Source organism: Streptomyces bottropensis ATCC 25435, assembly GCF_000383595.1.
GTDB lineage: Bacteria > Actinomycetota > Actinomycetes > Streptomycetales > Streptomycetaceae > Streptomyces > Streptomyces bottropensis.
Window position 1 is genome coordinate 3,094,817 of record NZ_KB911581.1, and the last position, 56,484, is coordinate 3,151,300.

The window sequence follows — 56,484 nt, forward strand, 5'->3', positions numbered from 1 at the left end:
TCGCAGAAGCCGCGCCAGGTGCTGGACGCCCTGAGCGAGTACTACGAGCGCTACAACGCCAACGTCCACCGCGGTGTGCATGTGCTCGCCGAGGAGGCCACGGCGCTGTACGAGGGCGCGCGCGACAAGGTCGCCGCGTTCGTCAACGCTCCCTCGCGCGACGAGGTGATCTTCACCAAGAACGCCTCCGAGTCGCTGAACCTCGTGGCGAACATGCTGGGCTGGGCCGACGAGCCCTACCGCGTGGACGCCGAGACCGAGATCGTCATCACGGAGATGGAGCACCACTCCAACATCGTGCCGTGGCAGCTGCTCTCGCAGCGCACGGGCGCGAAGCTGAAGTGGTTCGGGCTGACCGACGACGGCCGCCTCGACCTCTCCAACATCGAGGAGATCATCACCGAGAAGACGAAGATCGTCTCCTTCGTGCTGGTCTCCAACATCCTCGGCACGGTCAACCCCGTCGAGGCGATAGTGCGCCGGGCGCAGGAGGTCGGCGCCCTGGTCTGCATCGACGCCTCGCAGGCCGCGCCGCACATGCCGCTGGACGTCCAGGCCCTCCAGGCCGACTTCGTGGCCTTCACCGGCCACAAGATGTGCGGTCCGACGGGCATCGGTGTGCTCTGGGGCCGCCAGGAGCTGCTGGAGGACCTGCCCCCGTTCCTCGGCGGCGGCGAGATGATCGAGACGGTGTCGATGCACTCGTCGACGTACGCCCCCGCCCCGCACAAGTTCGAGGCGGGCACCCCGCCGATCGCGCAGGCGGTCGGTCTGGGCGCGGCGATCGACTACCTGAGCGCGATCGGCATGGACAAGATCCTCGCTCACGAGCACGCGATCACCGAGTACGCGGTGAAGCGGCTGACGGAGGTCCCGGACCTGCGGATCATCGGCCCGGCCACGGCCGAGGAGCGGGGCGCGGCGATCTCCTTCACGCTCGGCGACATCCACCCGCACGACGTGGGTCAGGTGCTCGACGAGCAGGGCATCGCGGTCCGGGTCGGCCACCACTGCGCCCGCCCCGTCTGCCTGCGCTACGGAATTCCCGCGACCACCCGAGCGTCGTTCTATCTGTACTCCACCCCGGCCGAGATCGATGCCCTGGTCGACGGCCTGGAGCACGTACGGAACTTCTTCGGCTGAGGGGACGAACGATCGCATGAAGCTGGACTCGATGTACCAGGAAGTCATCCTGGACCACTACAAGCACCCGCACGGCCGGGGCTTGCGGGACGGTGACGCCGAGGTGCACCACGTGAACCCGACGTGCGGCGACGAGATCACCCTGCGAGTGAAGTACGACGGCACGACCGTGCAGGACGTGTCGTACGAGGGCCAGGGCTGTTCGATCAGCCAGGCGTCGGCCTCGGTCCTGAACGACCTCCTGGTCGGCAAGGACCTCGGCGACGCGCGGAAGATCCAGGAGACCTTCCTGGAGCTGATGCAGTCCAAGGGGAAGATCGAGCCGGACGACGCGATGGAGGAGGTGCTGGAGGACGCGGTCGCGTTCGCCGGTGTCTCCAAGTACCCCGCCCGGGTCAAGTGCGCCCTCCTCAGCTGGATGGCGTGGAAGGACGCGACGGCCCAGGCGCTGGGCGCCGACGCCGACGTCGAAAGGAAGACGGCATGAGCGAGACCCTGGAGATGAAGCCGGCCTCCGAGGAGGAGGTCCGCGAGGCCCTGTACGACGTCGTCGACCCCGAACTGGGCATCGATGTCGTCAACCTGGGCCTCATCTACGGCATCCACATCGACGACGCGAACATCGCGACGATCGACATGACCCTGACGTCCGCGGCCTGCCCGCTGACGGACGTCATCGAGGACCAGGCCAAGTCCGCCACGGACGGCATCGTCAACGAGCTGCGCATCAACTGGGTCTGGATGCCCCCGTGGGGCCCCGACAAGATCACCGACGACGGCCGCGAGCAGCTGAGGGCGCTCGGGTTCAACGTCTGAGATCCATCGGTCATGAGTGTGGCCCCCGGCGAATACATTCGCCGGGGGCCACACTCATGTGCGGGCGGGTGTCCCGTCGCTCAGCCGAGACCCTTCACCAGGCGGAAGAAGAAGTCCTGCCGTCCGTTGGTGTTGTAGCCGTACGGGTCCAGGACCAGCTCGAAGTTCTTGTGGCGCAGGAAGCGGTCGGGGTAGTTGACCGCCTGCAGCATCACGGCGTCCGAGTGCGGGGACTGCATGGGGCAGAAGGTGGCGTCCTGGCGGAAGAGTTCCGAGCCGTCGTTGCCGCTGACGCGGAGCCGGAAGTTCTGGTGCCGTACGTAGCGACCGTCGGCCATCTTGAAGGAGTAGCACGAGGACTTGGCGAGCCCGGAGACCACCTTGAAGGAGGAGTCCTCCCTGGTCTCGCCCCCGCTGTACGAGCCCACCGAGTCGAGCCGGATCGCGCCGTTGCTCAGGTGCCAGTACCGGTCCGGGTAGCTGACCGCCTGGACGGACTTGCGGGTGTTCGACGAGGACGGCGGGTTCTTGGCGGGCGAGGTCGTCTTCGACGGCTTGGCGGTCGGTTCGGAGCCGCCCTGCTGCTTGTCGTCCGACGAGCCGGAGCCCTTGGAGTCCTCGCCCTTGCTCTTGTCCCCGTCCTTCTCGGGGTCGTCCTCGGAGCCCTGCGGCTCCGACAGACCGCTCTTGCCGTCCGGTGCCGAGGTCGCGGGGGGCGACGTGGGCGGGAGGGACGCGGTGGGAACCCGGTCGTCGGCGGCGGTGGTGCGGGCGTTCTTGTCCGACGAGTCGTCAGGTCCCGAGCCCTGGAGGGTGATCGCCGTGACGCAGGAGGAGACCACGGCGAGAGCGAGGGCACCGGCCAGCCAGAGGCGGCGGGTGCCCGGTATACGGGTGTCGTTCGGGGCGACCCCGGTCTCCCACACCTTCGCGGATCTGAGCATCGGAAGGCTGGGCGGGGTCTGGTCCGGATCAGGTCCGGGCTTAGTCGGCGGCATGCGCGGTTCCCTCGGCGTCGCCACAGGCGGACGCAAATTCGTCATGCGGATCAGGGAGGGTGGTACGTGTCACCGGTGTGTGCAAACCCTGGCGGTCGTCACACATTCGGGAGATTGACCGTTGAAACAGTAGTTCACCAAGTGACGCGCGGGGAGCCCTTTCGGTGAGCGCTTCCATAACGGAACGGCCCCGAAACGAGGGCCTCTTGGGGGGTGACGGCGGCCAATTCCGCCCATAAGCGCGCCACTACACGCGATGTGTACAACCGTACATATGATGTGTACGCTCGTACACATGGGATATCTGTTGCTCGCCGGCGCCATAGCCGCCGAAGTGGCCGCCACGACCGCCATGAAGTACAGCGAGGGCTTCAGCAAGTTGTGGCCGTCGGTCGTCACCGGCGTGGGGTACCTCGTCTCCTTCGTGCTGCTCGCCCAGGCGTTGAAGTCGATGTCCATCGGCACGGCGTACGCGATCTGGTCCGGCGTCGGCACCGCGACGGTCGCCGCGCTCGGGCTGGTCCTCTTCGGGGAGGGGCTGAGCTTCGCCAAGGTCGCCGGGATCGTGCTGATCATCGCGGGAGTGGTGGTGCTGAACCTGGGAGGCGCCCACTGATGGCCCGGCGTTACGACCCCGAGCGGCGGCAGCGGATCATCGACGCCGCGATCCGGGTCGTGGGGGCGAAGGGCATCGCCGGGCTGAGCCACCGCAGCGTGGCCGCCGAGGCGGACGTACCGCTCGGCTCGACGACGTACCACTTCAAGACCCTCGACGATCTGATGGTCGCCGCGCTGCGCCAGGCCAACGAGGGCTTGGCGAAGGCCGTCGCCGCGCGCCAGGCCCTGCGCGACCCGAGCACCGACCTCGCCGCCGAACTGGCCGCGCTGGGCGGGGAGTGGTTCAGCGGCGACCGGACGGGCCTGGAGGTGGAGTACGAGCTGTATCTCGCCGCCCTGCGCCGACCCGCGCTGCGGCCCGTCGCCGACGAGTGGGCCCGCGCCTTCGCCGACACGCTCGCCCGCCGCACCGACCCGGTGACCGCGCGGGCGCTGGTCGCGCTGATCGACGGCATCTGTCTGCAGGTCCTGCTGACGGGGGCGCCGTACGACGAGGAGTACGCGCGCGAGGTGCTGGCGCGGGTGATCCCCTGAGCATGCCCGCGCGAGCGGTGATCCTTCCTGACGGCGTTCCGCATCCCCGGCCGCCACGACCGGACCCGGGCCGACGCCCGCCCCTGGCTGTGCGGCATCCCGCGGAGAAGGGCAGCAGCCAGGCCGAGCAGGACTGCGCCGAGGTCGCCGCCCTCCTGGCGAGGGAACGGCAGCCGACCGGTACTGGCTGATCGACCCGGAGACATACGACGTTCCGGTACGCGGCAGATCAGGGGCGGAAAGGTGGCCGGTGGCAGTTCGCTCATCAGCGGGGCCGTCGTGGACGAGGCGGGCGGGCGCGACCGACCTCGGCCCCTGAACGAGGGCGGCCCGTGCCACAGGGGCGGGCGGACCGCCCGGTGCCGTATGTCCGTAAAGTGCCCGGCTCCTGAGACGGCCGCGTCGCGGGTTGGCCCGTACCGGCCCCGGACGGTTAGGTTGCCCTCATGACCGACACGACTGCTCCCCGCTCCACCGGCGCCGTGGCCGCCGGCCTCGCCACGATCGCCGCCGACGGCACCGTTCTCGACACCTGGTACCCCGCGCCCGAGCTGGCGGCCGAGCCGGGCCCCTCCGGCACCGAGCGGCTGACCGCCGAGCGGGCCGCCGAGCTGCTGGGCGGGGGCGCGACCGCCGCGCTCGGTCAGGACACGCGCCGGGGCGTCGAGGTCGTCGCGGTCCGCACGGTCATCTCCTCGCTCGACGAGAAGCCGCTCGACACGCACGACGCCTACCTGCGCCTCCACCTGCTCTCCCACCGCCTGGTCAAGCCCCACGGACAGAGCCTGGACGGCGTCTTCGGCCTCCTCGCCAACGTCGCCTGGACCTCGCTCGGCCCGGTCGCCGTCGACGACATCGAGAAGGTGCGCCTCAACGCCCGCGCCGAGGGCCTGCACCTCCAGGTCACCTCGATCGACAAGTTCCCGCGCATGACGGACTACGTCGCCCCCAAGGGCGTGCGGATCGCCGACGCCGACCGCGTCCGCCTCGGCGCGCACCTCGCCGAGGGCACCACGGTCATGCACGAGGGCTTCGTCAACTTCAACGCGGGCACCCTCGGCACGTCCATGGTCGAGGGCCGGATCTCCGCCGGCGTCGTCGTCGGCGACGGCTCGGACATCGGTGGCGGCGCCTCCACGATGGGCACGCTCTCCGGCGGCGGCAACGTCATCATCTCCATCGGCGAGCGCTGCCTGATCGGCGCCGAGGCGGGCGTCGGCATCGCCCTCGGCGACGAGTGCGTCGTCGAGGCCGGCCTCTACGTCACCGCCGGCACCCGCGTCACCATGCCCGACGGCCAGGTCGTCAAGGCCCGCGACCTCTCCGGCGCCTCGAACATCCTCTTCCGCCGCAACTCGGTCACCGGCACGGTCGAGGCCCGCCCGAACAACGCGGTCTGGGGCGGCCTGAACGACATCCTGCACAGCCACAACTGATCATCAAGGCCCCACGTACGGGTTACTCGCCGTGACCTTCGCGCGGTCCAGGCAGATGAACGGGCGGACACGGAGTCCGATCAGCTGCCGAGCCGACGAAATGAGGGGCCGACGAGATGAGGGGCCGAAGGATGAGGAACGACCGGGCGAGGGGTGTGGCGCGCGTGGTCACGGGGGTGCTGGCCGGGGCGACGCTGTGCTGGCTTCCGGCCGGGGCCGCGTACGCGGACGAGACCAACACCTCCTCGCACAACGGCCCCCGCATCGGGCTCGTCAACGTCGGCCAGGTCGACGACCCGATGGAGGACGTGCTGGAGCACACCCTGCTGTTCGGTGACGGGTACCGCTGGGGCTGACCCGGCCGCCGTCGGGAATCCGGGCCCGTACGCGCTCGACGCGCGTGCGGGCCCGCGGCGTTTCCCACCGTCCGTCCTCCACCACCCGCACGACTTTCTTCCCCGGGGCGGCATAGCCGGGCGCGGGTCCGCGCGTCACTAGGGGCACAGGGGCGGGACACGGGGCCCGCCAGGGAAGAGAAGGTGACGATGGATGCCGCGGGGCAGGAGAGTTTCCGGGAATTCGTGGCGGGGCGGTCGTCCGCTCTGCTGAAGACGGCCGTACTGCTGAGCGGCGGGGACCGGCACGCCGGCGAGGACCTGCTGCAGAACGCGCTGATCAAGGCCGCCGGGCGCTGGCAGCGGATCGACGAGCCCGAGGCGTACGTACGGCGGATCCTCTACCGGCAGCAGGTCAGCCGGTGGCGGCTGAAGTGGCGGCGCCGGGAGCTGACCGTCGCCGAGCCGCCCGAGAGCCGCGCCGCCGACGGGGCGGCCGGGGTGGAACTGCGGCTCGTGATGCGCGGGGCGCTGGCCCGGCTCACCGCCCGCCAGCGGACCGTGCTGGTGCTCCGCTACTTCGAGGACCTGCCCGAGGGCGAGGTCGCCCGGATCCTCGGGTGCTCCGTCGGGACCGTCCGGTCCACGACCCACCGCTCGCTGGCCCGGCTGCGCGAACTCGCGCCCGAGCTGGCCCTGCTCGGGCCCGCCGCCGCCGAGCAGACCCCGTCCCGTGACTTCTCGCCCGTGGAGGTGCGTCCGTGAACGTCGACGAACTGGTGCGCGACTCCCTGCGGGAGCAGGCCGCCGAACAGCCGCCCCTGACCCCCGGCTTCGCCGAGCGGGTGCTGACCGTCCGGCGCCGCCGCCGGAACCGGTCGATCGCGACCGTCGCCGCGGCCACCGCCGCCGTGGTCGCCGTCGCGGTGGCCGCGCCGCTGCTGGACTCCGGCAAGGACGAGGTACGGCTCGCCACCGAGATGAACAAGAGCGACATCATCGCCCACCCCGACCAGTCACCGCCGCGGGACCTGATCGCGGCCGGGGACGTGGCGCTGGCCGCGTGGTACACCTCGGACACCGTCAGGACCTCGAAGGACACCGCGGTCAGGGCACGTACCTACCGGATCCTCGACCAGGAGACCGGCAAGTACGTCAAGGACACCCGCTGGTCCCAGGTCTCGGTCGCCCCCGGCATGCGGACCGCCGCCGTCCTGGAGAAGGATCTGCCCGCCGAGCGGATCGGACTCCTCGACCTGCTCACCGGCAAGGTCGAGCGCTGGATCCCGGTCGACCGGGGCGTCGCGAGCGTGGAGTTCTCCACCGACGGCACCAAGCTCGTCGCCACCACCTACAGCAAGAACCCCGACCTGCTGAACCGGGTGGACTACGACTCCGACGGCGACGGCAAGAAGAACGACTTCCAGCCGGACTGGTCCACGTCGTACCGGACCGGCTTCTACGTCGTCGACGTCGACTCCGCAAACGCCGACTGGAGCGAGGTCGTCCCCGACGACGGCGAGGAGATGGGCGTCCTCAACGCCCGTCAGGACTTCGCCTTCAGCCGAGACGCGAAGCTGGTCTACTCCGGGCTGACCTCGGAACCGCACGACCAGTTCTACGACCTGAAGGGCGACAAGGTCGCCAAGCCGGCCGACGAGAAGTACCTGACCTGGTCGGTGGAGGCGCGGCTCTCCCCGGACGGCAAGCTCGCGGCCGGTGGTTTCGCGGGCGGGGGCAGGACGACCGCCTCCGAGATCCTCGATCCCCACACCGGCAAGCGGCTGCACAAGATCCGCGGACAGCAACTGCTCGCCTGGGTCGACGACAAGCGGCTCATCGCCTGGGACATCGCGGCCGGCGACAACGAGTTCCACAACGCCCTGGTGCTCGTCACCATCGGCAGCGACAAGACGCTCACGCTCAGCGGCGCCCGCAAGGGCAACGACGGGGCGGCCGGGCGTTGGAACGCGGTCTTCGCCACCCGCTGACCACCCTTTCAGGCGGCCACCAGGCGTTCGTACGCCCTCAGCAGCCCGTCGGTCACCTCCTGACCGGCGGGCCGCAGTGGTGCGCGGACCGGACCCGCGGGCAGACCCAGCCGGGCCAGGAGCGCCTTCGCCGTGACCGTGCCGGGCAGGCCCGAGGCCATCATCAGTTCGGTGAGGGCGATGGTGCGTCGCTGGAGCCGGGCCGCCTCGGCGGTGTCACCCGCGTCGAACGCGTCGATGACCGCCCGGACGTGGCGGGGGGCCGCGTTCGCGACCGTGCTGACGTAACCCGACCCGCCGATCGCGTACAGCGCGAGCACGTACTCGTCGCAGCCCGTGTAGTACGCCAACTCCGTCCGCGCCAGCACCTTCTGGGTGCCGAGGAGGTCGTACGCGCAGTCCTTCACCGCCACGATCCTCGGGTGGCCGGCCAGCCGGATCATCGTCTCCGGTTCGATGCGGGTGCCGGTGCGGCCGGGGATGTCGTACAGCGCGACGGGCAGCCCGGAGGCGTCGGCGAGTGCGCGGAAGTGGGCCTCGACCGCGTCCTGTGGGGGCGTGCTGTAGTACGGCGTGACCGCCAGCAGGCCGTCCGCGCCCGCCTTCTCGGCCGCCAGCGCCAGTTCCACGGTGTGCCGGGTGTCGGCGGTGCCCACCCCGGCCACGATCACGGTCCGGTCGCCGACCGCCGCGCGCACGGCCCGGATCAGCTCCGCCTTCTCCGCGTCCGTGGTCGTCGGCGACTCACCCGTCGTACCGGAGAGCACCAGTCCGTCGCACCCCTCGGCCACCAGATGGTCGGCCAGCCGCTGGGCTCCGTCCAGGTCCAGTGCGCCGGAGGGGGTGAAGGGCGTGATCATCGCGCACAGGGCACGGCCGAAGGGAGTGGGGGCGGGGCGGTGGGTGAGGGTCATAGGGGTAGTCTCGGGTGCCTCATTGTGAAGCTCCACTTAATTCTCCTACGGAATGTATGGAAGTTCTGCTACGAGGACGGAGTAGGGAGCCGTGTGCGAGGCCGGGGCAGGTGGATGCGGGTGACGTCCGAGGTCGAAGCGATGTCGCAGGGGTAGCGCGGGCCGGGACGGGTACTCGGCGTGTCCCGATGTGTGAGGAGGCGACACCGTGACCGGGACCACCGAGACCAGGCCCACGCGATTCGTGCGCTCTGCGCGATCCGAACGTCCGGGGCCGGGCGAACACGACCACCACTCCGTGGGCGAGCTGGTCGGGCAGGCCACCGAACAGCTCTCCCTGCTCGTACGACAGGAGGTCGCCCTCGCCAAGGAGGAGCTGGCCGAGAAGGGGCGGCGCGCGGGACGCGGCGGCGGGCTGCTCGGCGCGGCCGGCGCGGTCGCCTACGTGGGATTCATGACCCTCGCCGCCGCCGGCGTCGCAGCACTCTCCCTGGTGCTGGACGTCTGGGCCGCCGCGCTCATCGTCATGGGCGTGCTGTTCGTGATCGCGGGCGTGCTGGCCGCACTCGGGCGCGCACAGCTGCGCCGGGCCACCCCGCCCAAGCCCGAGCGGGCGCTGGACAGCGTCAAGGCGGACGTGGACGAGATCAAGGGGAGGGCGCGACGATGACGCAGGCATCGAGCAGGACCGATGGTTCAGTCGGCGCCAAGGGCCCCGACGAACTCCGGCGACAGATCGAGGAGACCCGGGCACAGCTCGGCGACACGGTCGAGGAACTGGCCGCCAAGGCGGACGTGAAGGCGAGGGTGCACGCGGCCCAGGCCGATGTGAAGGCCAAGGCCCAGTCGGCGTGGGAGAGGGTGCCCCGGGGGATGCTGATCGTGGGCGGCGCGAGTGTCGCCGTGGCCGCGGTGGGGGTGCTGGTCTGGCGGCACTACCGCTAGGCGGGGCACGGCGTTCGCCTCCCGCCCACCCGACTCACCCTGCCCGCAGGGCCGACTCGTGGCACAGTGGCGGCACCGTCGAGCGCCTCCACGACTTCTTGCGCGGTACGGTCTGCCGATCCTGCCGATCCTGCCGATCACGAGATCGCCCTGCCGGTACCTCGACCTCAGCTCCACGACGACAACGGCTGCGGCAGACCTCCGCGGGTGGTGTCGGCCTCGATCGAAGGCCCTCCCGCGCATGATCTTCGCCGTGCCGGGCGACCTGCTTGGTGCCGGACGGGCGGGGAAGTCCGGCGCGGAGCCGTCGTACGCGAGGCCTCACCTCCGGTGCCCGGCCGCCCCGCGCACCCGCCCGCGGCCGGTCCCCGGCCGCGGTTGCGGGCACGTCTCTCCGCCCGGGGTCCCGTCGCCGCGCTCAGCCCTTCGTCATCGGGTCGCGGCCGGTCGCGGTGGTGGCGGTCCGGGCGCGTGCCTCCCGCAGGGCCCGTAGCCGGGGAGGCCATGTGCGGGTGTCCCGGGGTTCGACGTAGGGCTCCTCGGTGGGGGCGCGGCCCTCGGTGATGGCGAGTTCGCGGGAGAGTTCCGCGTCGAATTCGAGGCCCAGCAGGATCGCGAGGTTGGTGAGCCAGAGCCAGATGAGGAAGACGACGGCGCCGGCGAGGGTGCCGTAGGTCTTGTTGTACGAGCCGAAGTTGGCGGCGTAGACCGCGAAGCCGGCGGACGCGGCGAGCCAGATCAGCGTGGCGACGATGCCACCGGGGCTGACCCAACGGAAGCCCCGGCCACGGACGTTGGGCGCGGCCCAGTACAGCAGGGCGATCATCAGCGTCACCAGCACCAGCAGCACCGGCCATTTCGCGATGTTCCACACCGCGATCGCCGCGTCGCCGAGCCCGATCGTCGTCCCCGCGCGCTCGGCCAGCGGGCCGGTGAACACCACGATCAACGCGCTCACCGCCAGCATCAGCATCAGCACCAGGGTCAGGGCGATCCGCAGCGGCGTCACCTTCCACACCGGGCGGCCCTCCGGCAGGTCGTACACGGCGTTGGACGTACGGATGAACGCGGCCACGTACCCCGACGCCGACCACACGGCCGCGAGCAGGCCGACGATCGCCAGCAGGCTGCCCGTACCGCCGCTGTCGCTCAACTGGACGACCGCGTCCCGCAGGATGTCCCGCGCCGGGCCGGGCGCCAGATCGCCGATGTTGTCCAGGATCTTGTCGGTCGCGCGCTGTCCGACGACACCGAGCATCGACACCAGCACCAGGATGGCGGGGAACAGCGACAGGACGCCGTAGTACGTCAACGCCGCCGCCCGGTCGGACAGTTCGTCGTCCTGGAACTCCTTGGCCGTGCGCCGCACCACCGCCCACCACGAACGTTTCGGCAGCCCGGTGGGGCCGTCCACGCCGGTCCGCTCCTCCGCCTCCGCCCCGGTCTCCGTCCCGTCCTTCGCCCCGGAATCCGGTTCCTTCCCCACCCGCTCGGCCTCGGGCCGCTTCTCGTCCATGAACGGGCGGGTCTCCCGAAACAGGGGCCCGAATCGCGGAGTTGACCTGAATCCTGGTTGAGGTTGAAAGGTGGTCGGTGCACACACACCGAGCACCGATCATGGGAGAGCGGCATGACCCGTCGTACGGACCTCCATCCCGTCCTCGACCGCCCCGATGCCGGGGCACCCTTCTTCAGTACCTGGCAGGTGGGTACGCCCGAGCGGCAGCGGCTGACCGTGGAGGCCGTCGCCGACACCTGGCAGCGCCGCCCCTGGCCCACCGACGGACTGCTGGGCTACTTCGTCTACACGGCGGAGGACGGCTCCGGCCTGCTGCACTACTCCCAGTGGGCCGACGAGCAGGCGTACGAGGCCTTCGCGCGGACGCGCCGGCAGGAGCGCAACGACGCCATCGACACCGCCGTGCCCGGGATCGAGCGGGTGGGGCTCGGGCGCTACCGGCGGTACCGCAGTCTCACGGGGGGCGGCGACCGTGTCGCCCGGACGCCGGGGTGCGTCGTGATCGTCGACGTCGAGTTCGAGGGGCCGGACCCGGCGCGGCAGCGGGCCTGGGTGGACGCCGTCGAAGAGGCTCTGGCGGCCGAGCCGCATCCGCACCCCGGCGGTATCTCCGCCCACTTCCACCTCGCCACCGACGGCACCCGCGTCCTCAACTACGCCGAGTGGGAGAGCGCGCGGCACCACATCGACGCCCTCGCGTCGCCCGGCGACGGAGTCGGCTCGCCCTCGGCGCTCTGGCGGCGCGTGCAGACCTGGCCCGGACTGAGGACCAGCACGGTCAAGCGCTACGAGTACGCCCTCGGCCTCCTCCCGGACTGACTCCGCCACGCCTCTCACCGAACACTCTGATGTCCTGGACAAAAAAAGTTTTCGGTGAGACGGTGGGGTCATGTTGGACGTCACCGTGATCGAGGATCCCGAGGCAGCGGCGGTCTCGCTGGATCCGATACGTGCCCGGCTGCTGGCCGAGCTGGCGGCCGGGCCCGCCTCGGCCGCCATGCTGGCCGGGAAGGTCGGGCTGCCGCGCCAGAAGGTGAACTACCACCTCAAGGCGCTGGAGCGGCACGGTCTGGTCGAGCTTGCGGGGGAGCGCCGCAAGGGCAATGTCACCGAGCGGCTGATGCGGGCGACCGCCGCGTCGTACGTGATCTCACCGCTCGCGCTCGCCGCCGTGCAGCCCGATCCGGACCGCTTCCGGGACCAGCTCTCCGCGCGCTGGCTGCTGGCGCTCGGCGCCCGGCTGGTCCGGGACGTCGGATCGCTCGTCACGGGCGCGGCCAGGGCCCGCAAGGGGCTCGCGACCTACGCGCTCGACGGGGAGGTCACCTTCGCCTCGGCCGCCGACCGGGCCGCGTTCGTCCAGGAGCTGACGGCCGGGGTGAGCGCGCTCCTGCGCAAGTACGACGCGCCCGACGCCGCGGCCGGCCGGGGGCACCGGATCGTCGTCGCGGTCCACCCGACGCTCAGGCCGCAGGGAGCCGAGGCAGCGGCCCCGCCCGACGGGTCCGAGGGGGCCGACCGCCTCGACGACCGGCCTGACCGGCCCGAACCCTTCGACCGGCCCAAGCAGACCGAACTGCCCAAGCAGACCGAACTGCGCAAGCAGCCCGACCGGACCGAACTGCCCAGCCAGCCCGAACTGCCCGACCGGACCGAACTGCCCGGCCTGTGAGACCCGTTGAGGAGCACGTCATGTCCAAGGAATTCGAGATCGCCCGGGAGTTCGAGGTCGACGCCACCCCCGAGGAGGTGTGGGAGGCCGTCACCGCCGGGACGGGCGGGTGGCTGTGGCCCATGGAGGCGCCCGAGCCGCGCGTCGGCGGCAGGGGGCCGTTCGGCTCCGAGGTCACCGCCTGGGACCCGCCGCACCGGTACACCAACCGGGTCGAGGACGTCGAGGGCATCTCCGAACAGACCCGCAACCAGCTGGACTACACGATCGAACCGCGCGACGACGGCAAGCGGGCCTGGGTGCGGTACGTGCACAGCGGCATCTTCGTCGACGACTGGGACAACCAGTACGACGGCGCCGCCAAGCACACCGGCTTCTACCTGCACACCCTGCGCCAGTATCTGACGCGCTTCAGGGGCCGTACGGTCACCGCGTTCGCCACCTTCGACGCGCCGGAGACGGCCGGGGCCCCCGACGCGCTCACCACCGTCGGACGGGCGCTCGGTCTCGCGGACGACACGGCCGAGGAGGCCCGGGTCCAGGTCAAGGGCCCCGACGGGCAGCTCCTCGACGCCGTGGTCGACTACCGCGACCCGTACTTCATCGGCCTGCGCACCGACGACGCCCTCATCCGCTTCTTCGGCCGCAACCACTGGGGCTACCGGGTGGGCATGAGTGTCCACGACTTCGCGCCGGGCGCCGACGCCGGTACGGACGAGAACGCGTGGCAGGGCTGGCTGAACGGCGTGTTCAGCCAGCCCTGAGCGGCACGGACGGCCACGACCGGGTCATGGTCGATCATGAATTGTCATGACCGGTCATGACCGTGGTGCACGGCCTACGGCTCGAACCGCACCACCTGCGGGTCGTGGTCGCTGATCTGGTCGTTGAACTCCGAGTTGATGTGCACACTGTCGTACGTGAACCCGGTGGCGCGCCGGACCGAGCGGCTGACCAGGATCTGGTCGAGGACCTGGGCGTTGCCCTGGAAGACGTACGAGTAACGCTCCCGCTTCGGCAGCGACTTGATCGCCGACCACAGGACGCCGTCCTTCTCCAGCAGCTCGGCGGTGTCCGAGAACTCGAAGTCGTTGATGTCGCCGAGGGCGATGACGGAGGCCTTCTTGTCCTTCGCCAGCACCTGCTTGACGAAGGTGTTCACGGCCGTCGCCTGCAGGTGGCGCTGGGTCTCCGAGCTGCGCTTCGGCGGCTGGAACTCCGAGTGCAGCGCCTGGTCCCCGCCCTTGGACGCGAAGTGGTTCGCGATCACGAAGACGGGCTTGCCGCGGAAGGAGAACTCGCCGACGAGCGGCTTGCGGCTGTTCGTCCAGGCGGCGTTCGCCGGGTCGATCCGGCCGGGGGACACCGTCAGCCGCGCCTCGCCGTCCGCCTTCGTCACGCCGGCGGCGGTCGTGGCGTCGCCGCCCGCGCGGTCGGTGAAGGAGACCCGCGCGGGGTTGAACAGGAAGACCTGGCGGATGTTGCCGCCGGGCTCACCGCCGTCCGCGAGGTTCACCGGGTCGATGGAGCGCCAGTCGTACGCCGGACCGCCGGCTGCCGTGATCGCGTCGATCAGCTTCTTCACGGTCTTGTCGGCGGCGACCGTACCGTCGTTGGTGGCGCCGTTGTTGTCCTGGATCTCCTCCAGGGCCAGGATGTCGGGCGACTGCAGGTGGTGCACGATCGCGGCCGCGTGGTCCGCGAAGGAGGCGTCCGAGGGGTCCAGGTTCTCGACGTTGTACGTCGCCACCGCGAGCTCGCCGCGCGCCTGCTTGGCGGTCGTCTCGCGCTCCAGACCGCCCTGCTTGAGCGTGCCGATGCGGTTGGCGACGAGCGTGTAGCCGCCGAACTGGTTGTAGTCCAACGGGCCGGCCGTCGTGCCCTTGAGGACGTCACCGACGTTCGCCTTCGGGAAGTCGGCGACCGCGCCCAGCGACTGGATCTGCAGCCGGCCGGTGTTCTGCGAGGTGTAGGAGTCGTACAGCGCGCCACCACGGCGGTTGTCGTTCTCCCGGGGCTTCACCGTGACCCACAGCTCGGTGAACGGGTCGCTGGCGCCGACCACGCGCGTGTCGGCGACCTGGACGTTCATGCCCTCCAGGGACTCGTAGTAGTCCAGGGCGTACGTGGCCGGGGCGAGCTTGAGGCCCTTGATCGAGCCGGCGGCGGCGGGGTCGCCGGCCGGGGCGTACTTCTTCGGCACGGACTTGGTGTCGATGACCTTCGCGGCCGGGACGGCGTTGCCCGTGGAGACGACCGTGATCGTCGGGCGGGAGATCTGCGTCACGGACTGGTTTCCGGACGAAGTGCCGCCCGGTATGAACTCGCCGACCGTGCCGGCGACCGTCACCGCGTCGCCCACCGAGACCGTCGGCCGGGAGCTGGTGAAGACGAAGACGCCCTCGCTCGTGGCGGGGTTGGAGTCCGCCTCGGGGTCCTGGATCCAGAAGCCGCGCGAGCCGTAGGTGCGCACGCCCGTGACGATGCCCTGGACCCCGGCGACCTGCTGGCCGGTGAGCGGGGACGTCCGGGTGGTGCCCTGGATGTCGTGGATGCGTAGCGAGTCCGCCTCGGCGGGCGAGGTCAGGACCACGGCGGACACCGTGGAGCAGATGGTGGCGACGGTCAGCGCGCCGATGCGCGCGGTTCTCTTGCTCGGCAAGGGGATCCCTCCGGGGACGTACGTGGGCGCCGGGACGAGAGTGGACGGGGGTGGCCTGCGACCGGTGGGGCGGTGCGACGCGCGTAGAACCCGGCGGACCCGATGAACTCCGACGGTCGTGCCTGTGGGAGGCCCCGGAATCGTCCCGGAGCTACCCGCGAGTTTCTACGCGCGTCAATCTCCTGCTTGCTCAGGTCAGTTGTCAAGGTTTCAGCCATGTCCAACTCCTGGCAGGTACATGAACCGGGCGGCATGGGTCCAAATCCGTCTAGGCTGAGCGGCTGCGTAGCCGTACGCGTATCGCCTACGGAAAGCCCCCTCGCCGGGGGCGCCGCATCGCTCGGTAGTAGTTCGTCAGCACCCGTTCGTCAGCACCCGTTCCCGAGGAGATCCCCACCGATGTCAGACAGCTCGCCACTGCCGCCGGTGCGGCTCCTCCCCGAAGCGGAGCTGGCGCGGGAGGCGCTCGCCACACCGCTGCTCACGCGTGCCGTGCGGCTCGCCCGCTGGGCCGGGCCCGACACGCGCGTGGGCACCGGGGGCGAACTCGTCGACGAGCAACTGCCCGCCGCCGCCGAGGCGCTCGGGCTCACCGGGGCGGGCGTCGACGACGGCGACGCGGCGGCCTCGGCCAGTGAGGCCTGGCGGGTGGCCGTGGACACCGGCCTCGTCGAGATCGTGAACCCCGACGGACCCGACGGACCCGACGGACCCGACGGACCCGACGGACCCGATGGACCCGATGGACCCGACGGACCCGAGGGGCCGCGGGGAGGGGCGGAGGGGGCGGTCACCGTGGGCGAGGAGCTCGCCCTGCTCACCGGCGGCGGGCCGCAGGACGTGCTCGGCATCTGGCTCACCGCCCTGGAGACCGTCCTCGCCGACGCGAGCGTGCCCGACCTCGACGGCCTCGTCGACGCGATGGAGACCGGCGGCGCGATCGACTTCTCCGAGCTGGACTGGGACCCCGAGGCCGAGGCGGAGTTCCTCGACGGGGTGCTCGGCAACCTGTATCTCCTCACCGTCAGCGAGGACGGCCCCGACGGGCCCGTGCCGCTGCCCGCCCTCGCCGCCTCGATGATCGTCCCCGACGACATGGGGGAGCCCACCAACGACGTGCTGGAACAGGTCTCGGACGCGATGATGCGGCTGGACGACCAGTTCCGGGTGCTGGAGCCGATCGGGCTGGTGGAGTACCAGCCGGTCGACGAGGCGCTGATGACGGACGCGGAGGAGGTCGCCGCCGGCGAAGGGCCGGGCGGTGCGTCCGCCGTCGACGACACCGATGTCACGCGGTACGGCATGGTCCGGCTCACCCCGCTCGGGCTGTACGGGATGCGGGCCCGGCTCCAGGAGGCGGGCGTGCCGGCTCCCGCGGTCGGGGACCTCGTCGACAAGGGCGCGGACGCGCTGCTCGACGGCACCGCCGGGTTTCCGCCGGCGGCGGCGCAGGCCGAGACCGAGCAGTGGCTCGCCCGCCGGGAGCCGGCTTCCGCGGCGCGCGAGCTGCTCGCCGCCGCGCGGGGCGCCGACGCCGGCGCGCCGCTGCGGCGGCTGCGCTGTCAGCAGGCCCTGTCCCTCGTGGGGGGCGTGGCCGAGCCGGCCCTGCGGGAGGTGCTGGACGACCCCGAGCTGGGCGGGCTCGCCCGGGTGTGGCTGACCGAGAACGGGGCGGTCGACGTGCCCGTGCCGTCCGAGGCGATGGTCTTCTGGCTGACCATCGACACGGTTGCCGCGCAGTTGGCGGCCGAGGGGAACTCCGCGGAGCTGCGGGCGCTGGTGGAGGGGCTGGCCGCGCAGCACGGTTCGTTCTTCGCGGCGGCGTGGCGGGTTGATCATCCGGCCACGCCCGACGTTCTTGAGGCGATGGGGCGGATCCATCCCGACAAGAGGGTGGCGAAGGAGGCGCGTAAGGCGGCGTTCAAGGCGCGGTCGCAGATGGGGCCGGGGGCTGGGGCGCAGTAGTTCGGGGGCGCGTAGCTCGGGGGTGCGGGCGCGTTGGTGGGTGCGGGTGGGTGGGGGCTGGTCGCGCAGTTCCTCGCGCCCCTGAAGGGCAGGGGGTGTGCCCTGTGCGTGGGTGGGTGCGGCTCCGGTGGGGCTTCTCGCGCAGTTCCCCGCGCCCCTGAAAAGCAGGGGCTGCGCCCCGTGCTTTTCCCCCTCGCGGTCCCCTCGCGGTCCCCTCGCGGTCCCCTCGCGGTCCCCTCGCGGTCCCCTCGCGGTCCCCTCGCGGTCCCCTCGCGGGCGTGGGGGACTGTGCGAGAAGCCCCGCCGGAGCCGGTAGTCGTCCGTGGGCCGGATGTTCGAGCTGTGAGGCGCGAGCGGGGTGGAGGGGTGCGGACCCTTGGTGGTTCATCGAAGACGGGGGGCGTCCTTCTCTCCGTGTTCAGGCCGTGTTCAGGCGCGGGCGCCACCGTGGCGCGACACCTCGGGTCCGCCCCCACGGTCCTCCACCGCCACCCAGGAGACAGCATGCCGCTCACCCGCAGGGACTTCGCCAGACGATCCGCGGTCACCGGAGCCGGCGTCGCGCTGGCCGGCAGCGTGGGCGCGCTCGCCACCGCGCCGAACGCCCTCGCGGCGACCGACACCGACCCGGGCTCGGAGGCCGGCCTCGAAAAATCCGGGAACGGGGCGGACCGACTCGGCTACGGCCCCCTCCTGCCCGACCCCCAGGGCATCCTCGCGCTGCCCGCCGGATTCAAGTACCGGATCCTCACGTACAGCGGCAGGACCAAGCTGGAGTCGGGCGAGTTCACCCCCGGCAAGCACGACGGCACCGCCGCCTTCCCCGGCCCCCGCGGCACCACCCTCCTCGTCAACAACCACGAGCTGAAGGGACCCCGGGCCAACTGGGAGTTCCCGGTGCCGCTCACCGAAGGGCTCGTGTACGACCCGGCGGCGGCCGGCGGTTGCACGGTGGTGGAGGTGCGGCCCGACGGCCGGGTCGCCGAGTGGGTCGGCATCGCGGGCACGTCCACCAACTGCGCGGGCGGCAGCACCCCGTGGGGCACCTGGCTCACCTGTGAGGAGAACTCCGACCGGGCCGGCGTCAACGGCATGACCAAGGACCACGGCTACGTCTTCGAGGTCGACCCCTGCGACCGCCGCGCCAACCGCGCCCCGAAGCCGCTGAAGTTCTTCGGCCGCTACGACCACGAGGCCGTCGTCATCGACCCCAGGCGCGGCCACGCCTACCTCACCGAGGACGCGGCCTCCCCCAACGGCCTCTTCTTCCGCTGGACCCCGCCCAAGGGATTCGAGTACGGCCCCGGCAGGTTCCGCACGCTCGCCGACGACGCGGGCGTCCTCCAGGCACCCCGGTGCTACGACTCCGGCGGCCGCTTCGTCGACGACCTGTCCCGCGCCACGCGCATCGGCACGGTGTACGGCGTCGACTGGGTCGACGTGCCCGACCGGGACGCCAGAACCGTCGCCGTGCGCAAGCAGTTCGCCGACACCGAGATCACCCGCGCCCGCAAGCTGGAGGGCATGTGGTGGGGCGACGGCGGCACCTACGTCGTCTCCTCCTACGCCCGTTCGGAGAGCCCCGTCCAGCACGACGGCCAGGTCTGGTTCTACGACCCCAAGCGCCGCACCCTGACCCTGAAGGTCCTGCTCGGCGTCAACCCCGATCCGTCCGTCGACGGCGCCCTCGACGGCCCCGACAACATCACCGTCTCCCCGTACGGCGGCATCGTCCTCGCCGAGGACGGCGAGGGGATCTCGCATCTGTTCGGCGCCACCGACAGCGGCCGTACGTACCCGATCGCGCGCAACGACCTGAACATCGGCACCGAGGAGGAGCCGGAGTACAGCGAGTTCGCCGGCGTCACCTTCTCACCCGACGGAAAGACCCTGTACGCCAACATCCAGACGCCGGGCATTCTGCTCGCGATCACAGGTCCCTGGAAGCGGCAGAAGCGATAGCGGGAAGCGGTGGTTAATTCATTGGCCCGGCCCGTGGTACGCCTCCTAGAGTGATGCTGTCCAGGTGCGAAGGCAGGACCTACTTCCACTCATAATGGGGCGGCCGCGGGTTCGAGTCCCGCCACCGGTACCAACACGCCGGTGTAGCTCAGGGGTTAGAGCACCTACGTCGGTTCCGCCGGCTTCGATCTCTGGACACCCAAAGCTTCACGCACCTCCCGGTGCGATCCGATCTCGGGAGGCGCGGCAGATGGTGGGTGCCCGGTGCGCAGGCAGCGGATACTTCGGGAACTGGTGGGGAGAGATCCTCGTGCGGGTTCGAATCCCGTCATCGACTCCTGGTCGGTGTGGCGGAAGGGAAGACGCGCCAGTTATAAGCACCGCCGCCGACTTCGACCTCGGGCACCCTCCATCTGCCGTGCCTCCCCCGAACCAGAATTCAGAATTCAGGAACAGGGATTCCACGCACGAAGTGTGATGTGCCGGGGAATTCGGGGGAGTTCATCATGGCGCGATTCAACACGAAGGCCGGCAAGGCCCAGCCCACCTCCCGTGTCACCTCCACGGGCCGTGTGCTCCGTACGTACGAGGGCGGTCGCGGACGCGAGCGGGACGAGCGCTCCGAGCTCTTTCTGCTGTCGATCGCCAACTTCGTCGCGCAGAAGACCTTCTACGAGAGCGGTGAGGACCGGGACGACCGGTTCGCCGCGCTGGTGCGCCGGCTCGCCGTCACCGACCCGGCGTGGACGGCCGGCCTGCTCGGCTGGCTGCGCGGCGAGGGCAACCTCCGTACGGCCTCCCTCGTGGGCGCCGCCGAGTACGTGAAGGCTCGGCTCGACGCGGGCGTCAGCGACGGGCCCACCAACCGCCAGGTGGTCGCCTCCGTGCTGCGGCGCCCCGACGAGCCCGGCGAACTGCTCGCCTACTGGACCTCCCGGTACGGCCGTACCCTCCCCAAGCCGGTGAAGCGGGGCGTCGCCGACGCCGTACGACGGCTCTACAGCCCCAAGGCGCTGCTGAAGTACGACACCGCGTCCAAGGGCTACCGCTTCGGCGACATCCTGAACCTGGTGCACGCGGCGCCGGACCCGGACAAGCCGTGGCAGGGGGACCTGTTCCAGTACGCCCTCGACCGGCGCCACAACCCGGACACGGCCGTCGTGCCCAGGTCGCTGCCCATGCTCGCCGCGCACCGTGACCTCATGGAGCTGCGGCCCGCCAAGCGGCGCAGGGTCGTGACCGGGGCGGGCGGTGCCCAGCGTCTCGCGGACGCGGGCATCACCTGGGAGGCGCTGGCGGGCTGGCTGCAGGGGCCGATGGACAAGGCGGCCTGGGAGGCCGTCATTCCGTCCATGGGCGCCATGGCGCTGACCCGGAACCTGCGCAACTTCGACGAGGCGGGCGTCTCGGACGAGGTCGCGGCCCGGGTGGCGGCTCGGATCAGCGACCCGGCGGAGGTCGCGCGGTCGCGGCAGTTCCCGTTCCGCTACCTCTCGGCGTACCGCCACGCGCCCTCGCTGCGCTGGGCGTACCCGCTGGAGCAGGCGCTCGGTCACTCGCTGGCCAACGTGCCCGCGCTGCCCGGCCGGACCCTGGTCCTGGTCGACCGCTCGGGCTCGATGTTCTGCTCCCGGCTGACCGACCGCTCGTCGCTCACCTACGCCGACGCGGCCGCGATCTTCGGTACGGCGCTCGCGCTGCGGGCGGCGGACGCGGACCTCGTCGAGTTCGGGAGCACGAGCAGGGTGGTGAAGTTCGGCGAGGGCGAGTCCGTGCTGAAGATCATCGGCCGGTTCGGCGACCTCGGCGGCACCGACACCACCGAGGCCGTCCGCCGCCACTACCGCCGGCACGACCGGGTGCTGATCGTCACCGACGAGCAGGCCGGCTACAGCCACTACGGCGACCCGACCGAGCAGATCCCGGCCCAGGTGCCCGTCTACACCTGGAACCTCGCCGGGTACCGGGCGGGCCACGGCCCCTCCGGCACGGCGAACCGCCACACCTTCGGCGGCCTCTCCGACGCGGCCTTCCGCATGGTGCCGCTGCTGGAGGGGGCCCGGAACGCCGAGTGGCCGTGGGCGGTCGAGTGACGCCGGTCCGCGGACCGGCGGAGCACGAGAACGGGGGGTGAGTGTGGCCCGTGTCCCAGTGGGGACACGGGCCACACTCTTGTTCGGGGTCGTACTGGCATCTAACATTTCAGTTCATGGAGGCCATACGACCCGTCGCGCGCACCCTGCTGAGGGACCGCGCCTACCAAGCCATCCGGGACGCCATCGTGGCCGGAGAGATCGAGCCGGGCGCGGTGGTGCGGGACGCCGAGTTCGCGGAGCTGCTCGGACTGTCCCGGGCGCCGGTGCGGGAGGCGTTCTCCCGGCTGGTGGACGAAGGGCTGCTGGAGAGCAAGCCGCAGAGCTACACCCGGGTCACGGCCGTCGTCGCCTCCGATGTGCGGGACGCCGCCGCCGTGGTCGGGGCCATGCACGAGCTGGTCGCCCGGACCGCCGTGCCCCGGCTGTTCGCGGCGGACGTCGAGATGATGCGCTCGGCCAACGAGCGGTTCGCGGCGGCCGTCCGCACCGGCGACGTCGACGCGGCCCTGGTCGCCGACGACGCACTGCACGACGTGCTCGTCCGGGTGAGCGGCAACCGCGCGGCCGCCGCCACCGTCGCCCGCTACACCCCGCTCATCCGCCGGCTGGAGCGACGGCGCTTCGGCGAGGGCGGCAACTGCCGCTCGGCCGGACTGCACGAGCGGCTGATCGCGGCCTGCGCGGCCGGTGACACGGACGAGGCGGTCCGCGTCACGGCGGAGATCTGGCGCGGCCTGGCCGCACTCGCCGACGAGCCGGACGCCGAGCCCGATGCCGATCGGGACGCCGGTCGTAGCGCCGAGCCGGAAGAAGAGCCGGTCACGAAGCCGGTCGCGGCGTCGGGTGAGGGGTCGGGGCCGGAGTCCGCGGAGGGCGCGGGCGGCGCCGCATCCGCGCGCCCGCCCACCCACGAGTCCACCCGCGAGCCCACCCACCAGCCCGCCCCCGAACCCGGCGACGCGCCCGTGCGCCGAGCGGATCACTGACCCGACCGGTCCCGCCCCACTCAACCCCCACCCCGCCCCACCCCGACGCACCCCGCCTCGCCCGTCCGGCTCCGCCCCATCCCACCCGGGAGAACCCGTGTCCCTCTCGTCCTTCGAGCGCTACCCCCTCCTCTTCGGGCCCTCGCCGGTCCACCCGCTGGAGCGGCTGACCGCACACCTCGGCGGAGCCTCCGTCTGGGCCAAGCGCGAGGACTGCAACTCCGGCATCGCGTACGGCGGCAACAAGACCCGCAAGCTGGAGTACCTCGTCGCCGACGCGATCGCCCAGGGCTGCGACACCCTCGTCTCCATCGGCGGCGTGCAGTCCAACCACACCCGCCAGGTCGCCGCCGTCGCGGCCCGCGCCGGGCTCAAGTGCGTGCTCGTGCAGGAGAGCTGGGTCGACTGGCCGGACGCGGTGTACGACAAGGTCGGCAACATCCTGATCAGCAGGCTGGCGGGTGCCGACGTACGGCTCGTCCGGGCCGGCTTCGGTATCGGTTTCAAGGAGAGCTGGGAGCTGGCGCTCAGGGAGGTCGAGGAGGGCGGCGGCAAGCCGTACGCCATCCCGGCCGGTGCCTCCGACCACCCCCTCGGCGGTCTCGGCTTCGCCGGCTGGGCGTACGAAGTCGCCGAGCAGGAGCGGGAGTTGGGCGTCTTCTTCGACACGGTGATCGTGTGCTCGGTGACCGGCTCGACCCAGGCCGGGATGGTCGCCGGCTTCGCCGCGCTGGAGGAGGCCGGCGCCAGGCCACGCCGGGTGATCGGCATCGACGCCTCGGCCAAGCCGGAGCCCACGCGGGAGCAGATCGCCCGCATCGCCCAGAACACCGGGAAACTCATCGGCGTCGAGCGGGAGCTGACCGTCGCCGACGTCGAGCTGGACGAGCGCTACCACGCCGGGATCTACGGGGTCCCGGACGACGCCACCCTCGTCGCCATGCAGCTCGCCGCCCGCACCGAGGGCATGGTCACCGACCCCGTGTACGAGGGCAAGTCGATGGCCGGCCTGATCGACCTGATCGAACGCGGCGAGATCGACCCGCAGTCCACCGTGCTGTACGCCCACCTCGGCGGCCAGCCCGCGCTGAACGCGTACAGCGGAGTGATCCAGTAGGGAACAGGGGCTCGGCCCTGGGCTCGCTCGGTCGGCCGGGCACCCTTGCCTCGTGCGGGGCGCCCGGCGTCACGTGAGCGGACCCTCAGAGGGCCTGCGCCGCCGGCTTCACCATCCCCCTGACCGTGCGGGACTTCACGAAGTCGCCCATCGCGGTCATCTCCCACTCGCCGGTGAACTGCTTGATCAGCTTGGCCATCATCACGCCGGTCTGGGCCTCGGCGCTGGTCAGGTCGAAGCGGACCAGCTCCTCGCCGGTCGCGGCGTCGAGCAGCCGGCAGTAGGCCTTGGCGACCTCCGTGAACTTCTGGCCGGAGAAGGAGTTGACGGTGAAGACCAGCCCGGTGACGTCCTGGGGAAGCTGTCCGAGGTCGACCACGATGACCTCGTCGTCCCCGCCGCCCTCGCCGGTGAGGTTGTCACCGGAGTGCTTGATCGCGCCGTTCACGATCGACAGCTTGCCGAAGTAGCAGCTGTCGATGTGGTTGCGCTGCGGGCCGTACGCGATGACGGACGCGTCGAGGTCGATGTCCTTGCCCCGGTACGCCGGCTCCCAGCCGAGGCCCATCTTGACCTGGGAGAGCAGCGGGCTGCCGCCCTTGACCAGGGAGACCGTCTGGTTCTTCTGGAGGCTGACGCGGCCCTTGTCCAGGTTGATCTTCCCGGCGCCCGGGGTGGGGGCCGGGGGCGCCGCCGGCGGGGCGGGGGGCACCGGGGGCGCCGTGACCCGCGGGTCCATGGCGGGGGCGGGCGGGGCCGCCGGGGGCCGCATCGCCGGGGCGGGCTGAGCGGGGGTCGGCTGAGCGACCGGGGCCGGCCGGGCGGCGGGGGCGGGCTCCTCCACCGTGACCCCGAAGTCCGTCGCGATGCCCGCGAGACCGTTCGCGTATCCCTGGCCGACCGCGCGGGCCTTCCACGCGCCGTTGCGCAGATAGATCTCGACGATCACCAGGGCGGTCTCCGTGCCCAGCTGGGGCGGGGTGAACGTGGAGATCACGGAGCCGTTCGCCGCGTCGCGGATCGTCGCCGTCGGTTCGACGCCCTGGAAGGACTGGCCCGCCGCGTCCGGGCTGGCCGTGACGACGATCTTCTCGATGCCCGGGGGCACGGCCGAGGTGTCCACCGTGATCGAGTCGGGTGTCGCGCCGCCGCCGGAGCGGTACGTCACGCCCGGGCCGGACGGCTGGTTGTAGAAGATGAAGTCGTCGTCCGAGCGCACCTTGCCGTCGGCGGTGAGCAGCAGGCCCGATACGTCGAGCCGCACGGGGGCGGAGACGTCCACCGCGACGCGGGTGACGGGCAGCGGGATGTTCGAGCCGGGGGTCATAGCGGTCATGCGTGGTGAACGATTCAGGCCGCTTTACCGTTCCCTTACCCGGGCGCGCCGGGCGGCCGTTCGGGTCAGCGGCGGTTGCGGGGGTGCTCCCGGGCCGTGCGTTCGTTGCCCCGCCGGTAGTTCCCGGTCCAGCGGGCCATGACCAGCTGCGGGTCGCCCGCCGCCACCTCGGCGAGGAACTGGGCAGCTCGGGGGCCGCGCAGCGTCGTGGCCGCGCGGCCGTGGTGGTCGATCGTCACGGTGCTGTCCGAGTGCTCGGTGTAGGTGAATCCGCTGGGGCGTGGCATGTCCCGGATGGTAGGCGCGGGGCCGGCGCCGGCCCAGCGAATTTCGGTCGCCCGGCGCTGCGCCCGGCCGCATGCCTCCGGTCGCCCGGCGGTGTGCCCGGCCGCATGCTTCCGGTCGCCCGGCGCTGCGCCCGCCACCCGCCGTCGGCAGCTGCCCCGACCCCTGCCCCCGCTTCCCCGCTCCCCGTACTACGGCACCACGACGATCTTCCGTCCCACCCCCGACGCGAACTGCTCCAGAGCCTCGGGGTACCGCGCCAACGGCACCCGGTCGCTGATGAAGACCTCCGGGTCCAGGACCCCGCCGGCGAAGAGTTCCGCCGCCCGTTCGAAGCTGTGCAGCACGGCCATCGACCCGGTGATGGTGATCTCCTGGTTGTAGATCCGGTACGGGTCGATCGTGACCCGGGTCGCGTAGTCGGCCACCCCGAACTGCAGGAACGTGCCCGCCTTGGCCACCCGCCCCAGGCCGTCCTGGATCGCCGCCGCGTTGCCCGTCGCGTCCACGACGACGTCCCAGCCCTGGGGCCGCTCCAGCTCGTCGGGGCCGGCGGCGGCTCCCGAGACGCCCAGCCGCCGTGCCGTCTCCAGGCGCGCGGGATTCACGTCCACCATGTCCACGCTCGCCGCGCCCGTCCGCTTCGCCAGCTCCAGCATCATCAGCCCCATCGTCCCGGAGCCGTAGATGAGGACATGGGCGCCCAGCCGGGCGCGGAGGACGTCGTAGCCCCGTACCGCGCAGGACAGCGGCTCCACCAGCGCCGCGTCCTCGGTGCGCACGTGCTCCGGCAGCCGGACGCAGTTCGCGACGGGGGCGACCGCGTACTGCGCCGCACCCCCCGCCGTGGTGACCCCGATCGCGGCCCACCGTTCGCAGAGGTTGTTGTGGCCGGTGCGGCAGTACCGGCACTCGTGGCAGTACAGGGACGGGTCGACGGCCACCCGGTCGCCGACGGACAGTTCGGTGACCCGGGTGCCCACGCCCACCACCTCGCCCGCGAACTCGTGGCCCGGCACGATCGGCAGCCTCGGGGCGAACTCGCCCTGGAGGATGTGCAGATCGGTCCCGCACAGTCCGCACGCGGCGACCTCGACGACCACGTCACGGGGGCCCGGTGCCGGGTCCGGGACCTCGGTGACGACGGCCTTGCCCACGGACTCGATGACGGCGGCCTTCATTTGACGGCTCCCAGGGAGAGGCCCTGGACGAGTTTGTCCTGGGCGGCGAACCCCGCGGCGAGCACCGGCAGGGAGATCACGAGCGACGCGGCGCACACCTTGGCCAGGAACAGGCCCTGGCTGGTGATGAAGCCGGTCAGGAAGACGGGGGCGGTCTCCGCCACCACACCGGTCAGCACCCTCGCGAACAGCAGTTCGTTCCAGCTGAAGATGAAGCAGATCAGGGCCGTGGCGGCGATGCCGGGGGCCGCGATCGGCGCCACCACGCGGGCCAGCACGGTCGGCAGCCGGGCGCCGTCCAGGTGCGCGGCCTCGATGACCGCCACCGGGACCTCCGCCAGGAAGGACTGCATCATCCACACGGCGATCGGCAGGTTCATGGAGGTGTAGAGGAGGACGAGCAGCCAGATGTTGTCCAGCAGGCCCGTGTTCTTCGCGAAGAGGTAGAGGGGGAGCAGGCCCGCCACCACCGGGAGCATCTTCGTCGACAGGAAGAAGAACAGGACGTCCGTCCACTTCTTCACCGGGCGGATCGACAGCGCGTACGCCGCCGGGAAGGCCAGGAGGAGGACGAGCAGCGTCGACGCCAGGGACGCCACCGCCGAGTTGACCAGGGCGGGCCAGGGGCTGGCCCCGCCGTCCACGCCGAAGAACTCCCGGTAGCCGTCGAGGGTCAGGGAGGCCGCCCAGGACGGGGGATTGGTCGCCGCGTCCGGTTCCGAGTGGAGCGACGTCAGTGCCATCCAGGCGATCGGCAGGAAGAACAGGACCCCCAGCAGCCAGGCCACCAGGCCCAGGCCGAGTCCCTTGCGTCGCACGGCAGTCGACCTCATGACCGGCCCGCCTCCTCACGGAACAGCGACGAGACCACGCGCAGGGCGAACGTCGCGATGATGATCGAGCCGATGACGACCAGGACCCCGGCGGCCGAGGCGAGGCCGTTCTCGTGGGCCTGGTAGAAGGTCTGGTAGACGGTGTACGGCAGGTTCGCGGTGCCCAGACCGCCCGAGGTGATCGTGAAGACCGCGTCGAAGTTCTGGACGATGTAGATCGAGCCCAGCAGCGCGCCCAGTTCGAGGTAGCGGCGCAGGTGCGGGAGCGTGAGATGGCGGAAGATCTGCCAGTCGCTCGCGCCGTCGACCCGGGCCGCCTCGATCTGCTGGTGGTCCCGGGACTGCAGCCCCGCCAGCAGGATCAGCATCATGAACGGCGTCCACTGCCACACCAGGGAGGCCTCGACCGCGAGCAGCGGAGTGTCCGAGATCCAGTCCGGCTGCGGGCCGCCGACATAGTGCAACAGGCCGTTGAACAGGCCGTACTCGGGGTTGTAGAGGACGTGCTTCCACAACAGGGCGGCCGCCACCGGGACCACCAGGAAGGGGGCGATGAGGAGGGTGCGTACGATGCCCCGGCCCCGGAACCTGCGGTCCAGGAGCAGCGCCAGCAGCAGGCCGAGGACGAGGCTGGCGAGGACCACGGCGACCGTCAGCAGGATGGTCGTCCACACCGAGCGGCGCAGGTCGGGGTCGGTGAGCACCTCGCCGTAGTTGGCGAAGCCGGCGAAGCCGCGGGCGTCCGGGTAGAGGGAGTTCCAGTCGAGGAAGGAGATCACCAGCGTGGCCACGAACGGGAGCTGGGTCACGGTGATCATGAAGATCAGGGCGGGCAGGAGCGGGGCGCGGGTGGCCCAGGCGCGCAGCCGGGTGTTCGGCGGGCTCTGGGTGCGTACGGGGGTCGCCGCCCTCGGCGCTGTCGTGGTCGCGGTCATCGTCCCTCGTACTCCTCGGAGATCTGCTCGGCGAGCGCCTGTGCCTTCCTCAGGGCCGTCGCGACGGACTGGCGTCCGGCGATGGCCGCGCTGATCTCCAGGGACACCTTGGTGCCGAGGTCGGTGAACTCGGGGATGCCGACGAACTGGATGCCCGGCGCGGGACGCGGCTGCACCCCGGGGTCGGTGGGCCGGGCGCCCTCGATGGCCTCGCGGGTCATCTCCTGGAAGGCGGCGGCCTCTTCGCGGTAGTCCGCGTTCGCGTACGTCGACTCCCGTTTGCCGGCGGGCACGTTCGACCAGCCGATCTCTTCGCCGACCAGTTCCTCGTACTCCCTGCTCGACGCCCAGGAGACGAACTTCCAGGCCTTGTCGGGGTTGCGGGAGGCGTGCTGGATGCCCCAGGCCCAGGTGTAGAGCCAGCCCGCGGACTCGGTCCTCTCGACCGGGGCCGGTACGTAGCCGATCTTCCCCTTCACGGGGGAGTCGTCCGCCTCCAGGGAGCCGGCGGCGGACGTGGCGTCGTACCACATGGCGACCTTGCCCTGGGTCATGTTGTTGAGGCATTCGGCGAAGCCGGCCTGGGCGGCGCCCGACTCGCCGTGCTCACGCACGAGGTCCACGTAGAACCTGGTCGCCCGTTCGAACTCGGGGGAGTCCAGCCGTGCTTTCCAGTCCTTGTCGAACCAGGTGCCGCCGAAGGTGTTCACGACCGTCGTCAGGGGTGCCATCACCTCGCCCCAGCCGGGCAGGCCGCGCAGGCAGATGCCCTTCATGCCCTCCTCGGCCCCGTCCGCCTTCGCGGCGAGGCCGGCGACCTGCCGCCAGGTGGGGTGCTCGGGCATGGTGAGGCCCCGCTCGGCGAAGACGTCCTTGCGGTACATCAGGAAGGACGACTCGCCGTAGAAGGGCTGCCCGTAGAGCTTGCCGTCGTCGCCGGTCAGGGACTGGCGCATGGGTTCGAGAATGTCCTGCTGGTCGAAGCCCGGGTCCTTCGCGACGTGACGGTCCAGCTCCTCCAGCCAGCCGTTGCGGGCGTAGATCGGTATCTCGTAGTTGCTGAGGGTGGCCACGTCGTACTGGCCCGCCTGGTTGGCGAAGTCCTGGCTGATCTTGTCGCGGACGTCGTTCTCCGGCAGCACGGTGAAGTTCACCTCGATGCCGGTCTCCTTGGTGAAGTGCGCGGCCGTGAGCTTCTGCAGTTCCTGCATCTGGGGGTTGTTGACCATCAGCACGTTGATGGCGTCGCCGCCGGATCCCGCCCCGCCCGCTCCGGTCCAGCAGCCGGAGAGAAGCGGGGCGAGCAGCGTCCCTGCGGCGACCGCGGCGAGTGCGCGCGGCCTCCGTCGGCTCGGGATTCGCATGGATCGCTCCTGGACGTATGGGGGATAGCGGGAGATAAGGGGTGGAGCAGGGCGCGGAGGGGGTACGGAAGGGGTCGGTGGGGTGGGTGGGGTGGTCAGACTCGGGTGACCTGGGGGCCCAGCAGCGAGTAGCGGTGGGCCTCCGAGGCCGGGAGCAGGGTGCTCGTGACGATCGCGTCCAGGTCGCCCACCCCGGCAAACCGGCAGAAACTGGCCGCGCCGAACTTGGTGTGGACGCCCGCGAAGACCGTGCGCCGGGAGGCGCGGATCGCCTGGGCCTTGACCTCGCTGACGGCCGGGTCGGGGGTGGTGAGGCCGTGGTCGCGGGTGATGCCGTTGGCGCCGATGTACGCCAGGTCGATGACGAAGCCGGCCAGCATCTTCGTCGTCCAGTGGTCGACGGTGGCGAGGGTGCCGGGGCGCACCCGGCCGCCGAGCAGCAGCACGGTGGTGTTGCCGGCCTCCGCGAGCGCCCCGGCGGTGGCGAGGGACGCGGTGACCACGGTCAGCGGCCGGTCCCGGGGCAGCGCCTCGGCGATGAGCTGCGGGGTGAAGCCCTCGTCGACGAAGACCGTCTCCGCGTCGCCCAGCAACTCGGCCGCCGCGGTGGCGATCCGGCGTTTCTCGGGCACATGGCTGGTGGCGCGGAAGGCGAGCGTCGTCTCGAACCCGGCGCTCTCCACGGGGTACGCCCCGCCGTGTGTGCGGCGGACCAGGCCGTGGTCCTCCAGGGCGCGCAGATCACGCCGTACGGTCTCCTTGGCCACACCCAGCGCGACGGCGAGTTCACCGACGTCGACCGCGCCCGTGCGGCGGGCGGCCCGGACGATCTCGCGTTGCCTTTCCTCCGCGCTCATGGCCGACACCCGCTCTCCCTCGCCGTAGTGCTGCCCGTTCGGGCCCGGTGCGGGCCCTGGGGGAAGTTCTACAGCCGGTGCGCGGCGCCGACCAGGCCTGTTGCGCGACCGATGCTGCCCGTCCCTGACCGTTTGACGGCACCTCGGCCCGTCACGGACCTGGGGCGGGCGTGGGATCGGGCACCGGGCGTGCCCGCATGGGGGAGCGGGCGGGCCCGTTCGGTGCCCGCCCGCTCCTTCCGCACGGCGTACGGCCCTCGTTTCCCGTACGGCGCGCGAACTCCTGGGTCCGCGCCGGTGTGGTCAGTACGGCCAGATCGGCGGGTCGCTGACGAAGTGGCCGCCGAGGTGGGCGTGGGCCACGTTCTCGGGGTCCAGTTCGCCCTGCTCGGCGATCAGCTTCTCGGCGTACGGCTCGGAGTCGTCCCTCGGCTCGTAGCCGAGATCGCGGGCGGTGGACAGGTCCCACCACAGGCGGGTGTTGGCGGAGGAGCCGTAGACGACGGTGTGGCCGACGTGCTCGGCGGTCAGGGCCGCGTGGAAGAGGCGGGCGCCGTCGGCCGGGCTCATCCACAGCGAGAGCATCCGGACGCTGGTGGGCTCGGGGAAGCAGGAGCCGATGCGCACGGAGACCGTCTCCAGGCCGTACTTGTCCCAGTACAGCTGCGCCAGGTCCTCGCCGAAGGACTTGGACAGGCCGTAGAAGGTGTCGGGGCGGTGCGGGGTGTCGATGGGGATCAGCGGGTCCTCGCCCAGCGGGCGGGGGGTGAAGCCCACCGCGTGGTTGGAGGACGCGAAGACGATACGGGGCACACCCTCCGCGCGGGCGGCCTCGTACAGGTTGTACGTCCCCTCGATGTTCGCCTTCAGGATCTTCTCGAAGGAGGCTTCCAGGGAGATGCCCGCGAGGTGGATGATCGCGTCGACGCCCCGGACGGCCTCGCGCAGGGCGTCCTTGTCGGCGAGGTCGGCCGTGATCGCGTCCGGCGCGCCCTCGACGGGGAGCAGGTCCATCAGGCGAAGCTCGTAGCCGTGGGCCGGGAGCAGGTCCCGCATCAGGGTGCCGAGCCCACCGGCGGCGCCGGTGAGCAGAACGGTCCGGGGAGCGGGCATCCGGGGATCTCCTTGCATCGCCAGCCGTGCACATGGGCGTCCGACATTCACATTCATGGACACGCTAGGGAGTGCGGTCCCGTGCGTCAAGTGGGGCGCGGAGGCGCGAAATCGCTGGTGCGGCGCGGGTTGTCCGGCTTGACCGCCCGCGAGGAGGCGCCTTAGCGTGCTGTTGTTCAGAAATGTAAACACTGATCAGTGACCTGGACTGGGAGAGCCCGTGGACTTGGGACAGCCCGTGACGTCAGCCCCGCTCGCCGCCCGGCTCAGGGTCCCCAGCGGACCGCTGTTCTTCCCCGTCACGGCCTACGGCCCGGACGGCGCGGTCGATCCGGACGTCTATCGCGCGCACGTCCGCCAGGGCGTCGAGGCCGGGGCCGCCGCGGTCTTCGCCTGCTGTGGCACCGGCGAGTTCCACGCGCTCACGCCCGAGGAGTTCCAGCGCTGCGTACGGGCCGCCGTCGCCGAGACGGCCGGCCGGGTGCCGGTGGTGGCCGGCGTGGGCTACGGCACCGCCCTCGCCGTGCGCTACGCACGTCTCGCCGAGGAGGCCGGGGCCGACGGCCTCCTCGCCATGCCGCCCTACCTGGTCGTGGCCGCCCAGGAAGGGCTGCTCCGCCACTACCGGGAACTCGCCGCGGCGACCTCCCTCCCCGTCGTCGTCTACCAGCGCGACAACGCCGTGTTCACGCCGGAGACGGTGGTCGAACTGGCCCGCACGGAGGGGATCGTCGGCCTCAAGGACGGCCTCGGCGACCTGGACCTGATGACGCGGATCGTGAGCGCCGTACGCGGCGAGGTCTCCGGCCCCAACGACTTCCTCTACTTCAACGGCCTGCCGACCGCCGAGCTGACCCAGCCCGCGTACCGGGCCGTCGGGGTCCCCCTGTACTCGTCGGCCGTCTTCTGCTTCGTCCCGGAGATCGCCCTCGCGTTTCACAGGGCGCTGGCCGCTGGGGACGATGCGATCGTGGAGCGGCTGATCGACGGGTTCTACCGCCCCTTCGTCGAACTCCGCGCCCGGGGACGCGGCTATGCGGTGTCACTGGTCAAGGCCGGGGTACGGCTACGGGGACTGGACGTCGGAGAGGTGCGGCCACCCCTGCACGAACCGGCCGAGGAACACGTCAAGCAGCTGAGCCAGTTGATCGAGCGCGGCCACGCGCTGCTGGAAGAGTGCCAGGAGGACAAGTGAAGGCGTCGACGTTCGTCTACCCGTGGGACGTCAACGGGGATCCGGCCGCCGCCGAACGCATCGCGGGGCTCGGGGTACGGCAGGCGACGCTCGCCTCCGCCTACCACTCCACCCGCGCGCTCACCCCCCGCCACCCCCGGCAGCGCATCGTCACCGCCGAACACGCGGCCGTGCTGTACCCGCCGGGTGCGCGGTGGGAGGGCCGTACGCTGCGGCCGTACGCGGCAGGGGACTGGGCGTTCGGCGACGCGTTCGGCGAGGCGGCCACCGCGCTCGCGCACGCCGGACTCGAAGTGCACACCTGGGTGGTCCTGGCGCACAACTCCCGCCTGGGCGCCGAGCATCCCTCGACCTCCGTGGTCAACGCCTACGGGGACCGGTATCCGTGGGCCCCCTGTGTCGCGCAGCCGGACACCCGGGAGTACCTGGTCGATCTGGCGGTGGAGGCGGCGGTCCGGCCCGGCGCGCGCGGCACCGAGCTGGAGTCGCTCGGCTGGTACGGCCTCGCCCACCTCCACGCCCACGACAAGACGGGCGGGGTCGGCCTCGGCGACGCCGGCCAGTACCTGATGTCGCTGTGCTTCTGCGGCACCTGCCGCGACGGGTACGCCGGCGCCGGAGAGGACCCCGACGAGCTGGCGGCGGCCGTACGCGCGGCGCTGGAACCGCTGTGGCGGGGCGAGACCGTCGACGAGGGCTGGCCGGCGGTGGAGAAACTCCTCGGGACCGAGAAGGCGACGGCCACGCGGGTGTGGCGCGACGCGACCTCCCGCTCGCTCCAGGAGGAGGCCGTCGGGGCCGTACGGGCCGCCGCGCCCGCCGGGTTCCAGGTGCTGCTGCACGCGGACCCGGTGACGTACCACTGCGGGGCGAACCCCGGGGTGGACCCCGAGCACATCCTCGGCGTGGCCGACGGTGTCGTCGTGCCCTGCGCGGGCGGGCCGGGGCTGCTGCCGGCGTTCGCGAAGGCCGGGGCGGGCGGGGCCGTGCTGGCCGCCAACTTCGGCATCGTGTCGGGCATGGGCGGCAGTCCGGTGACCCTGGCCGAGGACGCGGGGCGGGCGGTGGAGCTGGGGGCGACCGAACTCCGGCTCTACCACGCGGGGTTGGCCTCGGACCAGGATCTGGCGGCGGTACGGGAGGCGTTGACGGCGGTGGGGTGAACCGCCCCGTCCACCCCACCGCGCACGGACCGGCCGCGCCGGGCCGCGCCGGGCGTCGGCTCAGCAGGCGATGACGTACCAGACCGGGGTCCAGAACACGTCGTTCTTGAGGGGAGCGTCGAGGGAGAACATCCAGGCGCCGTTCACGTCGTAGAAGTTCGCCCGGGTGCCCGGCGTCTGGTTGTTGTGGAGGGAGCCCCAGCCCACGAGGTCGGGCAGCGTGTACGTCACGCCGCACGTGGTGTAGTCGAATCTGTTGCCGTTGCCGCCCTTGCCGCACACGTAGTAGTACGCGCAGTTCAGCGGGGCGGCGGCGGCCGAGCCGGACCTGGCCGCCCGGGGCACGACGGCGTTCTTCATCTGGTCCGCCGTCAGCGACGGCTGCCGGACCTCCTCGGACGTGCGCACGCCGGTGCCGGCGTCGGCGCCCGCCGTGTGGGCGGCGGCGGGACCGGCCGACCCGACCGTCGAGATCGCCGCTGCCGCGAACAGGGCCGCGGCCGTCCTGCGCAGTGCCATGAGAAATCCCCTCCCGATGCCACCAACTCCCGCTCGGCACGCGGAAGTCGGCGGTTCCTCACTCTCGGGCACCGGGGTCCGGCAGGCAACCCGTCACGCGGTAGGTCACGTGGGTCACGAGGCTCGTCGGACGTGCGGACAGCTGTTCCAGTCGCAGGGGCGGGACGCCCTCGAAGAGACGGGTGCCGGAGCCGAGGGTGAAGGGGGCGATGTGCAGGCGCAGTTCGTCGATCAGCCCGGCGCAGAGGTACTGGTTGACGGTCGTCGCGCCGCCGAGGACGGTGACATCGCCGTCACCGGCCGCCGCGCGGGCCTGTGCCAGTGCGGCGGCGATACCGTCCGTGACGAAGTGGTACGTGGTGCCCCCGTCCATCGGCCGGGGCTCACGCGCGTGGTGGGTGAGCACGAACACCGGTGCGTGGAACGGCGGATCGTCACCCCACCAGCCGTTCCACGGGCGGTCCCACGCGCCGCGCACCGGGCCGAACATGTTGCGCCCCATGACGAAGGCCCCGGCCGTGCTCAGCCGGTCGATCTCTTCCCGGTTCTCGTCGGGAGTCTCGAACATCCAGGCGTGCAGCAAGGCGCCCGAACCGTCACCGCCGTCGTCGCCGAACGGGCGTTCCTCCGTCTGGTCGAGCCCGGCCGCGTAACCGTCGACCGAGACCGTGATGTCGCAGATCACTGTGCTCATGCGTCCAGCGTCCCGTACGGGTCAGCGACGGCACAGCAGCCAGGCCGCTGTCAGGAGGAGAAGTGTGCCGACGGCCGGCAGCAGCACCGGGAGACCGGCCACGTCCACCAGGCCGGCGCCGATCGCCGTGCCCACCGCTGTCGGGGCGAAGAGGAGGGTGTGGGCGGTGGCCGTGGTGCGGCCCAGCCGGTCGGGCGGGGTCTCGCGCTGGACCGCGGTGAGCGCCGCGGTCAGGACGCAGGGGAGGCCGATGCCGATCGCCGCGCCGCAGGCCAGGGCGGCGATGTCGCTCGGGACGGTGCGGGCCGCCACCGCCGTCCCCGTCAGGGCGATGCCGTAGGCCGCGAAGGGGAGTTCGCCGAGGCGCCGCAGGAGGGGGCCCGTGGCCAGGCCGACGGCGATCGAACCGGTGCCCTGGGCGACGAAGAGGAGGCCGGTGTACGCCGGGGAGTGGCCCAGGGACTCGACCACCGCGTAGATCAGGGCGCCGTTCACCCCGGAGAGCAGCATCGTCGTGCCGCCGGCCAGGACCAGGGGGCGCATGCGCTCGTGGGTGAGGAGGTGGCGGGCGCCTTCGGCCGTGCGGGCGTACAGGCCGGGGGCGGGTCCTTCGCCGCGGCCGGGCGGGCGCGGCGTTCGCCTGCGCACCAGTCCGTACAGCCCCGCCGCCGCGACGAACGTCACCGCGTCCAGCAGGGCCACCGTCGCTCCGCCGTACGCCGCGTACAGACCGGCTCCCGCCGACGGGGCCACCAGTTTCATGCTCTCGTTGGCCGTCATGCGCAGGCCGTTGAAGTCGCCGAGGAGGGCAGGGTCGACGGCGGTGGCGACGAGGGCCGACTCGGCCGCGTCGTGGACGACGCCTGCCGCGCCGTAGACGAGGAGGACCGCGTAGAGGAGCCACAGGTCGCCCGGGGAGTCGACGGCGAAGAGGGTGAGCAGGAGGGCGGCCAGGCCCAGGTCGGTTGTGACGAGGAGGGCGCGGCGGCGGGGGCGGTCCGCGAGGGTGCCCAGGAGGGGGCCGGCGAGGAGCGGGGCCCACAGGGCGAGCGTGCACAGCGCCGCCAGCGCGTCCGAGCCCGTGAGGTCCTTGACCCAGATGCCCGCGACCAGCCACATCGCCGACGAGCCGAGGCCCGAGACCACCACGGCGGCGAGATACGGCCCCGCGTTCCGGTCCCCGAGGACACGCCTGGTGGCCCGGGCGGACGTCGATGTCGTCGATTTCATGGATGTCATGGCTGGTGATCGTGGTGCTGAGAACCCGCCGCACGGATCGGGCAGATGCCCTAGGAATCGTCGCCGGGAGGAACGAGTGCGGGGCGAGCGATGAGTTCCCGGGACGCCGGGGGTCTACCGACATGACGACAGAGAACACGGGCGCACCACCCCGACGCGCCTTCGAGACGTACCCAGGAGCTCCGCATGACCGACCAGGCCCCGGCCCCCCTCGACCTCGCCCCGCAGGCCCGCGCCGTCGCCCGCCTCGCCCGGGGCGTCCGCGACGATCAGCTCTCCGACCCCACTCCGTGCCCGGAGTACGCCGTGCGCCACATCCTCGGTCATCTGCTCGGGCTGGCCGCCGCCTTCCGTGACGCGGGCCGGAAGGATCTGGGGCCCACGACGGACACCAACCCGCAGGCGGCGCTGCCCGACATCGGGCCGGACTGGCGCGAGGCCCTGCCGCGAGTCCTCGACGAACTCGCCGAGGCCTGGCAGGACCCGGCCGCGTGGGTGGGCGAGACCCGGGCGGGCGGGGTGTCCCTGCCGGGGGAGATCGCCGGCGCGGTGGCCGCGGACGAGCTGGTCGTGCACGGCTGGGACCTCGCACGGGCGACCGGCCAGGCGTACGACCCCGATCCGGCGGCTCTCACCGCGACCCACGCCTTCCTCGCCGCCTCGGCCGACGACCCGGCGCGCGGCGAGATCTTCGGCCCCGTACAGCCCGTACCGGACGACGCGCCGCTGCTGGACCGGGCGATCGGCCTGAGCGGCCGCGACCCGCTCTGGAAGCGGTAGGCCGCGCGGCGGAGGGCGGAGGGCGGAGGGCGGAGGGGAGCGCCCATCAGGCGGGCGGGAGGGCTGTGTGTGGGTGCGGGCGGACCGGCGTGGTGGGGGCCCGCGACGGTGTGAGGGTGAGGACGACGCGACGGCCACCAGGGCGCGATGGTGGAGACAGCAGGCGGACCGCCGAAACCGGCGGTCCGGAGAGGCCGGGCGACCACAGCAGCGACGGTCGTGGCGGCGGTCATGGCAGGGAGGGCGACAGGGGCGGGCGCGCCGGCGCGGGCGGGCTGCTCCCGGGACGGGGTGCGGCCGGCCGTACGCACGGGCACGGCGGGCTCACCGGGGGCTCCCGGCGCGTCGGCTCCAGCGGTCGGCGCCGCTAGCTGCCCGCAACGCCGTGGCGGCGATCACGGCGGGCGGGCCGCGGCCGCGGGCGCACGGGCGCACGCGCGCACCGGCGCGGGCATGCACAGGCGAGGGCACGCCGGCGGTCGTCCGGGGCGGCGTGACGGCGGGCGGGACGACCCCGGGCCGGGCCGAGCCCCGCCGGGTCACGCCCCAACCGCATCCCGTCCGCCCGCCCCGCACCCCACCCGAGCAACAGTCCCCACCCGCCCCGCACCCCCCGTAGACGCATCCAGGACAGAACCTGCGAAACGCGGCGCGCACCCTCCTCCCGCTCCGTACGCTCCCGGGCATGCCCCTGAGTCTCACCGTCCTCGGCACCGCCTCTCCGTACCCCCGCCCGGGCCGGCCCGCCTCCGGGTATCTGCTGCGCGGCGGGGGCGCCGAGATATGGGTGGACGCGGGGTTCGGGACGTTCGCCGAGTTGCAGCGGCACACGGATCCCACCCGGCTCACGGCGATCTGGATCTCCCATCTGCACGCGGACCACAGCGCGGACCTGGTGGCCGCGATGTACGGCTTCGCGTACGGCGGCCTCACCCTGCCCGCGCCGCTGCCCGTGTACGCGCCCGACGGCTGCGCGGAGCGCCTCGCCGGATTCTTCGGGAGGCCGGACACGACCTTCCTGAACAGCGTCTTCGACTTCCGGACCCTCTACGACGGCCACACGGTCCGGCACTGGAACCTCACTCTCACCGCCCATGCCGTCGTCCACGACGTGGAGTCGTACGGGCTGCGCGCCGAGTGCCAGGGCCGCGTCTTCGCGTACTCGGGGGACAGCGGCCCGTGCGACGCGCTGAGCCGGCTCGCCGGCAGCGCGGACCTGTTCCTGTGCGAGGCGGACATCGACGTGCGTCGCGAAGGTGAACCCCACGTGCACCTCACGCCGGAGGAGGCCGGGACCTACGCGAAGAGTGCGAGCCGGCTGCTGATCACCCATGTGGGTCCCACGCTCACCCCGGAGGGGGCGACCGGCCGGGCGGCCGTCGTCTTCGGCGGGCCCACCGAGAGCGCGCGCGAGGGCGACACCCAGACCGTGTGATCTCAAGATCATGTGATGGTCGGCACATCTTCTTCTGTCAGAAGCATTGACGAAACATCACGCCCCTCCTACCTTCAACGCGTCGTACTTCGTACGTCATATATGAGACGCGATACGTGAGATCTCCTACCTGAGATCTCATACGTGAGAACCGAGAGGCGCGCATGACCTCTGTGCCCACGCCGATCCCCTCCCGCACGCAGTTCGTGCTGGAAGGGATCAAGCACCGCATCCTCACCGGGCAGTTGACGCCCGGTCAGGCGCTGGTCGAGACCGAGCTGGCCGCGCAGTTCGGGGTGTCCAAGACCCCCGTGCGCGAGGCGCTCAAGACGCTGGCCGGGACCGGCCTCGTCGTGATGAGCCAGTACAAGGGCGTCACGGTGCGCATGGTGGACGCGGACATGGCGCGCGAGGTCTATGACGTGCGGCTGCTCCTGGAGCCGGAGGCCCTGCGGCGCTCGGTGCGGCGCGGCGCCCCCTGGGACGCGGCCGCCGACGCGCTGACCCGGGCCGACGAGGCCACCGACACCGCCGAACGGTCTCTGGCCAACCGGGAGTTCCACCGCGCCCTGTACGTGCCGTGCGGCAACCCGCTGCTCGGCCGGATGCTCGACGAGGTGCGCGACCAGGCCGCCCTGGTGTCGGCCGTGGCGTGGGCCGCCGACCCTTCCTGGGAACGGGAGGCCGCCGAGCACCGGGAGATCCTGCGGCTCGCCCTCGACGGCGACGCCGACGGCGCTGCCGCCGCCCTGCACGCGCACATCGCCTCGTTCGTCGAACGGGCCTTCCCCGGGGCGCGGGAGGACGAGCAGGCCTCAGTGCCCCGGCGGCCCCGGCAGAACCGGTAAGCCCCTGTGTCCACGAGGCACGGCGCACCCGCACGGCACCGCGGACCGCCGGCCTCCGTAGTCCTCCAAGAGCTTTTTCGCAGAGGAAGGTCATCCATGAGCAGCGTGACGTTCGAGACCCAACGGGCGGCCCTGGCCGACGTGGTGGCGATCCCGGTGACTCCGTTCGCCGAGGACGGCACCGTCGACCAGGGTGCCCACCGGGCCCTGTTGCGCCGGCTGCTCGACGGAGGGATCACCACCCTCACCCCCAACGGAAACACCGGCGAGTTCTACGCCCTCACCCCCGAAGAGCGGCGCCTGGTCAACGAGCTGACGATGGACGAGGCCGGCGACCGGGCCGTGATCCTGGTCGGGGTCGGCCACGACGTACCCACCGCCGTGGCCTCCGCCGAGCACGCCCGTGAGATCGGGGCGCAGATGGTGATGGTCCATCAGCCGGTGCACCCGTACGTGTCGCAGGACGGCTGGGTCGACTACCACCGGGCGATCGCGGAGGCCGTGCCCGAACTGGGCGTCGTGCCCTACATCCGCAACGCGCAGCTCACCGGCGAACGGCTCGCCCGGCTCGCCGACACCTGTCCCAACGTGGTCGGGGTCAAGTACGCCGTGCCGGACGCCGCGCGCTTCGCGGCCTTCGCCCGCGACGCCGGCCTGGAGCGCTTCGTCTGGGTGGCGGGGCTCGCCGAGCCGTACGCACCCTCCTACTTCTCGGCCGGAGCCACCGGCTTCACGTCGGGCCTGGTGAACGTCGCCCCGGCCGTCTCGCTGAACATGATCGAAGCGCTGCGCTCGGGTGACTTCCCGGGCGCCATGAAGATCTGGGAGCAGATCCGCCGCTTCGAGGAGCTGCGCGCCGCCAACGGCTCCGCCAACAACGTCACCGTCGTCAAGGAGGCCCTCGCCTCCCTCGGCCTGTGCCGCCGCGACGTCCGGGCCCCCAGCAGGCACCTGCCCGAGGACGAACGCGCCGAGGTCGCCGCCATCGCCGCCGGGTGGTCGATATGAAGCAGGAGCAGCACACGAAGAGGCCGCAGGAACTCCGGAGCCACCAGTGGTACGGCACGGACGGGCTGCGCTCCTTCAGCCACCGCGCCCGCACCCGTCAGCTCGGCTACCTCCCCGAGGAGCACCTCGGCAAGCCGGTCATCGCGATCCTCAACACCTGGTCCGACATCAACCCCTGTCATGTGCACCTCCGGGAGCGCGCCCAGGCGGTCAAGCGGGGCGTGTGGCAGGCGGGCGGCTTCCCGCTGGAGTTCCCGGTCTCGACCCTCTCCGAGACCTTCCAGAAGCCGACCCCCATGCTCTACCGCAACATGCTCGCGATGGAGACCGAGGAACTGCTCCGCTCCTACCCGGTCGACGGGGCCGTGCTGATGGGCGGCTGCGACAAGTCGACCCCCGCGCTGCTGATGGGCGCGGCGAGTGTCGACCTCCCCGCCGTCTTCGTACCCGCCGGGCCGATGCTGCCGGGCCACTGGCGCAACGAGGTCCTCGGCTCCGGCACCGACATGTGGAAGTACTGGGACGACAAGCGCGCCGGGCTCATCGGCGACTGCGAGATGACCGAGCTGGAGTCCGGTCTCGCGCGCTCCCCGGGCCACTGCATGACGATGGGTACGGCCTCCACGCTCACCGCCGCCGCCGAGGCGCTCGGTGTCACGGTGCCGGGCGCGTCCAGCATCCCGGCCGTCGACTCGGGCCACGACCGCATGGCGGCCGCCGCCGGCCTCCGGATCGTCGAACTGGTCCACAAGGACCGCAAGCTGAACGACATCCTCACCGCCGACGCCTTCGAGGACGCCGTCACCACCGTCCTCGGACTCGGCGGCTCCACCAACGCCGTCATCCACCTGATCGCGATGGCCGGCCGGGCGGGCGTCAAGCTCACCCTCGACGACTTCGACCGCGTCGCCCGTACCGTCCCGGTGCTCGCCAACGTCCGGCCCGGGGGCCGGCAGTACCTGATGGAGGACTTCCACTTCGCGGGCGGCCTCCCCGGGTTCCTCTCCCGGATCACCGACCTGCTGCATCTGGACCGGCCGACCGTCTCCTTCGACACGATGCGCGAACAGCTCGACGGCGCGCGCGTGCACGACGACGACGTGATCCGCACCCGCGACAACCCGGTCGCCACCGAAGGCGGCGTGGCCGTCCTGCGCGGCAACCTGTGTCCGGACGGCGCGGTCATCAAGCACATCTCCGCCGAACCGCACCTGCTCAAGCACACCGGCCCGGCGGTCGTCTTCGACGACTACCGCACGATGCAGCGCACGATCAACGACCCGTCCCTCGGCATCACCGCCGACAGCGTGCTGGTGCTGCGCAACTCCGGGCCCAAGGGCGGACCGGGCATGCCCGAGTACGGGATGCTGCCCATCCCCGACCACCTGCTGAAGCAGGGCGTACGGGACATGGTGCGGATCTCCGACGCCCGGATGAGCGGCACGAGCTACGGCGCCTGCGCCCTGCACGTGGCACCGGAGTCGTACGTCGGCGGGCCCCTCGCCCTCGTGCGCACCGGCGACTCGATCACCCTGGACGTCGAGGCACGGGCTCTGCGACTCAACGTGGACGACGAGGAGTTGGAGCGCCGTCGAGCGGACTGGACGCCACCGCCCACCCGTTACGAACGCGGCTACGGCGCCCTCTACAACGACCAGATCACCCAAGCGGACACCGGCTGCGACTTCGAGTTCCTGGCCAGACCGGGCAAGGTCCCGGACCCGTACGCGGGCTGAGCACCCTGTAGGGGCGCGGGGCTGTATCGAACATGCGGCTCCGCCGCGTGGGCGCGACCAGCCACAACGCACCCGCACCCGCCGACGCACCACATGTGGCATCCCGTACCGCGCGATCAAGCACATCCATGCACAGCGAGAAAGCGCTTCCTGCACCACGACGCACCAAGACGCACCACGACGTACCCAGAAACGGAGCCCCAGTCATGGCCCAAGCCGCAGCCGTGGCGAAACCGCCCGCGCCACCCCGGCGGAGCCGTGCGCGCCGTGCCTCCGCGACACCGCGCAGGCTGCCCTACCTGCTGATCGCCCCGGCCGCCCTGCTCATGCTGGGCTTCATCGCCTACCCGGTCATCAGCGTCTTCTACTACAGCCTGCAGCACTACAACCCCACCAAGCCCTGGCGGAACGGCTTCGCCGGCTTCGACAACTTCGTCCACGCCTTCACCGAGGACCCCCTCTTCTGGGACACCCTCGTCTTCAGCGCCAAGTGGGTGGTCGTCGAGGTCTCGCTGCAGCTGCTGTTCGGCCTGGCACTCGCGCTCATCGTCAACCAGACCTTCGTCGGCCGGGCCGTCGGCCGGGCGCTGGTCTTCTCGCCCTGGGCCGTCTCCGGCGTGCTGACCTCCGCGATCTGGGTGCTCCTCTACAACTCCCAGACGGGCATCACCCGTTACCTCGCGGACATGGGCATCGGCGAGTACGGCACCAGCTGGCTCTCCGACACCTCCACCGTCTTCTCGGCGGCGGTCGTCGCCGACCTGTGGCGCGGTGTCCCCTTCTTCGCGATCCTCATCCTCGCCGACCTCCAGTCCGTCTCGAAGGACCTGTACGAGGCCGCCGAGGTCGACGGCGCCGGCCGGGTCCGGCAGTTCCTGCACATCACGCTGCCGCACCTGAAGGACGCGATCATCCTCTCCACGCTGCTGCGCGCGGTGTGGGAGTTCAACAACGTCGACCTCCTCTACACCCTGACCGGCGGCGGACCGGCGGGGGAGACCACGACGCTCCCCCTCTACATCGCCAACACCTCGGTCGACGCCCACAACTTCGGTTACGCGTCCGCCCTGACCACGGTCGCGTTCGTGATCCTGCTCTTCTGCTCGATGGTCTATCTGCGGCTCAGCAAGTTCGGAGGCGAGTCCAAGTGATCACCAAGGACGCCGAGAGGACCGTACCGGTGACGTCCGCGCCCGCGGCCGAGGAGCCCCCGCAGCGCCCGCACAAGGTCCGCCGCGCCTGGGACGAGGTGCCGCGCTGGCAGATCTACCTGCCGCTGGGGATCTACCTGGTCTTCACCCTCGTCCCCTTCTACTGGATCCTGCTCTTCGCGCTGCGCAAGCCCGGCTCGACCTCGCTCGTGCCGTGGCCGGTGACGTTCGAGCACTTCGAGAAGGTGTGGAACGAGCGCAGCTTCGGGGTCTACTTCCAGAACAGCGTGCTCGTCGGTGTCGTCACCCTGCTGATGACCACGCTCGTCGCCCTGGCCGGCGGCTACGCCCTCGCCCGCTTCGACTTCAAGATCAAGCGCGGGTTCATGCTGGCGCTGCTGTGCTCCCAGTTCGTCCCGGGCGCACTGCTCCTCGTCCCGCTGTTCCAGATCTTCGCCGAGCTGCGGATGATCAACTCGCTGTTCAGTGTCATCCTCGCCGAGACGGTCTTCCAGCTGCCGCTGTCGATCATCCTGATCAGCAACTTCATCAAGAACGTGCCGTACACGCTGGAGGAAGCGGCCTGGGTGGACGGCTGCAACCGGTTCACCGCGTTCCGGGTGGTCGTGCTGCCGCTGCTGCGGCCCGGCCTGATCGCCGTCGGCTCCTTCGCCTTCGTGCACTCCTGGAACCACTTCCTGTTCGCCCTGATGTTCCTCAGCAACCAGGACAAGCAGACGATCCCGGTCGGCCTCAACACCCTGCTCAGCGCGGACAGCGTGGACCTCGGCGCGCTGGCGGCCGGCGGCATCATCGCCGCCGTGCCCGTGGTCATCGTCTTCGCCTTCATCCAGAAGTGGCTGATCACGGGCTTCAGCGCCGGGGCGGTGAAGGGATGACCGCACGCCGCAGAGCGGCGCAGCTCCTCGCCCTCGCCGGGGTGCTGGGTGCCACGCTCACCACCCCGGCCGGGGCCGAGGCCCGGGACATCGGCCGCGACACGCTCGCGACGGACGACGGCTGGGCGGCCGCCGACGGTGGTACCACGGGAGGTTCCACCGCAGACGCCGCCCACGTCTTCACCGTCCGGACCCGGAGCGAGCTGGTCCGCGCCCTGGACGGCGGCAGCGCCGCCCCGAAGATCATCCGGATCGCGGGGACCGTCGACGCCAACACCTCCGACGACGGGGACCGGCTCGACTGCGCCGACTACGCGACCGACGGTTACGACCTGAGGAAGTACCTGGCCGCGTACGACCCGCGCACCTGGGGCTCCGCCAAGCCCGCCGGCCCCCAGGAGGAGGCCCGTCAGGCGTCGGCGGCGAAGCAGGCCGAACGGGTCGAGCTGGCCGTCGGCCCCAACACCACCCTCGTCGGCCTCAAGGGCGCCGTCCTGAAGGGCGCGAGCCTCCAGCTCAGGGGCGTGGACAACGTCATCGTCCGCGACCTCGAACTGCGCGACGCCTACGACTGCTTCCCCGTCTGGCAGCCCAACACCGGCGGACTCGGCGACTGGAAGGCGGCGTACGACAACATCTGGGTGCGCGGCTCCCGCCATGTCTGGATCGACCACGTCACGATCTCCGACAAGGGACACCCCGACGAGGACGAGCCCACCCACTTCGGCCGCAACCATCTCCGCCACGACGGCCTGCTCGACATCACCAACGCCTCCGACCTGGTCACCGTGTCCTGGAGCCGCTTCGCCGACCACGACAAGGCCATCCTGATCGGCAACGGGGACACCGCCACCGGTGACCGGGGCAGGCTGCGGGTGACGCTGCACCACAACGAGTTCGAGAACGTCGTGCAGCGCGCGCCGCGCGTCCGCTTCGGCCAGGTGCACCTCTACAACAACCGCTACGTCGTCCCGGCCGGCGCCCACGACTTCCGGTACTCCCTGGGCGTCTCCACCGAGTCCGCCGTGTACGCCGAGAACAACGCCTTCACCACCCCCGGCCACATCGAGGCCGCCGACCTGGTCAAGAGCTGGAACGGCACCGCCCTGCACCAGACGGGCACCCTCTTCAACGGCTATCCGGTGGATCTCCTGGCCATCCACAACGCCTACAACTCCGGCAGCGAGCGTGATCTCACGGCCGACGTCGGCTGGACGCCTACCCTGCACCAAAAGATCGACAGCGCCGGGAGGGCCGACCGAGAGGTGGCCCGCGGCGCGGGCGCAGGGAGGATCCGATGACCCCGATGAACCGTGAGACCACCGCCTACGACACCCCGCTGCCGCTCGTCCTCGCAGGCGCCCGCGGCCACGGCCGCTGGCACCTGGAGAACATCCGGCGGCTGCAGGACAAGGGGATCGTCCGGCTCGCCGGGATCTGCGAGCTGACCCCGCTGGGCGCGGACGAGATCCCGGACGGTCTCGGCACGCCCGAGCAGTCCGCCGACCTCGGGGCGCTCCTCGACGCGACGGGCGCCGCGATCGCGGTGATCTGCACCCCGATCCCGACCCACACCGACCTGGCCCTGACGGCGGCCCGGCGGGGCGTGCACGTGCTGCTGGAGAAGCCGCCGGCGCCGTCGTACGCCGAGTTCCGCCGCATGGCGGACGGGGTCGCGGACGCCGGCACGGTCTGCCAGATCGGCTTCCAGTCGCTGGGCTCGCACGCCCTGCCCGCCATCCGGACGATGGTGGCGGACGGCCTGATCGGCGAGGTCGTCGGCATCGGCGGAGCCGGCGCCTGGGCGCGCGCCGAGGCGTACTACCGGCGGGCGCCCTGGGCCGGCAAGCGGCGCCTGAACGGCGTGGACGTGATCGACGGGGCGCTCACCAACCCCCTCGCGCACGCCGTCGCCACCGGGCTCGCCCTCGCCGGCGCGGGCCGCGCCGAGGACGTCACGGCCATCGAGACCGAGCTGCTGCGCGCCAACGACATCGAGTCCGACGACACCTCGTGCGTGCGGGTCACCACCGTCGACGGCGGCCGGATCACCGTCGCCGCCACCCTGTGCGCGCAGGACCCGGACGAGCCGTACAACGTCGTCCACGGCACCAGCGGCCGGATCACCTTCTGGTACAAGCAGGACCGCGTGCTGGTCCAGCGGGCCGGGCACGGCCCGGAGGAGATCGAGTACGACCGCACGGACCTGCTGGAGAACCTCGTCGACCACCTCGTCGACGGCACCGAGCTGCTGGTCCCGCCGGCGGTGACCGGCGCGTTCATGAAGGTCGTCGAGGCGATCCGACTCGCCCCGGACCCGGTCGCGCTCCCGGCCGGCGCCTGGCACCGGCTGCCCGACGAGGAGCGCCGCGTCGTCGACGGCATCGACGGCCTGGTCGCGGCCGCCGCCGACAACCTCGCCCTCTACTCCGAACTCGGCGCCTCCTGGGCGCTGCCCGAAGCACCGGCGAAAGAGGTGAGCACATGATGACCGACGCATCCCTCGTCCTGCGGGTGGCGGGCCGTCCGGTGGGCCGCTACCTCACCCGGCCCGAACTGCCGGAACGGCACTCGCCCCGCCCCTATCTGCACCCCGTCACCACCCTGTCCGGTACGGCGGTCACCGAACTGAGCCCCGCCGACCACACCCACCACCTCGGCGTCGGTGTCGCCGTTCCCGACGTCGAGGGGCACAACTTCTGGGGCGGACGCACCTACGTCCGCGACCGGGGCCCGACCGAACTCGCCAACCACGGCTCCCAGCGCCACACCGCCTTCCAGCTGCGGGACCCCGACGGTTTCGTCGAGGAGCTGCGCTGGGTGGCGTCCCCCGGAGAGCTGCTGCGTGAGCGCCGTACGGTCGCGGCCACCGAACTCACCGAATCCTCCTGGGCGCTGGACTTCACCTTCTCCCTCACCAACACCACCGACGCCCCGGTCTCGATCGGCAGCCCCGCCACCAACGGCCGCCCCGGCGCCGCGTACGGCGGCTTCTTCTGGCGGGCCCGCAAGGAGGCCGCCGCACCCCGCGTCTTCACCGCCGACGCGGAGGGCGAGTCGGCGGTCCACGGGCAGCGCGCCGACTGGCTCGCCCTGGCCGGCGGCACGTGGACGCTCGTCTTCGCGGGGGCCACCGCCGCCACCCGCCGCGACCCGTGGTTCGTGCGCGCCGAGGAGTACCCGGGAGTCGGCTCCTCCCTCGCCCACAGCGAGCGCCTTCCGATCGGGCCGGGCGAGACCGCCGTACGCCGTGTCGTCACCGTCGTCGCCGACGGCGTCCTCGACCGGGGCGAGGCCGCCGCCCTCGCGCGGAAGGCGGTGAGCGCATGAGCGGCCTGTCCGCCGCCACGACCGGTGCCGGCGCCGTCACCGCGTCCGCAGGCACCGCGTCCGCAGGCACCGTGTCCGCCGTCACCGCGCCCGCCTTCTGCGCCGACCAGGGCGACGGCACCTACCGCAACCCGGTCCTCGACGCCGACTGGTCCGACCCCGACGTCCTGTGCGTGGGCGACGACTTCTATCTGACGGCCTCCAGCTTCGGCCGGGCTCCGGGTCTTCCCCTGCTCCACTCCCGGGACCTGGTCAACTGGACGCTCGTCGGCCACGCGCTCGAACTCCTGGAACCGGCGGCCGAGTTCAGGGTCCCGCGCCACGACTGCGGGGTGTGGGCGCCCTCGCTGCGGCACTTCGACGACCGGTTCTGGATCTTCTGGGGCGACCCCGACCACGGCGTCTTCCAGGTCAACGCCCCCGGAATCAGGGGCCCCTGGACCCGCCCGCACCTGGTCAAGGAGGGCAAGGGACTCATCGACCCCTGCCCGCTGTGGGACGAGGAGACCGGCGAGGCGTACCTCGTGCACGCCTGGGCCAGGTCCCGCTCCGGGATCAAGAACCGGCTCACCGGGCACCGTATGCGGCCCGACGGCACCGGACTGCTCGACGAGGGCAAGGTCGTCGTCGACGCGGACCGGCTCCCCGGCTGGTTCACCCTGGAGGGCCCCAAGCTCTACCGCCACGACGGCTGGTACTGGATCTTCGCTCCCGCCGGGGGTGTGGAGACCGGCTGGCAGGGCGTCTTCCGCTCCCGCGAGTTCTTCGGCCCGTACGAGGAACACATCGCCCTGGAGCAGAAGGACACCGAGGTCAACGGGCCCCACCAGGGCGGCTGGGTGCGCACGGCGGCCGGCGAGGACTGGTTCCTGCACTTCCAGCAGCGCGGCGCGTACGGCAGGGTCGTCCACCTCCAGCCGATGCGCTGGGACACCGCGGGCGGCTGGCCGGTGATCGGCGACGACGGCGCACCGGTCGCCGTCCATCGCAAGCCGGCGCTCCCGGCACAGCCGCCGGCCGCGCCCGCGACCGACGACGACTTCCCCGGCGGCCGCTTCGGACGCCAGTGGCAGTGGACCGCGAACCCCCAGGACGGCTGGGCCACCCAGCACTCCGGGGACGGGCTGCGGCTCACGTGCGTGCGCTCCGTGCACGCGCACGACCTGCGGAAACTGGCGAATGTGCTCACACAGCGGCTGCCGGGGATCCCGGCCGTGATCGAGGTGGAGCTGAGCCTCGACAGCGAGGAACCGGGGGCGCGGGCGGGGCTCGCCGTGCTCGGGGACGCGTTCCGCTGGATCGGACTCCAGCGGGGGGCCGACGGGACCGTGCATCTCGTCCACCGGTTCGCCGAGACCGTGGCGGACCGGGAACGGGACGCCGGCCATCCCCGCCCGGCGCCGGAGGGACGGGCCCGGCTGCGGATCGAGACCGCCGCCGGGGCCCGCTGTCGCTTCTCCTACGACGTGGGGGAGGGGTGGCGGTCCTCGGGACAGGTCTTCGCCGCGACCCCCTGGCGCTGGGTCGGCGCCCTGCTCGGCCTCTTCGCGGTCGCGCCCACCGGCGGCGGACACGCCGGAGCGGCCACGTTCACCCAGTTCCGGATCACCGCCACACGCGCCACGACCGCCTGACCCCAGACTTCGTACGCCTGTTGGGAGCCGCAATGACGCACCTCCGTAGCAAGCGCTTGCCGCATCGAGGGAGAGCCTTAACCGCCGTCACCGCCCTGCTCGCCTCGTTCCTGGCCGGCGCGCTCACCCCGGCCGAGGCCGCACAGCCCGCCGAGGCCGCCGAGGCCGCCACCACGGTGAAACCCCGCTGGAGCGACCGGCCGCACGGCTTCGCCTCCCTCGACGGCGGTACCACGGGGGGCGCCGGCGGCAAGGTCGTGACCGTCACCGACCAGGCCTCGCTGGTGCGGTACGCCTCCGCCGAGGAGCCCTACGTCATCCGCGTGGCCGGGGCGATCGACGTGGCGCCCTTCGGCTCGGACATCGCCGTGACCTCGCACAAGACGATCATCGGCGTCGGCGACACCGGCGAGATCGTCCACGGCGAGTTGCACCTCGGCCCCGGGACCAGCAACGTCGTCATCCGCAACCTGACGATCCGGGACTCCTACGTCGAGGGCGACTGGGACGGCAAGACCACCGACTTCGACGCGATCCAGATGGACACCGTCGACCACGTCTGGATCGACCACAACCGCTTCGAGCACATGGGCGACGGACTGCTCGACATCCGCAAGGACAGCCGGTACATCACCGTCTCCCACAACCAGTTCAGGAACCACAACAAGGCCCTCGGTATCGGCTGGACCACCAACGTCCGGACCGAGATCACCATCGACCACAACTGGTTCACCGGCACCAAACAGCGCAACCCCTCCGCCGACAACTGCGCCTACGCGCACCTCTACAACAACTACCTCTCGGCGCAGGTGGCCGACGGCGACCCCGTGTGGACGTACGGGAACTGGTCGCGCGGCCGGACGAAGATGGTCATCGAGAACAGCTACTACGACGGCGTCCAGCACCCCTACCAGGCCGACGCCACCGCCGAGCTGGTGCAGCGCGGGTCGATCCTGAAGAACGTCGGCGGACGGCAGGACGCCTGGGGCGACGCCTTCGACCCCCGGGACTTCTACCGCTACCGGCTCGACCCGGCCGCCGCCGTCCCCGCGCTGGTCACCCGGTTCTCCGGCCCGCAGAAGACGCTCGGCACCGACACCGTGCTGAACGTCCCCGCCGACCACGCGACCGTGCAGGCGGCCGTCGACGCCGTGCCCGCCGGCAACGACGGCACCCTCACGATCCGCATCGCGCCCGGCACCTACCGGGCCAAGGTCCTGATCCCCGCGAACAAGCCGAACCTGGTGCTGCGGGGGACTGGACAGGATCGCTCGGACACCGTCATCGTCTTCGACACGCCCGCCGCGAACGGCGGCTCCAACGGCAGCGCCACCGTGCGGATCCTCGCCAGTGACGTCACCGCCCGCAACCTCACCTTCAGCAACGACTTCGACGAGGCCGCAAGCGAGGTGAACGGCGAGCAGGCGCTCGCGATGAAGACCACCGGCGACCGGATCGTCTTCGAGAACACGGCCTTCCTGGGCAACCAGGACACGCTGATGACGGACAGTCCCAGGCTCGACGTCGTCAGCCGGGTCTACATCCGCGACTCGTACATCGAGGGCGATGTCGACTTCATCTACGGCCGGGCCACGACGGTGATCGAGCGTTCCCTGATCAAGGCGCTCAGCCGGGGCTCGGACAGCAACAACGGGTACATCACGGCCGCCTCCACCTGGAAGGGCAACCCCTACGGCTTCCTGATCACCCGGTCGAAGGTCGTCAGTGACGCGCCCGCCGGGACCTACCACCTCGGCCGGCCCTGGCACCCGGGCGGTGAGCCGGACGCCGTCGCCCAGGTGCTCTTCCGCGACACGGAACTGCCCGCCGCGATCAAGTCGTCGCCGTGGACCGACATGAGCGGCTTCTCGTGGAAGGACGCCCGGTTCACGGAATACCGGACGTACGGGCCCGGGGCCGGCGTCAGCGCCGACCGGCCGCAGCTCGACGCCTCACGGGCGTCGGCCCACACGGTCACCACGTACCTCGCGGGGACGGACGGCTGGGCGCCGCACAGCCGGCGCGCCGGCCACTGAGTCCGCTCCCGGAGACAGCACAGACCCCCACAACTTCATCACCCTCGTATCCAGCAGAAGAGAGCCGTTCCATGAAGATCAGCAACCGCAGAAGCAGGCGCGCCGCCGTGGCCGTCGCCCTGGGATCCGTCCTCGCGCTGACCGCCACCGCCTGCGGTGACGACGGCAGCGGTGCGGGCGGCGACAAGGGCTCCGAGGGCAGCGGCAAGGGCAAGGTCCTCTTCTGGGACAACAACGGCGGTGTCCGCACCGACATCTGGAAGGAGATCATCGCCGACTTCGAGAAGGCCAACCCGGACATCGAGGTCGAGTACGTCGGGATCGCCTCCACCGAGTACCAGTCCAAGGTCGACACCGCCATCCAGGGCGGCGGCCTGCCGGACGTCGGCGGGGTCGGCGCGGCCATGGCCGCCGGGTTCGCGGCCCAGAACACCCTGGAGCCGCTCGACGACCGGCTCGCCAAGTCCTCCCTGAACGGCAAGCTCAACGAGGCGATGGTCGAGTCGCTGAAGTCCGCCGGCGGCGGCGACGCCCTCTACTCGATCCCGACCTCCGCCAACAACGGTGTCCTCTACTACCGCACCGACCTGTTCGAGAAGGCGGGCCTGGACGCGCCGACCGACTGGGACAAGTTCTACGCGGCCGCCGAGAAGCTCACGAACAAGGGAAAGAACGAGTTCGGCTACACCATCCGCGGTGGCGCCGGCTCCATCGCGCAGGCCCTGGACGCGATGTACGGGCAGTCCGGGATCACCTCGTTCTGGGACGCGAGCGGTGAGAAGACCACCGTCAACGACCCGAAGAACGTCAAGGCGTTGGAGAAGTACGTCGGCCTCTACAAGAAGGTCACGCCGGCCGCCGACCTCAACAACGACTTCACCAAGATGGTCGCCCAGTTCGACTCCGGCACCATCGGCATGCTCAACCACAACCTGGGCTCCTACCAGGACCACGTGAAGGCGTTCGGCGTCGACAAGTTCCGGGGCATCCCGCAGCCGACCGGCTCCGACGGCAAGCGGGTCCAGGTCTCCAACCCGGTCGACGGGCTCGGGCTGTTCAAGAGCTCGAAGAACAAGGAAGCCGCCTGGAAGTTCATCGAGTTCGCCACCTCGCACGAGGAGAACTCCAAGTTCAACAAGTCGGCGGGGCAGGTGCCGTCGAACAACGACGCGGCCAAGGACGGCTGGATCTCCGAGGCCGAGCCGACCAAGCTCGCCGCCGCCGCGCTGACCGACGGATCCACCACCATCGTGCAGCTGCCGTACTACCTGCCCGACTGGAACACGATCTCCAAGACCGACAACGAGCCGGCCTTCCAGAAGGTGATGGACGGCCAGACCAGCGCGAAGGAGTTCCTGGACGCCCTGGCCGACCAGTTGAACAAGGCGCAGGCCGAATGGAACGAGCAGAAGGGCTGACCCTTTGCCGGTAGGCCGGGTCTCCCGGCCACCGGTTCGTCACTCGGCCGGTCGCGCAGTTCCCCGCGCCCCGATCTGGGGCGCGGGGCCTACTGGAAAGGCACCCGCACGTGTCACTCACCCGTAGACAGGTCACCACCGCGGCGCTCGCCGCCGTTCCGCTCGCCGTCGCCGCCACGGGGCCCGCGTCCGCCGCGCCGGCGCCACGCGGGGCCCGTCGGGAACGCACCCTCTACATCGCCGGCGACTCCACCGCCGCGCAGAAGTACGCCGACGCCGCCCCCGAAACGGGCTGGGGCATGGCGCTTGCGTTCTTCCTCCGCTCGGGGCTGAAGGTCTCCAACCACGCGGTGAACGGCCGTAGTTCGAAGAGTTTCATCGACGAGGGGCGCCTGGACGTCATCCTCGACGCCATCGGCCACGGGGACCTGCTCGTCATCCAGTTCGGACACAACGACTCCAAGATCGCGGACCCCACGCGCTACACCGAGCCGTGGACGACCTACCAGGACCATCTGCGCCAGTACATCGACGGCGCACGGGCCCGGGGGGCCCGGCCGGTGCTCGCGACCTCCGTCGAGCGCAGGAAGTTCGACGCGGCGGGCACCGCGCTGCCCACCCACGGCGCGTATCCGGCGGCGGCGATCGCGCTCGCCGCGCAGGAGGGCGTTCCGCTCCTCGACATCCAGGCGCTGTCCATCGCGCTGTGGCAGAGGCTCGGCGTCGAGGAGACCAAGAAGTACTTCAACTGGACCGCGACCGAGCAGGACAACACCCACTTCAACCCGCCGGGAGCCATCGCCGTGGCGCGGCTGGTCGCCTCCGAGCTGCTGCGGCGCCGGGTCCTCTCGCGGCTCGACGTGCGCCGGCTGACCGAGGAGATCCCCGACTCCTGGATCACCTGGCCCGAGGCGTAGCTCCCCGCGCGCGGCTTTCGCGTGCCCCCCAAGAACTCCCCCTTTGCTTCGAAAGGAACCACCTCCATGCGTCCTCATATCTGGCATGCTCACGCCATAACCGCCGTCATCGGCTGCACCGCCCTCGTCCTCGGCGTCACGGGCACCGGTGTCGCCCAGGCCCAGGGACGCGACCTCGGCCGGCAGGTGCTCGGCGCCGGTGACGGCTGGGGCTCGGCCGAAGGCGGAACCACCGGTGGCTCGACGGCAGACGCCGACCACGTCTACACCGTCACCACCTGGGCCGAGTTCAAGGCCGCGCTGCGGGACGGCGGTGACGCGCCGAAGATCATCAAGGTCAAGGGCATGATCGACGCCGTCTCCGAGGGGTGCGAGGCCTTCGTCGCAGGCGGCTACGACCTCCAGCAGTACCTCAAGGACTACGACCCGGCCGTGTACGGCAACGACGAGGTCGCCAAGGGCCCGCAGGAGGACGCGCGGGTCGCCTCCGCCGCCCGGCAGGACTCGGAGATCAAGGCCAACATCCCGAGCAACACCACCATCGTCGGCGTCGGCAAGCACTCCGGCATCCTCGGCGGCAGCATCCAGATCAAGGGCGTCTCCAACGTCATCATGCGCAACCTCACCATCGAGGCGCCGCTCGACTGCTTCCCCAAGTGGGACCCCACCGACGACAACAACACCGGCAACTGGAACTCCGAGTACGACGCCGTCGTCGTCTACGGCACCGACCACGTGTGGCTCGACCACAACACGTTCACCGACGGGCGCTACCCCGACAGCGAGCGGCCGGTCTACTTCGGCAAGGTCTTCCAGCAGCACGACGGGCTGACGGACATCGTGCGCGGCGCCAACCACGTGACCGTGTCCTGGAACCGCTTCCAGGACCACGACAAGAACATGCTGATCGGCAACAGCGACAGCACCGCCACCATCGACTCCGGCAAGCTCAAGGTCACCATGCACCACAACCGCTTCGACGGGATCCTCCAGCGCTCCCCGCGCGTGCGGTTCGGCCAGGTCGACGTCTACAACAACCACTACGTCGTCGGCGAGGCGCAGAAGTCCGACTACTACATCTTCGGCGTCGGCATCCGCTCGCAGCTCCACGCCAGCGACAACGCGATCACGCTGCCGGCGGGCGCGAGCGTCGGCAAGGCCCTGAAGAAGTGGAACGAGTCCCCGCTCACGGCCCGGAACAACTACGTCAACGGCAAGCCGACGGACCTGATCGCGGTCCACAACGCCGAGATCCCCACGGAGATCCTGCAGTCCGGCGCCGGGTGGACGCCCACCCTGCGCACGAAGGTCGACTCCCCGCGTGCCGTGCCGGGCATCGTCGGGAACGGCGCGGGTGCCGGGAAGGTGTGCTGATGGGGGGCTCCGGCCGCGGGGTCGGCAGACGGTCCCTCCTGACCGCCGCCCTCGGCACCACCCTCGCCCTCACCCTCACAGCCCCCGCCCGAGCCGCCCACGGTCGCCGCGTCTTCGGCCGGTACGGATCGCCCGCCGCCCGGCTCGACGCGCGGACCCTGTACGTGGACGCCGCCGGTGCCGGTGACTTCACCACCGTCCAGGCCGCGGTGGCTGCCGCTGGGGGTACCTCCCCGGCGGTCAGCACTGGGGGAGGCAGCGGGTACACGCTGGTCATCGCACCGGGCGTGTACCGCGAGACCGTCGCCGTCAGCGTCGCCCGTACCGGGATGACCTGGATCGGGGCCTCCGACAACGCCCGGGACGTGGTGGTCGTGTACGACAACGCGGCCGGTACGCCGAAGCCGGGCGGCGGCACCTACGGCACCACCGGGTCCGCCACGACCCTGGTGCAGGCCGACGGGTTCACCGCGCGGGACATCACCTTCGCCAACGACTGGCTGCGCGCCGACCACCCGGAGATCAGCGGCACGCAGGCCGTCGCGATCAAGGTGCAGGGCGACCGGGCGGCGTTCCTGCGGTGCCGGTTCCTCGGGCATCAGGACACGCTGTACGCCGACTCGATGGCCCTCGGCACCTTCGCCCGGCAGTACTTCCGCGACTGCTACGCCGAAGGGGACGTGGACTTCGTCTTCGGCCGGGCCACGGCCGTGTTCGAGCGCTGCCGCTTCCACACGCTGACCAGGACCGATCTGGGGTCCGCCCCGTACGGGTTCGTGTTCGCGCCCTCCACCGCGGGCGCCAACCCGCGCGGCTACCTCGTCACCGGCGGGCGGATCACCAGCGAGGCCCCGGACGCCTCCTACAAGCTGGCCCGCCCCTGGGTGCCCAGTTCGGACACCACCGCCCGGCCCATGCTCACCGTGCGCGAGAGTCACCTCGGGCGGGGGATCGACGCGGTCGCCCCGTACACGAACATGTCGGCCGGCTTCCCCTGGCAGGACCAGCGGTTCGCCGAGTACCGGAACATCGGGCCGGGCGCCGTCGTCTCCGTCCCCGAGAACCGGCCCCAGCTCACGCGCGCGGAAGCCGCGTCGGCGACCCGCGAGGCGTATCTCGGCGCCTGGACCCCGTGGGAGAGGTGCTGACATGCGCCGGCGCACCCTGCTCACCGGGCTCGCCGGTGGCCTGGCGGCCGTCGGCACCACCCCCGCCCTCGCCCACGGCCATGCCCGCAGGGTCCTGCACGTGCGGCCCGGCGGGTCCGTCCAGGCCGCCGTCGACGCCGTCACCGGCCCCGGGTGGACCGTCGTCGTCCACCCGGGGACCTACCGCGAGGTCGTCAACATCCCCGCAGAGAAAGGGGAGTTGATTCTGCGCGGCGCGTCCCGCGACCCCCGCGCCGCCGTCGTCGTCTTCGACCGGGCGGGCGGCACCCCGAGGCCCGAGGGCGGCACCTACGGCACCGCGGGCTCCGCCACCTTCACCTCGGCGG

52 protein-coding genes and 1 pseudogene (2 of these 53 only partly in view) are annotated in these 56,484 nt (G+C 71.4%); 38 read left to right on the top strand and 15 right to left on the bottom strand.

From position 1 onward, the window contains the following. The 3 genes in view from STRBO_RS0113575 to STRBO_RS0113585 are tightly spaced (at most 16 nt apart) and all read left to right on the top strand, a layout consistent with a single transcriptional unit that may run on beyond the window. A protein-coding gene (locus STRBO_RS0113575; protein WP_005477881.1) for a cysteine desulfurase crosses the window boundary here: on the top strand, positions 1–1,143 show its 3' portion. It extends 114 nt beyond the left edge of the window; only the last 1,143 of its 1,257 coding nucleotides appear in the window; the start codon falls outside the window, past its left edge; it ends in the stop codon at positions 1,141–1,143. 16 nt (positions 1,144–1,159) lie between these two features. Beyond that, positions 1,160–1,630, top strand: a complete 471-nt coding sequence (gene sufU, locus STRBO_RS0113580; RefSeq protein WP_005477880.1) for a Fe-S cluster assembly sulfur transfer protein SufU — start codon at positions 1,160–1,162, stop codon at positions 1,628–1,630. Beyond that, positions 1,627–1,959: a metal-sulfur cluster assembly factor gene (locus STRBO_RS0113585; protein ID WP_005477879.1), complete on the top strand. Its 333-nt coding sequence runs from the start codon at positions 1,627–1,629 to the stop codon at positions 1,957–1,959. The genes sufU and STRBO_RS0113585 overlap by 4 nt, the downstream gene beginning before the upstream one ends. Before the next feature lie 80 nt (positions 1,960–2,039). Here the strand turns inward: STRBO_RS0113585 and STRBO_RS0113590 are convergent, their stop codons facing one another. Beyond that, positions 2,040–2,903 (bottom strand): AbfB domain-containing protein, encoded by an 864-nt coding sequence (locus STRBO_RS0113590; protein WP_005477878.1) that lies wholly within the window; start codon positions 2,901–2,903, stop codon positions 2,040–2,042. 349 nt (positions 2,904–3,252) lie between these two features. Between STRBO_RS0113590 and STRBO_RS0113595 the strand changes: the two genes are divergently transcribed. From STRBO_RS0113595 to STRBO_RS0113620, 6 genes are all read left to right on the top strand, one after another. Next, entirely contained in the window at positions 3,253–3,573 is a 321-nt protein-coding gene (locus tag STRBO_RS0113595) for a DMT family transporter (protein ID WP_005477877.1), read from the top strand. Next, positions 3,573–4,109, top strand: a complete 537-nt coding sequence (locus tag STRBO_RS0113600) for a TetR/AcrR family transcriptional regulator (RefSeq protein ID WP_005477876.1) — start codon at positions 3,573–3,575, stop codon at positions 4,107–4,109. Before STRBO_RS0113595 ends, STRBO_RS0113600 begins: the two co-directional genes overlap by 1 nt. Positions 4,110–4,555: 446 nt before the next feature. Then, positions 4,556–5,545, top strand: coding sequence for a 2,3,4,5-tetrahydropyridine-2,6-dicarboxylate N-succinyltransferase (gene dapD / locus STRBO_RS0113605; RefSeq protein ID WP_005477874.1), 990 nt, complete (start codon positions 4,556–4,558; stop codon positions 5,543–5,545). Between the two features lie 131 nt (positions 5,546–5,676). Beyond that, on the top strand, positions 5,677–5,901 hold the full coding sequence (locus tag STRBO_RS0113610; protein WP_005477873.1) for a hypothetical protein: 225 nt from the start codon (positions 5,677–5,679) through the stop codon (positions 5,899–5,901). 189 nt (positions 5,902–6,090) lie between these two features. Next, positions 6,091–6,645: a SigE family RNA polymerase sigma factor gene (locus tag STRBO_RS0113615; RefSeq protein WP_005477872.1), complete on the top strand. Its 555-nt coding sequence runs from the start codon at positions 6,091–6,093 to the stop codon at positions 6,643–6,645. Then, positions 6,642–7,871 carry a hypothetical protein gene (locus tag STRBO_RS0113620; protein WP_005477871.1) on the top strand — a complete coding sequence of 410 codons (1,230 nt, stop codon included), beginning with the start codon at positions 6,642–6,644 and terminating at the stop codon, positions 7,869–7,871. Before STRBO_RS0113615 ends, STRBO_RS0113620 begins: the two co-directional genes overlap by 4 nt. 8 nt (positions 7,872–7,879) lie before the next feature. Here STRBO_RS0113620 and dapA read toward each other — a convergent pair whose 3' ends face one another. After that, on the bottom strand, positions 7,880–8,785 hold the full coding sequence (gene dapA / locus STRBO_RS0113625) for a 4-hydroxy-tetrahydrodipicolinate synthase (RefSeq protein WP_005477869.1): 906 nt from the start codon (positions 8,783–8,785) through the stop codon (positions 7,880–7,882). A 208-nt stretch (positions 8,786–8,993) separates the two neighbouring features. Here dapA and STRBO_RS0113630 point away from each other — a divergent pair, with 208 nt between their 5' ends. Continuing rightward, a complete protein-coding gene (locus STRBO_RS0113630) occupies positions 8,994–9,455 on the top strand; it encodes a phage holin family protein (RefSeq protein ID WP_005477865.1) in 462 nt (153 codons plus the stop codon). Continuing rightward, positions 9,452–9,628 (top strand): annotated as a pseudogene (locus STRBO_RS45635) (DUF3618 domain-containing protein); the annotation flags it as partial. The gene STRBO_RS0113630 and the pseudogene STRBO_RS45635, both read left to right, overlap by 4 nt. 520 nt (positions 9,629–10,148) lie before the next feature. Here the strand turns inward: STRBO_RS45635 and STRBO_RS0113640 are convergent. Then, the gene (locus STRBO_RS0113640; RefSeq protein WP_005477862.1) at positions 10,149–11,246 is read right to left on the bottom strand and encodes a YihY/virulence factor BrkB family protein; all 1,098 of its coding nucleotides are present in this window, start codon (positions 11,244–11,246) and stop codon (positions 10,149–10,151) included. A 114-nt stretch (positions 11,247–11,360) separates the two neighbouring features. Between STRBO_RS0113640 and STRBO_RS0113645 the strand changes: the two genes are divergently transcribed. From STRBO_RS0113645 to STRBO_RS0113655, 3 genes are all read left to right on the top strand, one after another. Beyond that, entirely contained in the window at positions 11,361–12,068 is a 708-nt protein-coding gene (locus STRBO_RS0113645) for an antibiotic biosynthesis monooxygenase (protein WP_005477860.1), read from the top strand. Between the two features lie 70 nt (positions 12,069–12,138). Continuing rightward, entirely contained in the window at positions 12,139–12,921 is a 783-nt protein-coding gene (locus STRBO_RS0113650) for an ArsR/SmtB family transcription factor (protein WP_005477845.1), read from the top strand. A gap of 20 nt (positions 12,922–12,941) precedes the next feature. Further along, on the top strand, positions 12,942–13,685 hold the full coding sequence (locus STRBO_RS0113655; protein ID WP_020114320.1) for an SRPBCC family protein: 744 nt from the start codon (positions 12,942–12,944) through the stop codon (positions 13,683–13,685). 74 nt (positions 13,686–13,759) lie between these two features. Here STRBO_RS0113655 and STRBO_RS0113660 read toward each other — a convergent pair whose 3' ends face one another. Beyond that, a complete protein-coding gene (locus tag STRBO_RS0113660; protein ID WP_005477837.1) occupies positions 13,760–15,583 on the bottom strand; it encodes an endonuclease/exonuclease/phosphatase family protein in 1,824 nt (607 codons plus the stop codon). A gap of 399 nt (positions 15,584–15,982) precedes the next feature. Here STRBO_RS0113660 and STRBO_RS0113665 point away from each other — a divergent pair, with 399 nt between their 5' ends. The 5 genes from STRBO_RS0113665 (at position 15,983) to STRBO_RS0113690 (ending at position 23,709) form a co-directional block, all read left to right on the top strand. Beyond that, entirely contained in the window at positions 15,983–17,548 is a 1,566-nt protein-coding gene (locus tag STRBO_RS0113665; protein WP_020114321.1) for a hypothetical protein, read from the top strand. Positions 17,549–18,052: 504 nt separating this feature from the next. Further along, positions 18,053–19,510 carry an alkaline phosphatase PhoX gene (locus STRBO_RS0113670; RefSeq protein WP_005477834.1) on the top strand — a complete coding sequence of 486 codons (1,458 nt, stop codon included), beginning with the start codon at positions 18,053–18,055 and terminating at the stop codon, positions 19,508–19,510. A 506-nt stretch (positions 19,511–20,016) separates the two neighbouring features. Continuing rightward, positions 20,017–21,603 (top strand): TROVE domain-containing protein, encoded by a 1,587-nt coding sequence (locus STRBO_RS0113680; RefSeq protein WP_005477833.1) that lies wholly within the window; start codon positions 20,017–20,019, stop codon positions 21,601–21,603. A gap of 116 nt (positions 21,604–21,719) precedes the next feature. After that, positions 21,720–22,592 carry a GntR family transcriptional regulator gene (locus STRBO_RS0113685; RefSeq protein ID WP_005477832.1) on the top strand — a complete coding sequence of 291 codons (873 nt, stop codon included), beginning with the start codon at positions 21,720–21,722 and terminating at the stop codon, positions 22,590–22,592. A gap of 97 nt (positions 22,593–22,689) precedes the next feature. Next, the gene (locus STRBO_RS0113690; protein WP_005477830.1) at positions 22,690–23,709 is read left to right on the top strand and encodes a 1-aminocyclopropane-1-carboxylate deaminase; all 1,020 of its coding nucleotides are present in this window, start codon (positions 22,690–22,692) and stop codon (positions 23,707–23,709) included. Positions 23,710–23,794: 85 nt separating this feature from the next. Here STRBO_RS0113690 and STRBO_RS0113695 read toward each other — a convergent pair whose 3' ends face one another. The 8 genes from STRBO_RS0113695 to STRBO_RS0113730 all read right to left on the bottom strand — a co-directional run bounded on the left by STRBO_RS0113695 (position 23,795) and on the right by STRBO_RS0113730 (position 31,613). Then, the gene (locus STRBO_RS0113695) at positions 23,795–25,036 is read right to left on the bottom strand and encodes a TerD family protein (RefSeq protein ID WP_005477827.1); all 1,242 of its coding nucleotides are present in this window, start codon (positions 25,034–25,036) and stop codon (positions 23,795–23,797) included. A gap of 74 nt (positions 25,037–25,110) precedes the next feature. Next, complete coding sequence (locus STRBO_RS0113700) at positions 25,111–25,332, bottom strand: hypothetical protein (protein WP_005477826.1); 222 nt, start codon at positions 25,330–25,332, stop codon at positions 25,111–25,113. 189 nt (positions 25,333–25,521) lie between these two features. After that, complete coding sequence (locus STRBO_RS0113705) at positions 25,522–26,511, bottom strand: zinc-dependent alcohol dehydrogenase family protein (RefSeq protein WP_005477825.1); 990 nt, start codon at positions 26,509–26,511, stop codon at positions 25,522–25,524. Then, the gene (locus tag STRBO_RS0113710; RefSeq protein WP_005477824.1) at positions 26,508–27,344 is read right to left on the bottom strand and encodes a carbohydrate ABC transporter permease; all 837 of its coding nucleotides are present in this window, start codon (positions 27,342–27,344) and stop codon (positions 26,508–26,510) included. The genes STRBO_RS0113705 and STRBO_RS0113710 overlap by 4 nt, the downstream gene beginning before the upstream one ends. Beyond that, a complete protein-coding gene (locus STRBO_RS0113715; RefSeq protein ID WP_005477823.1) occupies positions 27,341–28,279 on the bottom strand; it encodes a carbohydrate ABC transporter permease in 939 nt (312 codons plus the stop codon). The genes STRBO_RS0113710 and STRBO_RS0113715 overlap by 4 nt, the downstream gene beginning before the upstream one ends. After that, positions 28,276–29,643, bottom strand: a complete 1,368-nt coding sequence (locus STRBO_RS0113720; protein ID WP_005477822.1) for an ABC transporter substrate-binding protein — start codon at positions 29,641–29,643, stop codon at positions 28,276–28,278. The genes STRBO_RS0113715 and STRBO_RS0113720 overlap by 4 nt, the downstream gene beginning before the upstream one ends. A 95-nt stretch (positions 29,644–29,738) precedes the next feature. Continuing rightward, positions 29,739–30,500 (bottom strand): DeoR/GlpR family DNA-binding transcription regulator, encoded by a 762-nt coding sequence (locus tag STRBO_RS0113725; protein WP_020665540.1) that lies wholly within the window; start codon positions 30,498–30,500, stop codon positions 29,739–29,741. 303 nt (positions 30,501–30,803) lie between these two features. Next, positions 30,804–31,613 (bottom strand): NAD-dependent epimerase/dehydratase family protein, encoded by an 810-nt coding sequence (locus STRBO_RS0113730; protein ID WP_020114323.1) that lies wholly within the window; start codon positions 31,611–31,613, stop codon positions 30,804–30,806. Positions 31,614–31,851: 238 nt separating this feature from the next. Here STRBO_RS0113730 and STRBO_RS0113735 point away from each other — a divergent pair, with 238 nt between their 5' ends. Then, the gene (locus STRBO_RS0113735) at positions 31,852–32,808 is read left to right on the top strand and encodes a 5-dehydro-4-deoxyglucarate dehydratase (protein ID WP_005477813.1); all 957 of its coding nucleotides are present in this window, start codon (positions 31,852–31,854) and stop codon (positions 32,806–32,808) included. After that, positions 32,805–33,971, top strand: coding sequence for a hypothetical protein (locus tag STRBO_RS0113740; RefSeq protein WP_005477811.1), 1,167 nt, complete (start codon positions 32,805–32,807; stop codon positions 33,969–33,971). Before STRBO_RS0113735 ends, STRBO_RS0113740 begins: the two co-directional genes overlap by 4 nt. Positions 33,972–34,031: 60 nt before the next feature. Here STRBO_RS0113740 and STRBO_RS0113745 read toward each other — a convergent pair whose 3' ends face one another. The 3 genes from STRBO_RS0113745 to STRBO_RS0113755 are packed head-to-tail and all read right to left on the bottom strand — an operon-like array spanning position 34,032 to position 36,414. Then, positions 34,032–34,490: a hypothetical protein gene (locus STRBO_RS0113745; RefSeq protein ID WP_005477809.1), complete on the bottom strand. Its 459-nt coding sequence runs from the start codon at positions 34,488–34,490 to the stop codon at positions 34,032–34,034. A gap of 58 nt (positions 34,491–34,548) precedes the next feature. After that, positions 34,549–35,184, bottom strand: a complete 636-nt coding sequence (locus tag STRBO_RS0113750) for a dihydrofolate reductase family protein (RefSeq protein WP_005477807.1) — start codon at positions 35,182–35,184, stop codon at positions 34,549–34,551. 21 nt (positions 35,185–35,205) lie between these two features. After that, positions 35,206–36,414, bottom strand: coding sequence for an MFS transporter (locus tag STRBO_RS0113755; RefSeq protein WP_020114326.1), 1,209 nt, complete (start codon positions 36,412–36,414; stop codon positions 35,206–35,208). A gap of 195 nt (positions 36,415–36,609) precedes the next feature. Here STRBO_RS0113755 and STRBO_RS0113760 point away from each other — a divergent pair, with 195 nt between their 5' ends. The 17 genes from STRBO_RS0113760 to STRBO_RS0113840 all read left to right on the top strand — a co-directional run. After that, complete coding sequence (locus STRBO_RS0113760) at positions 36,610–37,203, top strand: TIGR03086 family metal-binding protein (RefSeq protein WP_005477803.1); 594 nt, start codon at positions 36,610–36,612, stop codon at positions 37,201–37,203. 685 nt (positions 37,204–37,888) lie between these two features. Further along, positions 37,889–38,638, top strand: a complete 750-nt coding sequence (locus STRBO_RS0113765; protein WP_005477801.1) for an MBL fold metallo-hydrolase — start codon at positions 37,889–37,891, stop codon at positions 38,636–38,638. Positions 38,639–38,802: 164 nt separating this feature from the next. Continuing rightward, positions 38,803–39,486 (top strand): GntR family transcriptional regulator, encoded by a 684-nt coding sequence (locus STRBO_RS0113770; protein ID WP_020114327.1) that lies wholly within the window; start codon positions 38,803–38,805, stop codon positions 39,484–39,486. 96 nt (positions 39,487–39,582) lie between these two features. Further along, positions 39,583–40,494: a dihydrodipicolinate synthase family protein gene (locus tag STRBO_RS0113775; protein ID WP_005477797.1), complete on the top strand. Its 912-nt coding sequence runs from the start codon at positions 39,583–39,585 to the stop codon at positions 40,492–40,494. Further along, complete coding sequence (gene araD, locus STRBO_RS0113780) at positions 40,491–42,230, top strand: L-arabinonate dehydratase (RefSeq protein WP_005477795.1); 1,740 nt, start codon at positions 40,491–40,493, stop codon at positions 42,228–42,230. Before STRBO_RS0113775 ends, araD begins: the two co-directional genes overlap by 4 nt. A gap of 206 nt (positions 42,231–42,436) precedes the next feature. Beyond that, complete coding sequence (locus tag STRBO_RS0113785; protein WP_020114328.1) at positions 42,437–43,381, top strand: carbohydrate ABC transporter permease; 945 nt, start codon at positions 42,437–42,439, stop codon at positions 43,379–43,381. Then, positions 43,378–44,280 carry a carbohydrate ABC transporter permease gene (locus STRBO_RS0113790; RefSeq protein WP_005477791.1) on the top strand — a complete coding sequence of 301 codons (903 nt, stop codon included), beginning with the start codon at positions 43,378–43,380 and terminating at the stop codon, positions 44,278–44,280. Before STRBO_RS0113785 ends, STRBO_RS0113790 begins: the two co-directional genes overlap by 4 nt. Further along, positions 44,277–45,581 carry a pectate lyase family protein gene (locus STRBO_RS0113795; protein ID WP_005477790.1) on the top strand — a complete coding sequence of 435 codons (1,305 nt, stop codon included), beginning with the start codon at positions 44,277–44,279 and terminating at the stop codon, positions 45,579–45,581. Before STRBO_RS0113790 ends, STRBO_RS0113795 begins: the two co-directional genes overlap by 4 nt. Continuing rightward, entirely contained in the window at positions 45,578–46,768 is a 1,191-nt protein-coding gene (locus STRBO_RS0113800; protein WP_005477781.1) for a Gfo/Idh/MocA family protein, read from the top strand. Before STRBO_RS0113795 ends, STRBO_RS0113800 begins: the two co-directional genes overlap by 4 nt. Beyond that, complete coding sequence (locus tag STRBO_RS0113805; RefSeq protein WP_005477779.1) at positions 46,765–47,610, top strand: DUF6807 domain-containing protein; 846 nt, start codon at positions 46,765–46,767, stop codon at positions 47,608–47,610. The genes STRBO_RS0113800 and STRBO_RS0113805 overlap by 4 nt, the downstream gene beginning before the upstream one ends. Next, positions 47,607–49,244, top strand: coding sequence for a glycoside hydrolase family 43 protein (locus tag STRBO_RS0113810; RefSeq protein WP_005477778.1), 1,638 nt, complete (start codon positions 47,607–47,609; stop codon positions 49,242–49,244). The genes STRBO_RS0113805 and STRBO_RS0113810 overlap by 4 nt, the downstream gene beginning before the upstream one ends. A 32-nt stretch (positions 49,245–49,276) precedes the next feature. Continuing rightward, a complete protein-coding gene (locus STRBO_RS0113815; RefSeq protein WP_020114329.1) occupies positions 49,277–51,280 on the top strand; it encodes a pectinesterase family protein in 2,004 nt (667 codons plus the stop codon). A 71-nt stretch (positions 51,281–51,351) separates the two neighbouring features. Beyond that, the gene (locus STRBO_RS0113820) at positions 51,352–52,698 is read left to right on the top strand and encodes an ABC transporter substrate-binding protein (RefSeq protein ID WP_005477774.1); all 1,347 of its coding nucleotides are present in this window, start codon (positions 51,352–51,354) and stop codon (positions 52,696–52,698) included. 110 nt (positions 52,699–52,808) lie between these two features. Beyond that, the gene (locus STRBO_RS0113825; RefSeq protein ID WP_005477773.1) at positions 52,809–53,615 is read left to right on the top strand and encodes a rhamnogalacturonan acetylesterase; all 807 of its coding nucleotides are present in this window, start codon (positions 52,809–52,811) and stop codon (positions 53,613–53,615) included. Between the two features lie 66 nt (positions 53,616–53,681). Then, a complete protein-coding gene (locus tag STRBO_RS0113830) occupies positions 53,682–54,989 on the top strand; it encodes a pectate lyase family protein (protein ID WP_005477771.1) in 1,308 nt (435 codons plus the stop codon). After that, a complete protein-coding gene (locus STRBO_RS0113835; RefSeq protein WP_020114330.1) occupies positions 54,989–56,137 on the top strand; it encodes a pectinesterase family protein in 1,149 nt (382 codons plus the stop codon). Before STRBO_RS0113830 ends, STRBO_RS0113835 begins: the two co-directional genes overlap by 1 nt. Position 56,138: 1 nt before the next feature. Continuing rightward, a protein-coding gene (locus STRBO_RS0113840) for a pectinesterase family protein (protein ID WP_005477767.1) crosses the window boundary here: on the top strand, positions 56,139–56,484 show its 5' portion. The gene runs 689 nt beyond the window's last position; only the first 346 of its 1,035 coding nucleotides appear in the window; the start codon lies at positions 56,139–56,141; its stop codon lies beyond the right edge, outside the window.

Excerpts from the sequence above, each read along its gene's own strand:
- STRBO_RS0113725 (WP_020665540.1), bottom strand. The coding sequence starts at position 30,500 with ATGAGCGCGGAGGAAAGGCAACGCGAGATCGTCCGGGCCGCCCGCCGC.
- dapD (WP_005477874.1), top strand. The coding sequence starts at position 4,556 with ATGACCGACACGACTGCTCCCCGCTCCACCGGCGCCGTGGCCGCCGGC.
- STRBO_RS0113640 (WP_005477862.1), bottom strand. The coding sequence starts at position 11,246 with ATGGACGAGAAGCGGCCCGAGGCCGAGCGGGTGGGGAAGGAACCGGAT.
- STRBO_RS0113595 (WP_005477877.1), top strand. The coding sequence starts at position 3,253 with ATGGGATATCTGTTGCTCGCCGGCGCCATAGCCGCCGAAGTGGCCGCC.
- dapA (WP_005477869.1), bottom strand. The coding sequence starts at position 8,785 with ATGACCCTCACCCACCGCCCCGCCCCCACTCCCTTCGGCCGTGCCCTG.
- STRBO_RS0113650 (WP_005477845.1), top strand. The coding sequence starts at position 12,139 with ATGTTGGACGTCACCGTGATCGAGGATCCCGAGGCAGCGGCGGTCTCG.
- STRBO_RS0113610 (WP_005477873.1), top strand. The coding sequence starts at position 5,677 with ATGAGGAACGACCGGGCGAGGGGTGTGGCGCGCGTGGTCACGGGGGTG.
- STRBO_RS0113705 (WP_005477825.1), bottom strand. The coding sequence starts at position 26,511 with ATGAAGGCCGCCGTCATCGAGTCCGTGGGCAAGGCCGTCGTCACCGAG.
- STRBO_RS0113730 (WP_020114323.1), bottom strand. The coding sequence starts at position 31,613 with ATGCCCGCTCCCCGGACCGTTCTGCTCACCGGCGCCGCCGGTGGGCTC.
- STRBO_RS0113680 (WP_005477833.1), top strand. The coding sequence starts at position 20,017 with ATGGCGCGATTCAACACGAAGGCCGGCAAGGCCCAGCCCACCTCCCGT.
- STRBO_RS0113615 (WP_005477872.1), top strand. The coding sequence starts at position 6,091 with ATGGATGCCGCGGGGCAGGAGAGTTTCCGGGAATTCGTGGCGGGGCGG.
- STRBO_RS0113810 (WP_005477778.1), top strand. The coding sequence starts at position 47,607 with ATGAGCGGCCTGTCCGCCGCCACGACCGGTGCCGGCGCCGTCACCGCG.
- STRBO_RS0113770 (WP_020114327.1), top strand. The coding sequence starts at position 38,803 with ATGACCTCTGTGCCCACGCCGATCCCCTCCCGCACGCAGTTCGTGCTG.
- araD (WP_005477795.1), top strand. The coding sequence starts at position 40,491 with ATGAAGCAGGAGCAGCACACGAAGAGGCCGCAGGAACTCCGGAGCCAC.
- STRBO_RS0113785 (WP_020114328.1), top strand. The coding sequence starts at position 42,437 with ATGGCCCAAGCCGCAGCCGTGGCGAAACCGCCCGCGCCACCCCGGCGG.
- STRBO_RS0113665 (WP_020114321.1), top strand. The coding sequence starts at position 15,983 with ATGTCAGACAGCTCGCCACTGCCGCCGGTGCGGCTCCTCCCCGAAGCG.
- STRBO_RS0113800 (WP_005477781.1), top strand. The coding sequence starts at position 45,578 with ATGACCCCGATGAACCGTGAGACCACCGCCTACGACACCCCGCTGCCG.
- STRBO_RS0113815 (WP_020114329.1), top strand. The coding sequence starts at position 49,277 with ATGACGCACCTCCGTAGCAAGCGCTTGCCGCATCGAGGGAGAGCCTTA.
- STRBO_RS0113830 (WP_005477771.1), top strand. The coding sequence starts at position 53,682 with ATGCGTCCTCATATCTGGCATGCTCACGCCATAACCGCCGTCATCGGC.
- STRBO_RS0113600 (WP_005477876.1), top strand. The coding sequence starts at position 3,573 with ATGGCCCGGCGTTACGACCCCGAGCGGCGGCAGCGGATCATCGACGCC.
- STRBO_RS0113590 (WP_005477878.1), bottom strand. The coding sequence starts at position 2,903 with ATGCTCAGATCCGCGAAGGTGTGGGAGACCGGGGTCGCCCCGAACGAC.
- STRBO_RS0113695 (WP_005477827.1), bottom strand. The coding sequence starts at position 25,036 with ATGACCCCCGGCTCGAACATCCCGCTGCCCGTCACCCGCGTCGCGGTG.
- STRBO_RS0113745 (WP_005477809.1), bottom strand. The coding sequence starts at position 34,490 with ATGGCACTGCGCAGGACGGCCGCGGCCCTGTTCGCGGCAGCGGCGATC.
- STRBO_RS0113835 (WP_020114330.1), top strand. The coding sequence starts at position 54,989 with ATGGGGGGCTCCGGCCGCGGGGTCGGCAGACGGTCCCTCCTGACCGCC.
- STRBO_RS0113685 (WP_005477832.1), top strand. The coding sequence starts at position 21,720 with ATGGAGGCCATACGACCCGTCGCGCGCACCCTGCTGAGGGACCGCGCC.
- STRBO_RS0113820 (WP_005477774.1), top strand. The coding sequence starts at position 51,352 with ATGAAGATCAGCAACCGCAGAAGCAGGCGCGCCGCCGTGGCCGTCGCC.
- STRBO_RS0113755 (WP_020114326.1), bottom strand. The coding sequence starts at position 36,414 with ATGAAATCGACGACATCGACGTCCGCCCGGGCCACCAGGCGTGTCCTC.
- STRBO_RS0113720 (WP_005477822.1), bottom strand. The coding sequence starts at position 29,643 with ATGCGAATCCCGAGCCGACGGAGGCCGCGCGCACTCGCCGCGGTCGCC.
- sufU (WP_005477880.1), top strand. The coding sequence starts at position 1,160 with ATGAAGCTGGACTCGATGTACCAGGAAGTCATCCTGGACCACTACAAG.
- STRBO_RS0113645 (WP_005477860.1), top strand. The coding sequence starts at position 11,361 with ATGACCCGTCGTACGGACCTCCATCCCGTCCTCGACCGCCCCGATGCC.
- STRBO_RS0113715 (WP_005477823.1), bottom strand. The coding sequence starts at position 28,279 with ATGACCGCGACCACGACAGCGCCGAGGGCGGCGACCCCCGTACGCACC.
- STRBO_RS0113795 (WP_005477790.1), top strand. The coding sequence starts at position 44,277 with ATGACCGCACGCCGCAGAGCGGCGCAGCTCCTCGCCCTCGCCGGGGTG.
- STRBO_RS0113775 (WP_005477797.1), top strand. The coding sequence starts at position 39,583 with ATGAGCAGCGTGACGTTCGAGACCCAACGGGCGGCCCTGGCCGACGTG.
- STRBO_RS0113700 (WP_005477826.1), bottom strand. The coding sequence starts at position 25,332 with ATGCCACGCCCCAGCGGATTCACCTACACCGAGCACTCGGACAGCACC.
- STRBO_RS0113710 (WP_005477824.1), bottom strand. The coding sequence starts at position 27,344 with ATGAGGTCGACTGCCGTGCGACGCAAGGGACTCGGCCTGGGCCTGGTG.
- STRBO_RS0113805 (WP_005477779.1), top strand. The coding sequence starts at position 46,765 with ATGATGACCGACGCATCCCTCGTCCTGCGGGTGGCGGGCCGTCCGGTG.
- STRBO_RS0113760 (WP_005477803.1), top strand. The coding sequence starts at position 36,610 with ATGACCGACCAGGCCCCGGCCCCCCTCGACCTCGCCCCGCAGGCCCGC.
- STRBO_RS0113750 (WP_005477807.1), bottom strand. The coding sequence starts at position 35,184 with ATGAGCACAGTGATCTGCGACATCACGGTCTCGGTCGACGGTTACGCG.
- STRBO_RS0113765 (WP_005477801.1), top strand. The coding sequence starts at position 37,889 with ATGCCCCTGAGTCTCACCGTCCTCGGCACCGCCTCTCCGTACCCCCGC.
- STRBO_RS0113585 (WP_005477879.1), top strand. The coding sequence starts at position 1,627 with ATGAGCGAGACCCTGGAGATGAAGCCGGCCTCCGAGGAGGAGGTCCGC.
- STRBO_RS0113670 (WP_005477834.1), top strand. The coding sequence starts at position 18,053 with ATGCCGCTCACCCGCAGGGACTTCGCCAGACGATCCGCGGTCACCGGA.
- STRBO_RS0113655 (WP_020114320.1), top strand. The coding sequence starts at position 12,942 with ATGTCCAAGGAATTCGAGATCGCCCGGGAGTTCGAGGTCGACGCCACC.